The organism is Dietzia sp. WMMA184 (assembly GCF_002441635.1).
GTDB lineage: Bacteria > Actinomycetota > Actinomycetes > Mycobacteriales > Mycobacteriaceae > Dietzia > Dietzia kunjamensis.
The window spans coordinates 1,611,845-1,667,711 of sequence record NZ_NXEI01000001.1; the positions used below are offsets into that span (position 1 = coordinate 1,611,845).

General features: G+C 69.4%; 54 protein-coding genes and 1 pseudogene (2 of these 55 cut by a window edge). 28 read left to right on the forward strand and 27 right to left on the reverse strand.

The window, feature by feature from the left end:
- The 11 genes from CK206_RS07390 to CK206_RS07440 form a co-directional block, all read right to left on the reverse strand.
- Nucleotides 1-82, reverse strand: partial view of a hypothetical protein gene (locus CK206_RS07390; protein ID WP_096906008.1) — the 5' portion only. It extends 461 nt beyond the left edge of the window; the window shows 82 of its 543 coding nt (coding positions 1-82); its start codon is at nucleotides 80-82; its stop codon lies off the left edge, out of view.
- Nucleotides 82-1,500, reverse strand: coding sequence for an MCE family protein (locus tag CK206_RS07395; RefSeq protein WP_096906009.1), 1,419 nt, complete (start codon nucleotides 1,498-1,500; stop codon nucleotides 82-84). The genes CK206_RS07390 and CK206_RS07395 overlap by 1 nt, the downstream gene beginning before the upstream one ends.
- Nucleotides 1,497-2,765, reverse strand: coding sequence for an MCE family protein (locus CK206_RS07400; protein ID WP_096906010.1), 1,269 nt, complete (start codon nucleotides 2,763-2,765; stop codon nucleotides 1,497-1,499). Before CK206_RS07400 ends, CK206_RS07395 begins: the two co-directional genes overlap by 4 nt.
- A complete protein-coding gene (locus tag CK206_RS07405; RefSeq protein ID WP_096906011.1) occupies nucleotides 2,765-4,030 on the reverse strand; it encodes an MCE family protein in 1,266 nt (421 codons plus the stop codon). The genes CK206_RS07400 and CK206_RS07405 overlap by 1 nt, the downstream gene beginning before the upstream one ends.
- Nucleotides 4,027-5,175, reverse strand: a complete 1,149-nt coding sequence (locus CK206_RS07410; RefSeq protein WP_096906012.1) for an MCE family protein — start codon at nucleotides 5,173-5,175, stop codon at nucleotides 4,027-4,029. The genes CK206_RS07405 and CK206_RS07410 overlap by 4 nt, the downstream gene beginning before the upstream one ends.
- Nucleotides 5,168-6,223, reverse strand: coding sequence for an MCE family protein (locus tag CK206_RS07415; protein WP_096906013.1), 1,056 nt, complete (start codon nucleotides 6,221-6,223; stop codon nucleotides 5,168-5,170). Before CK206_RS07415 ends, CK206_RS07410 begins: the two co-directional genes overlap by 8 nt.
- Nucleotides 6,220-7,458: an MCE family protein gene (locus CK206_RS07420; protein ID WP_096906014.1), complete on the reverse strand. Its 1,239-nt coding sequence runs from the start codon at nucleotides 7,456-7,458 to the stop codon at nucleotides 6,220-6,222. Before CK206_RS07420 ends, CK206_RS07415 begins: the two co-directional genes overlap by 4 nt.
- Nucleotides 7,459-7,467: 9 nt before the next feature.
- A complete protein-coding gene (locus CK206_RS07425) occupies nucleotides 7,468-8,310 on the reverse strand; it encodes an MlaE family ABC transporter permease (RefSeq protein ID WP_371607075.1) in 843 nt (280 codons plus the stop codon).
- 10 nt (nucleotides 8,311-8,320) lie between these two features.
- Nucleotides 8,321-9,085 carry an ABC transporter permease gene (locus tag CK206_RS07430; protein ID WP_096906016.1) on the reverse strand — a complete coding sequence of 255 codons (765 nt, stop codon included), beginning with the start codon at nucleotides 9,083-9,085 and terminating at the stop codon, nucleotides 8,321-8,323.
- 260 nt (nucleotides 9,086-9,345) lie between these two features.
- Complete coding sequence (locus tag CK206_RS07435; RefSeq protein WP_096907342.1) at nucleotides 9,346-10,263, reverse strand: 3-oxoacyl-ACP reductase; 918 nt, start codon at nucleotides 10,261-10,263, stop codon at nucleotides 9,346-9,348.
- A gap of 8 nt (nucleotides 10,264-10,271) precedes the next feature.
- Nucleotides 10,272-10,466 (reverse strand): ferredoxin, encoded by a 195-nt coding sequence (locus tag CK206_RS07440; protein ID WP_067712138.1) that lies wholly within the window; start codon nucleotides 10,464-10,466, stop codon nucleotides 10,272-10,274.
- A 107-nt stretch (nucleotides 10,467-10,573) separates the two neighbouring features.
- On the opposite strand from CK206_RS07440, the gene CK206_RS07445 reads away from it, so the two are divergent.
- From CK206_RS07445 to CK206_RS07460, 4 genes are read left to right on the forward strand one after another with little or no spacing between them, the layout of a single operon-like run.
- Nucleotides 10,574-11,836, forward strand: coding sequence for an acyl-CoA dehydrogenase family protein (locus CK206_RS07445; RefSeq protein ID WP_096906017.1), 1,263 nt, complete (start codon nucleotides 10,574-10,576; stop codon nucleotides 11,834-11,836).
- Between the two features lies 1 nt (nucleotide 11,837).
- Complete coding sequence (locus tag CK206_RS07450) at nucleotides 11,838-12,908, forward strand: acyl-CoA dehydrogenase family protein (RefSeq protein ID WP_096906018.1); 1,071 nt, start codon at nucleotides 11,838-11,840, stop codon at nucleotides 12,906-12,908.
- Nucleotides 12,905-14,554, forward strand: coding sequence for an AMP-binding protein (locus CK206_RS07455; RefSeq protein ID WP_096906019.1), 1,650 nt, complete (start codon nucleotides 12,905-12,907; stop codon nucleotides 14,552-14,554). The genes CK206_RS07450 and CK206_RS07455 overlap by 4 nt, the downstream gene beginning before the upstream one ends.
- A gap of 60 nt (nucleotides 14,555-14,614) precedes the next feature.
- Complete coding sequence (locus CK206_RS07460) at nucleotides 14,615-15,346, forward strand: hemolysin III family protein (protein WP_173674779.1); 732 nt, start codon at nucleotides 14,615-14,617, stop codon at nucleotides 15,344-15,346.
- A gap of 176 nt (nucleotides 15,347-15,522) precedes the next feature.
- Here the strand turns inward: CK206_RS07460 and CK206_RS07465 are convergent, their stop codons facing one another.
- Entirely contained in the window at nucleotides 15,523-16,629 is a 1,107-nt protein-coding gene (locus tag CK206_RS07465) for a nitronate monooxygenase family protein (RefSeq protein ID WP_173674834.1), read from the reverse strand.
- A 2-nt stretch (nucleotides 16,630-16,631) separates the two neighbouring features.
- On the reverse strand, nucleotides 16,632-18,269 hold the full coding sequence (locus tag CK206_RS07470; protein WP_096906021.1) for an acyl-CoA synthetase: 1,638 nt from the start codon (nucleotides 18,267-18,269) through the stop codon (nucleotides 16,632-16,634).
- A gap of 82 nt (nucleotides 18,270-18,351) precedes the next feature.
- Here CK206_RS07470 and CK206_RS07475 point away from each other — a divergent pair, with 82 nt between their 5' ends.
- The gene (locus CK206_RS07475; RefSeq protein ID WP_096906022.1) at nucleotides 18,352-19,158 is read left to right on the forward strand and encodes a crotonase/enoyl-CoA hydratase family protein; all 807 of its coding nucleotides are present in this window, start codon (nucleotides 18,352-18,354) and stop codon (nucleotides 19,156-19,158) included.
- Nucleotides 19,159-19,204: 46 nt separating this feature from the next.
- Here CK206_RS07475 and CK206_RS07480 read toward each other — a convergent pair whose 3' ends face one another.
- The 3 genes from CK206_RS07480 to CK206_RS07490 all read right to left on the reverse strand — a co-directional run bounded on the left by CK206_RS07480 (nucleotide 19,205) and on the right by CK206_RS07490 (nucleotide 23,465).
- Nucleotides 19,205-20,665 carry an aldehyde dehydrogenase family protein gene (locus tag CK206_RS07480; RefSeq protein ID WP_096906023.1) on the reverse strand — a complete coding sequence of 487 codons (1,461 nt, stop codon included), beginning with the start codon at nucleotides 20,663-20,665 and terminating at the stop codon, nucleotides 19,205-19,207.
- A 73-nt stretch (nucleotides 20,666-20,738) separates the two neighbouring features.
- Nucleotides 20,739-22,343 (reverse strand): AMP-binding protein, encoded by a 1,605-nt coding sequence (locus tag CK206_RS07485; protein WP_173674780.1) that lies wholly within the window; start codon nucleotides 22,341-22,343, stop codon nucleotides 20,739-20,741.
- Between the two features lie 87 nt (nucleotides 22,344-22,430).
- On the reverse strand, nucleotides 22,431-23,465 hold the full coding sequence (locus tag CK206_RS07490; RefSeq protein WP_096907344.1) for an LLM class F420-dependent oxidoreductase: 1,035 nt from the start codon (nucleotides 23,463-23,465) through the stop codon (nucleotides 22,431-22,433).
- A 104-nt stretch (nucleotides 23,466-23,569) separates the two neighbouring features.
- On the opposite strand from CK206_RS07490, the gene CK206_RS07495 reads away from it, so the two are divergent.
- The 5 genes from CK206_RS07495 to CK206_RS07515 are packed head-to-tail and all read left to right on the forward strand — an operon-like array spanning nucleotide 23,570 to nucleotide 28,291.
- The gene (locus CK206_RS07495) at nucleotides 23,570-24,589 is read left to right on the forward strand and encodes a Zn-ribbon domain-containing OB-fold protein (RefSeq protein ID WP_254050513.1); all 1,020 of its coding nucleotides are present in this window, start codon (nucleotides 23,570-23,572) and stop codon (nucleotides 24,587-24,589) included.
- Between the two features lie 12 nt (nucleotides 24,590-24,601).
- The gene (locus tag CK206_RS07500) at nucleotides 24,602-25,663 is read left to right on the forward strand and encodes a thiolase domain-containing protein (RefSeq protein ID WP_096906025.1); all 1,062 of its coding nucleotides are present in this window, start codon (nucleotides 24,602-24,604) and stop codon (nucleotides 25,661-25,663) included.
- On the forward strand, nucleotides 25,660-26,868 hold the full coding sequence (locus CK206_RS07505; protein WP_096906026.1) for a thiolase domain-containing protein: 1,209 nt from the start codon (nucleotides 25,660-25,662) through the stop codon (nucleotides 26,866-26,868). Before CK206_RS07500 ends, CK206_RS07505 begins: the two co-directional genes overlap by 4 nt.
- A complete protein-coding gene (locus tag CK206_RS07510; RefSeq protein WP_096906027.1) occupies nucleotides 26,865-27,383 on the forward strand; it encodes a nuclear transport factor 2 family protein in 519 nt (172 codons plus the stop codon). Before CK206_RS07505 ends, CK206_RS07510 begins: the two co-directional genes overlap by 4 nt.
- A gap of 2 nt (nucleotides 27,384-27,385) precedes the next feature.
- Complete coding sequence (locus CK206_RS07515; RefSeq protein WP_096907346.1) at nucleotides 27,386-28,291, forward strand: TIGR03619 family F420-dependent LLM class oxidoreductase; 906 nt, start codon at nucleotides 27,386-27,388, stop codon at nucleotides 28,289-28,291.
- A gap of 31 nt (nucleotides 28,292-28,322) precedes the next feature.
- On the opposite strand, the gene CK206_RS07520 is transcribed toward CK206_RS07515, so the two are convergent.
- Nucleotides 28,323-29,339, reverse strand: a complete 1,017-nt coding sequence (locus CK206_RS07520) for an alpha/beta fold hydrolase (protein WP_096907347.1) — start codon at nucleotides 29,337-29,339, stop codon at nucleotides 28,323-28,325.
- Between the two features lie 435 nt (nucleotides 29,340-29,774).
- On the opposite strand from CK206_RS07520, the gene CK206_RS07525 reads away from it, so the two are divergent.
- Both CK206_RS07525 and CK206_RS07530 read left to right on the forward strand, forming a co-directional pair.
- Entirely contained in the window at nucleotides 29,775-30,866 is a 1,092-nt protein-coding gene (locus tag CK206_RS07525; protein ID WP_216824158.1) for an IS110 family transposase, read from the forward strand.
- Between the two features lie 197 nt (nucleotides 30,867-31,063).
- A complete protein-coding gene (locus CK206_RS07530) occupies nucleotides 31,064-31,294 on the forward strand; it encodes an IS110 family transposase (RefSeq protein ID WP_254050514.1) in 231 nt (76 codons plus the stop codon).
- A 9-nt stretch (nucleotides 31,295-31,303) separates the two neighbouring features.
- Here the strand turns inward: CK206_RS07530 and CK206_RS07535 are convergent, their stop codons facing one another.
- A complete protein-coding gene (locus tag CK206_RS07535) occupies nucleotides 31,304-32,659 on the reverse strand; it encodes an IS256 family transposase (protein ID WP_069388925.1) in 1,356 nt (451 codons plus the stop codon).
- Between the two features lie 23 nt (nucleotides 32,660-32,682).
- On the opposite strand from CK206_RS07535, the gene CK206_RS07540 reads away from it, so the two are divergent.
- Nucleotides 32,683-33,621, forward strand: a complete 939-nt coding sequence (locus CK206_RS07540; RefSeq protein ID WP_256385643.1) for a transposase — start codon at nucleotides 32,683-32,685, stop codon at nucleotides 33,619-33,621.
- Between the two features lie 81 nt (nucleotides 33,622-33,702).
- Here CK206_RS07540 and CK206_RS07545 read toward each other — a convergent pair whose 3' ends face one another.
- Nucleotides 33,703-34,947 (reverse strand): cytochrome P450, encoded by a 1,245-nt coding sequence (locus CK206_RS07545; protein WP_096906029.1) that lies wholly within the window; start codon nucleotides 34,945-34,947, stop codon nucleotides 33,703-33,705.
- A 243-nt stretch (nucleotides 34,948-35,190) separates the two neighbouring features.
- Here CK206_RS07545 and CK206_RS07550 point away from each other — a divergent pair.
- The 4 genes and pseudogenes from CK206_RS07550 (at nucleotide 35,191) to CK206_RS07565 (ending at nucleotide 39,135) form a co-directional block, all read left to right on the forward strand.
- Nucleotides 35,191-36,356, forward strand: a pseudogene (locus CK206_RS07550) (steroid 3-ketoacyl-CoA thiolase).
- Between the two features lies 1 nt (nucleotide 36,357).
- A complete protein-coding gene (locus CK206_RS07555; protein ID WP_096906030.1) occupies nucleotides 36,358-36,942 on the forward strand; it encodes a GNAT family N-acetyltransferase in 585 nt (194 codons plus the stop codon).
- A gap of 71 nt (nucleotides 36,943-37,013) precedes the next feature.
- Nucleotides 37,014-37,439, forward strand: coding sequence for a nitroreductase family deazaflavin-dependent oxidoreductase (locus tag CK206_RS07560; RefSeq protein WP_096907348.1), 426 nt, complete (start codon nucleotides 37,014-37,016; stop codon nucleotides 37,437-37,439).
- Nucleotides 37,440-37,617: 178 nt separating this feature from the next.
- Entirely contained in the window at nucleotides 37,618-39,135 is a 1,518-nt protein-coding gene (locus CK206_RS07565; protein WP_096906031.1) for a hypothetical protein, read from the forward strand.
- 87 nt (nucleotides 39,136-39,222) lie between these two features.
- Here the strand turns inward: CK206_RS07565 and CK206_RS07570 are convergent, their stop codons facing one another.
- Nucleotides 39,223-40,140 (reverse strand): SDR family oxidoreductase, encoded by a 918-nt coding sequence (locus CK206_RS07570; RefSeq protein WP_007626122.1) that lies wholly within the window; start codon nucleotides 40,138-40,140, stop codon nucleotides 39,223-39,225.
- Nucleotides 40,141-40,230: 90 nt separating this feature from the next.
- Nucleotides 40,231-41,004 (reverse strand): SDR family oxidoreductase, encoded by a 774-nt coding sequence (locus CK206_RS07575; RefSeq protein WP_007626124.1) that lies wholly within the window; start codon nucleotides 41,002-41,004, stop codon nucleotides 40,231-40,233.
- 75 nt (nucleotides 41,005-41,079) lie between these two features.
- On the opposite strand from CK206_RS07575, the gene CK206_RS07580 reads away from it, so the two are divergent.
- From CK206_RS07580 to CK206_RS07600, 5 genes are all read left to right on the forward strand, one after another.
- Nucleotides 41,080-41,874, forward strand: coding sequence for an enoyl-CoA hydratase family protein (locus CK206_RS07580; RefSeq protein ID WP_096906032.1), 795 nt, complete (start codon nucleotides 41,080-41,082; stop codon nucleotides 41,872-41,874).
- Complete coding sequence (locus tag CK206_RS07585; RefSeq protein WP_096906033.1) at nucleotides 41,871-42,800, forward strand: CoA transferase subunit A; 930 nt, start codon at nucleotides 41,871-41,873, stop codon at nucleotides 42,798-42,800. The genes CK206_RS07580 and CK206_RS07585 overlap by 4 nt, the downstream gene beginning before the upstream one ends.
- On the forward strand, nucleotides 42,800-43,585 hold the full coding sequence (locus CK206_RS07590; protein ID WP_096906034.1) for a CoA-transferase subunit beta: 786 nt from the start codon (nucleotides 42,800-42,802) through the stop codon (nucleotides 43,583-43,585). Before CK206_RS07585 ends, CK206_RS07590 begins: the two co-directional genes overlap by 1 nt.
- Nucleotides 43,582-44,664 (forward strand): nitronate monooxygenase family protein, encoded by a 1,083-nt coding sequence (locus tag CK206_RS07595; protein WP_096906035.1) that lies wholly within the window; start codon nucleotides 43,582-43,584, stop codon nucleotides 44,662-44,664. Before CK206_RS07590 ends, CK206_RS07595 begins: the two co-directional genes overlap by 4 nt.
- A gap of 155 nt (nucleotides 44,665-44,819) precedes the next feature.
- A complete protein-coding gene (locus tag CK206_RS07600; protein ID WP_096906036.1) occupies nucleotides 44,820-45,482 on the forward strand; it encodes a hypothetical protein in 663 nt (220 codons plus the stop codon).
- A gap of 90 nt (nucleotides 45,483-45,572) precedes the next feature.
- Here the strand turns inward: CK206_RS07600 and CK206_RS07605 are convergent, their stop codons facing one another.
- The 4 genes from CK206_RS07605 to CK206_RS07615 all read right to left on the reverse strand — a co-directional run bounded on the left by CK206_RS07605 (nucleotide 45,573) and on the right by CK206_RS07615 (nucleotide 47,832).
- Nucleotides 45,573-46,742, reverse strand: a complete 1,170-nt coding sequence (locus CK206_RS07605; RefSeq protein ID WP_096906037.1) for an acetyl-CoA C-acetyltransferase — start codon at nucleotides 46,740-46,742, stop codon at nucleotides 45,573-45,575.
- A gap of 27 nt (nucleotides 46,743-46,769) precedes the next feature.
- The gene (locus CK206_RS07610) at nucleotides 46,770-47,351 is read right to left on the reverse strand and encodes a TetR/AcrR family transcriptional regulator (protein WP_096906038.1); all 582 of its coding nucleotides are present in this window, start codon (nucleotides 47,349-47,351) and stop codon (nucleotides 46,770-46,772) included.
- A 109-nt stretch (nucleotides 47,352-47,460) separates the two neighbouring features.
- Nucleotides 47,461-47,631, reverse strand: coding sequence for a hypothetical protein (locus tag CK206_RS19850; RefSeq protein WP_159981104.1), 171 nt, complete (start codon nucleotides 47,629-47,631; stop codon nucleotides 47,461-47,463).
- 21 nt (nucleotides 47,632-47,652) lie between these two features.
- Nucleotides 47,653-47,832 carry a hypothetical protein gene (locus CK206_RS07615; protein ID WP_096906039.1) on the reverse strand — a complete coding sequence of 60 codons (180 nt, stop codon included), beginning with the start codon at nucleotides 47,830-47,832 and terminating at the stop codon, nucleotides 47,653-47,655.
- 151 nt (nucleotides 47,833-47,983) lie between these two features.
- Between CK206_RS07615 and CK206_RS07620 the strand changes: the two genes are divergently transcribed.
- A complete protein-coding gene (locus CK206_RS07620; RefSeq protein ID WP_096906040.1) occupies nucleotides 47,984-48,814 on the forward strand; it encodes a hypothetical protein in 831 nt (276 codons plus the stop codon).
- A 12-nt stretch (nucleotides 48,815-48,826) separates the two neighbouring features.
- Here CK206_RS07620 and CK206_RS07625 read toward each other — a convergent pair whose 3' ends face one another.
- Nucleotides 48,827-49,633: an SDR family oxidoreductase gene (locus tag CK206_RS07625; RefSeq protein ID WP_096906041.1), complete on the reverse strand. Its 807-nt coding sequence runs from the start codon at nucleotides 49,631-49,633 to the stop codon at nucleotides 48,827-48,829.
- Nucleotides 49,630-50,877: an acyl-CoA dehydrogenase family protein gene (locus tag CK206_RS07630; protein ID WP_096906042.1), complete on the reverse strand. Its 1,248-nt coding sequence runs from the start codon at nucleotides 50,875-50,877 to the stop codon at nucleotides 49,630-49,632. Before CK206_RS07630 ends, CK206_RS07625 begins: the two co-directional genes overlap by 4 nt.
- Before the next feature lie 78 nt (nucleotides 50,878-50,955).
- On the opposite strand from CK206_RS07630, the gene CK206_RS07635 reads away from it, so the two are divergent.
- From CK206_RS07635 to CK206_RS07655, 5 genes are all read left to right on the forward strand, one after another.
- Entirely contained in the window at nucleotides 50,956-51,810 is an 855-nt protein-coding gene (locus CK206_RS07635; RefSeq protein ID WP_096906043.1) for a mycofactocin-coupled SDR family oxidoreductase, read from the forward strand.
- Nucleotides 51,811-51,849: 39 nt separating this feature from the next.
- Nucleotides 51,850-53,475 (forward strand): FadD3 family acyl-CoA ligase, encoded by a 1,626-nt coding sequence (locus CK206_RS07640; protein ID WP_096906044.1) that lies wholly within the window; start codon nucleotides 51,850-51,852, stop codon nucleotides 53,473-53,475.
- Nucleotides 53,472-54,248 carry an SDR family NAD(P)-dependent oxidoreductase gene (locus CK206_RS07645; RefSeq protein ID WP_096906045.1) on the forward strand — a complete coding sequence of 259 codons (777 nt, stop codon included), beginning with the start codon at nucleotides 53,472-53,474 and terminating at the stop codon, nucleotides 54,246-54,248. The genes CK206_RS07640 and CK206_RS07645 overlap by 4 nt, the downstream gene beginning before the upstream one ends.
- Nucleotides 54,249-54,332: 84 nt before the next feature.
- Entirely contained in the window at nucleotides 54,333-55,280 is a 948-nt protein-coding gene (locus tag CK206_RS07650) for an enoyl-CoA hydratase (protein ID WP_096906046.1), read from the forward strand.
- 4 nt (nucleotides 55,281-55,284) lie between these two features.
- Nucleotides 55,285-55,867 carry the 5' portion of an acyl-CoA dehydrogenase family protein gene (locus CK206_RS07655; protein ID WP_096906047.1) on the forward strand. Its footprint extends 587 nt past the window's final position, so 583 of the gene's 1,170 nt are visible here — the first part of the coding sequence; its start codon is at nucleotides 55,285-55,287; the stop codon falls past the right edge of the window.

Genomic DNA, 55,867 nt, shown 5'->3' on the forward strand with positions numbered 1-55,867 from the left:
CGAGGCATACCGCCGCGACCACCGCGGTCACGGTGAGCCACAGGCGCCCACGGTCGGCGGGGTTGTCGTCCGGCTGTGGCACTAGGTCACTCCGTTCGTGAGGATGTCGGCCAGGTCGGCGTCCGCCGGGAGTCGTCCGGCATCACCGAGGTTGAGCTGACGATACGTCTTGCCGTCGGCGCCCAGGTATTCGCCCGTCGACGGGTCGTACATCGCGGCCGACGTGCGGATCTCCTGTTCACCGGTGTCCGACGACGGCACAACGTTCCACCCGTTGGGGTTGTTCCCGGGCGGACCGACCTCGCTCGTGTCCGGGGGGTTGATCCCCTCGGGCTGGTAGTCGTTCGCCGCGCACTCGGCGGGCGACGCCGCCCGCCGGCCGGGGTACTCCATGCACGGCAGGTTGCGGGCGCCTCGCACGACCTGCTGCGAGTCCTGGGGCACCTTGCAGTAGATGCCGTTGATCAGCGGCGGCACCGAGAGGTCCGCCGGCGAGCGGCGTTGATCGGCCGGGAGGAAGCCGGTGGTGCACGGCGGGGTCTCGTTGATCTGGAGGTTGAAGTCCACCTTGATCTCACCGGTGTCCTTGGCGCCGTTGATGGCGGTGATGAGCGAGGACACCAGGGCGGGGTAGATCACGAGGAGCTGCTCGATGGAGCGGTTGTAGACGACGCCCACCTCGCCGACGCTCACCAGATTGGCGACCAGCACCGGCATGGTCGGCTGCAGATCGTTGAGGACCTTGGTCGCCCGCGCCAGAGAGTCCGGGCCGCGTTGGATGATCGAGGTCAGCTGGGGCTCGTTGACCCGGAGCTGATCGGTCAGGTCAGCGAGGTTCCGGGTCCAGGCCCGGATCGAGTCCGACGAGCGGAGCTGGGAGTCCAGGACCGGCTCGGCGTCGGCGATGAGCTGACGGGTGACGTCCGTGTTGGAACGGGCCTCCTCGAGCAACAACTGGGCCGAGTCGAGGAAGCGCTGCAGGTCGCGCTCCGAGCCGTTGAACGCGTCGAACGACTCGGAGATCACGCGTCGCATCTTGGCATCGTCGATCGACGCCATGAGCACGGTGGCCTGGTCCAGTACCGGTCCGATTCCCTGGGGCATGTCGACCCGGTCCCGCCCGAGCACGGACCCGTCCGCCAGCTCGCCGCTCGGTTCGCCCTCCGGGACGAACTCCACGTATTGCTCACCGATCGCCGAGACGCTGCGGATCTGCGCCCGGACGTTCTGCGGGACATCGGCCCGCGCGTCGAAGTGCAGGTTCGCCACGACGTGCCCGGGTGTGAGGGTGACGGAGTCGACACGACCGATGACGTTGCCGAGGTACGAGACGTTGGCGTTCTGGTAGAGGCCGCCGGTGTCGGGCATCTCCAGGGCGACGTCCGTGCGCTGCCATCCGAAGGCCGTGGGCAGCTTGAGGTAAGACACCGACATGACCGTGAGGGCCAGAACGGTGACCACGGCGAAGATCGTCAACTGGATCTTGACGAGACGGGTCATCGCGGTGCCTCCTCGGTCGGGGTGGCGGACGGCTCCGCGGGCGCGGGATCCCCGGCGGTCTGCTCCTGCGCCGGCGCGGTGGCGGCCCCCGCGGCCGCGGGCACGCCGTCGGGTGCGGGCGTGCCGTCGGGTGCGGGCTCCGGTCGGGGCACGTCGAGGGAGTACGGGTCGGCGCCGGCGAACGGGTTCGGGGCGAGTCCGACGTACCCCTCGACACCCGCCATCCGGTTGCCGAACTCGGTACCGAGGAGCATGGTCTCCGCCAGGCGCGGCATCGTCGCGTCAGCGTGAATGTAGAGGTTGGCGTAGTCCCCGCGCAGGAAGTTGTCGATACCCGCCTGCGGGAACGGGAAGGTGATCAACGAACTGAGCACCCGGGTCATGTCACGCCCGGCGTTCGCCAGCCCCTCGAGCACCGGGGTGAGATCGCGGAGGTTGTCCACGAGATCCTGTCCGCCGCCCGCATCGATGACCTGGTTGGCCTTGTTGCCGAAGTCGCCGAGCGAGACCAGGGCCGTGGTCAGCTGCTGCTTCTGATCATTGATCAACGTCAGCGCCTCCGGCATCTGGGCCAGGGCCCGGGCGAGGGTGTCGTTCTGCTCGTTGATCTGTCGCGACAGACGGTCGAGCCCCTCCATCGCGGCGATGATGTCGGCACGCTGGTCGTCGAGTCCGCTGACGGTGGTGTCCAGCTGCGTGAGGACCTCGTTGGCGTCGATCTCGCGGCCGTCCAGGGCGGTGTTGAGCTCGGTGGCGATGGTCTCGAACTGGGCCAGGCCGCCGTCGGTGAGGACGACCGACAGCGCCGACAGGGTCTGCTCGGTGGTCGGGTAGACACCGGCGCGGGCCAGCGGGATGACGTCACCGTCCGCCAGTGTGCCCTGCGGGTCGCCCTCCGGCGGCGGGAAGAGCTCGAGGTGCTGGGAGCCCAGGAGGCTGGTCTGCCCGATCTTGGCGTGGGCGTTGGCCGGGAGCCTGACCTCCTCGTTGAGGCTGATCGTGACGATCGCGGTGTAGTCCTCCACCCGCATGGCGGTGATGGAACCGACGTTGACATCGTTGACCCGCACCGGGGAGTTGCGGGTGATGGTCGTGACGTTGGGCATCTCGATCGTCACCTCGTAGGCACCCTCACCCTTGCCCTGGGCCCCGGGGAGCGGAAGGGAGTTGAGACCCTGCCACGAACACCCGGCCCCCGAGAGCAGGACCACCGTGCCGAGCGCGCCGACCGCCCGCAGGCGGGATCCGGATCCGTTGCCGAGCATCAGGCACCTCCCGTCACGAGCAGGGTGTCGGTGAGGTTGTCCCCACGGTTGACGACGTTGACCAGCGGGTCCGGGCGGTCCGACACCGGCTGCACACCGGGCGGGGTCCGGGTCCCGGGCTTCTGGGAGTCCCAGATCTGGTGGGGCTCGGCGGTCGGGGTGATCGGCGGGGTGACCGCGCCGTACGGGTAGTTGGAGGTCAACGAGTTGAACAGCGGACCCATGTACTCGGCGCACAATTGCGCATCGGACTCGGCGGTGTTGTTGGCCAGGCCGGCGATGGCGCCGCAGATGAAGTTGGTCGGGTTGGCCATCTGGTTCATGGCCAGGACACCGGTGAGCACACCCTGGTACGGCCGGTAGATGTTGTAGAAGTTCGACATCGCCGTCGGCCCCACGTGCAGCACGCCCTCCAGTTCCGCCCGGCGGTCGCGGACGACCTCGGTCGCCCGGCCCAGCTTGTCCACCGCGGTGGTCACCCGGTCGCCGTGGTTCTCCAGGAACCGGTTGATGTCCATCACCGCCAGATCGAGATCGCGCAGGGCCGCATCGATGTCCGCGGTCTGGTCGCCCAGCACCTGGGAGACGCTGGCGAGCCTGCCGCCGAAGGAGACGATCTGATCCTCGCTCTGGGACAGAGCCGTGACGAAGAGCTGCAGGTTCTTGAGGGTGGTGAAGAGGTTCTCCCGGCCGTCGGACAGCAGCGACATGGTCTGCGAGACCTCGTTCAGGGCGTCCCGGATCTCCGCCCCGTTACCGTCGAACATGGCGTCCGCGGAGTCCACGAAGTCGCTCATCGGCCCGGTCTGCTCCCCCTCCTCGGGCCCGAGTGCCGACGAGAGTTTCATGAGTTGGTCCTTGACCCCGTCCCACTCGACCGGGACGGCCGTCCGCTCGACGGGGATCGTCCCGCCGTCGGGCATCTCCTCCCCACCGGTGAAGGCGGGGGTGAGCTGGATGAAGCGCTCGGCGACGAGGGACTGCGCGACCAACAGTGCGTTGGCGTCCGCCGGGATGGCGACGTCGCGATCGACCTCCATGGTCACCTTGGACTTGCCGTCCTCGGTGGCGATGTCGGAGATGCTGCCGACTCGCACACCCAGGACCCGCACGGTGTCGTCCTCGTAGACACCCCGGGTGGACGGGAAGTAGGCCGTGATCGTCTTGGTGCGGGCGGTGAAGAACCACACCGCGCCCACGACGATCGCGATCACGGCGAGCAGCGCCACGACCTTGGCCGCGGTGGAGGACAGGAGTCGACTCATCGGGGCAACCTCTTCTCGCCCCAGCCGGGGTGCTCGTCCATGAACGTCAGCTCGGGAGTACCCGGCATGGTGGGTTCACGGACCAGACCTGGTTCAGGCTGGACGCGGTCGTCGATCAGCGGCATGACGTCCCGGAGGATCGTCTGCTGGTAGTGGCCGAGGGACAGGTTGGATATGTAGGCGTTGAACCACGGGCCGGAGGCGACGGCGTCGCCGAGCGCCGTGGAGAAGGGGACGATCCGGCGCAGGCCCAGGTCGATGTCGTCCTTGTTGCGGATCAGTAGATCGGAGACCTGCTCGAGCTTGTCCAGGGCGGGCCCGAGTTGGGCCTCGTTGTCCTGGACCAGCCCCGACAGCTGACGCGCGAGTTCGTCGATGTTCATGATGAGCTCGCTGAGAGCACGACGCCGCAGGTCGAGTTGTGTGAACAGGGTGTTGCCGTCGACCATGAGCTGGTTGATCTGGTCGCTGCGCCTGCCCAGCACATCGGTGGTACCGGCCGCCTTCTCGAGCAGTTGTCGGACCCCCTCGTCGCGTTCGTTGAGGGAGCGGGACAGACGGGTGATCCCGTCGATCGCACCCCGGACCTCGGGAGACGACCCCTCCATGGTCTCGGCGAGAACGGTCAGGGCCTCGTCCACCTTGTCGGTGTCCATGGCCTCGACCGTGTCGCTGAGGTCACCGAGCGCCGAGGTGAGCGAGTACGGGACGGAGGTCCGATCGAGCGGGATCGTGTTGTCCTCCAACTCGCCGCGGCCGTCCGAGAAGACGCCGAGCGCGCGGCGGCCGAGAATCGAGTCCGTCTTGATCTGCGCGGAGGTGTCGGCACCGAGTTCGACACCCCGGTTGATGGCGAAGCGCACCCTGACCCGGTCACCGTCCAGCTCGATCTTGCGGACCGTCCCGACCTTCATCCCGGCCACCTGGACCTCGTCGCCGGTCGTCAGTCCAGCCGCGTCGGCGACGTAGACGGTGGCATCGCTCATCCCGTTGACGTAGGGGATGCGGTCGTAGTTGAGGGAGATCCCCATCAACGCCACGGCGCCCACTGCTCCCCACACGCCGAGCTTCTTGGGATCGCGGTCTCGGAACCGGAGTTGACCGCGGGGCGCCTTGGGGGGCGCCTGGCTTGAATCGTCACTCATCGGGGAAGGCACACCGTCCCGTCGTCTGCTCGTACTGCGGCAGGTAGAGCCCCTGCCCGGTGGCGGGGTCGGTGATCTGCACGATGTTGCCGCAGAGGTAGAACTGGAAGAAGCTGCCGTAGACGCCCAGCCGACCCATCTTCTCGAAGTCACTCGGCAGTCGGTTGATCACGTCCTCCACGAAGGGCTCGTCCTCGTTGATCAGTGTCGCCACCCGGTCGATCTGGGCTACGTCCTCACGCAGGGCCGGCCGGACGTCGGCCAGCAGGGTGGTCATGTTGGCGCTCGCGTCGTTGAGGCGGTCGACGGACTCGCCGATCGGTCCGGCGTTCGCGGACAGTCCGGAGACGAGCTGCTGGAGGTCGTCGACGATCGAATCCACATTGTCCTGGTTGTCCGCCACCGTGGTGAGCACTCCGTTGAGGTTGGTGATCACGTCGCCGATGAGCTGATCGCGGTCCGCCAGCGTCTGTGTCAGGGATGACGTCGCGGCGAGCAGGTCCTGGACGGTTCCCGCCTCCCCCTGGAACACCTTGACGATGGACTCGGAGAGCTGGTTCACCTGGCCGGGATCGAGCGCCTTGAACAACGGGCGGAACCCGCCCAGGAGCGCGTCCAGATCCAGGGCCGGCGATGTCTGGGACAGGGGCAGCGTCCCGCCGATCTCGAGCGGGGACTGGTCGCCCTCGCCCCGCTTGAGTTCCAGGTACCGGTCACCGGTGAGGTTCTCGTAGCGCACCATCGCCTCGGTACTGGTGTGGACCACTTGGTCCCCTGCCACCGAGAACTCCACCGCGGCGGTGTTGCCCTCGGCCAGCTCGATGCTGCCGACCGTGCCCACCTCGACGCCCGCGATGCGCACCTTGTCCCCCGGTTCGAGACCGGAGACGTCGGTGAAGGCGGCGTTGTAGTCCTCGGTGTCACCCGACCGGTACTCGCTGAATACCACGACCAGACCGATGAGGACCAGGGCCATCACCGTGGTGAACAGCGTCAGCTTCACCACGGTGGCGCGGAGGTCGCGCGCTGCCGCGCGGGCCGCGCTCACGGGGTGCCCCCGTCCATCCCGAGCATGACCTGCAGAAGGGTCGGGGGCGCGGGTACACCGGGGACGGTCGGACGGAGTGGACCGAAGAGCGGCGCGGGGCGAGAGGTGAACACGTCGGGCATACCCTCCACGGGGTTGGAGCCGGTGTCGGTGACGACGAACGGGGCGTGGACGTCCGGGTCCGGGAACGGCAGTCCGTAGCAGTTGGGCCCGGTGCTGGCGTTGACCTTCGGGAGGTCCTTAGGGTATTCGTACGCGCGCGCACCCTGCTGGAAACCGGCCTTGAACACGAGGCCCGGCTGGTCCTTGCCACCGAAGGCGGACATCGCGCCCTCGACACCCTGGTTGAGCCCGACGATCAGACAGGTCAGCATGGGCGAGTACTCGGCGAGCAGGCTGGTGGACGCCCGCAGGTCCGACAGGGTCTTGACGAGTTCGTTGCCGTTCTCCGACAGCAGCCGCCTGCCGGTCTCCCCGGTTCCGATGCTGGAGGCCAGGAGTTGCTCGAACCGGGCCTGGTTGTTGACGACGTTGGCGCCGACGTCCGTGCCGGAGTCGAGCAACCGCATCAAGTCAGGCGTGACGTCGGCGTAGAGGTTGGCCACGCGGGACCCCTTGGCCAGGTCGCGCTGGAGGGTCTCGATCTGCGGGTTGATCTCCTGCAGGTAGTCGTTCAGATCGGTGATCGTGCGCCCCACCTGTTCGCCCCGGCCGTCCACAGCGCCCGAGATGGCGCCCAGAGTGGCGTTGAGTTTCTCGGGCTCGATCGCCTCCAGCAGGACGGTGAGGTCCTCGAAGAGGGTGTTCACCTCGGTGGTGACGTTGGACGTCTCGACGACGGCCCCGGCCTCGAGGGCCGTCGGGGCCGGGCGCGCCGGAGGTTCGAAGTCGACCGACTTGGCTCCGAAGACCGTATTGGACCCGATCGTCACGACCGAGTTGGCCGGGATCGCCTCGAGAGCGGCGGGATCCACCTCGATGTCGAGGGTCGCGCCGTCGAACTCCTGGCGGATGTCGGTGACATTGCCGATCTCGACGCCACGCGACCGCACCTTCGCGTCGGCCTCCATGACCAGACCCGCGCGATCGCTGCGCACGGTCAGCGGCACCCGGTCGTCGAAGGCGCGCACGAACATCAGGAGCGAGGTCGCGACCACGACGACGATGAACAGCGCCAGGCTCGCGGCAGCGATGCGCTTGGGCACCGCGTCGCTCTGACTGACCGTCCTCGCCATCTGTGTCTCCTATCCCGACAGGTTGAAGTTGCCGTCTCCGCCGTAGATGGCGAGGGAGACGAGAAGGGTTACGGTCACCACGGCGATGAGAGAGGTGCGGACGGCGTTTCCGACGGCGGTGCCGACTCCGGCGGGACCGCCGGCCGCGTTGTAGCCGTAGTAGGTGTGGATGAGCATGATCGTGATGGCCATCGCGATGGCCTGCACGAAGGACCAGAGGATGTCCGTGGGGATGAGGAACGTCGAGAAGTAGTGGTCGTAGACGCCCCCGGACTGGCCGTAGATCTCCACGGTCGCGAACCGGCTCGCCAGGAACGAGGCGATGACGGCGAGGGAGTACAACGGCACGACGGCGATCATCCCGGCGACGATCCGCGTGGAGACGAGGTAGGTGACCGAGTCGATCGCCATCACCTCGAGGGCGTCGATCTCCTCCGACACGCGCATCGCGCCCAACTGGGCTGTCGCGCCGGCACCGATGGTGGCCGCCAACCCGATGCCGGCGATCACGGGTGCGGCGATTCGCACGTTGATGAACGCCGCGAAGAAACCGGTGAGCGCCTCGACCCCGACATCCGTGAGCGATGAGAACCCCTGGACGGCGATCACGCCGCCGGTGGCCAGGGTGAGGAACCCGACGATCACCACGGTGCCGCCGATCATCGCCAGCGCGCCCGTACCCATGGCGATCTCGGCGATGAGCCGCAGCGTCTCCTTGCGGTAGTGGGTGAGCGCCCGCGGCGTGGCCAGCAGCGCTCGCCAGAAGAACAGGGCGATGCCGCCGAAATCGTCGATCCTGCCGACGGTGTGGTGCCGGGCCCGCGCGAGACGCGGGAACCGGGTGGTCTCGATGACGGTCACCTCACGCCCCCAAGACCTTGACGCCCACGGCGGTCACCACGGTGTTGACGACGAACAGCGCCATGAACGCGAAGACGACGGTCTCGTTGACCGCGTTGCCGACCTCCTTCGGACCACCGCGGACATAGAGCCCCTTGTAGCAGGCGACCAGCCCGGCGAGCATCCCGAACAACCCGGCCTTGACCTGCGCGAGTATCAACTCGCCGAGACCGGTGAGCAGCGTGATGCCGTTGACGAAGGCCCCCGGGTTGACTCCCTGGAGCAACACGGAGAAGAGGAACCCGCCGAGGATGCCGATGGTGCACACCAGCCCGTTGAGCAGGAGGGCGACGAAGGTCGACGCCGCGACCCGGGGCACCACCAGGCGCTTGACCGGATCGATGCCGAGCACCTCCATCGCGTCGATCTCCTCGCGGATGGTGCGCGCTCCGAGGTCTGCACAGATAGCGGTCGCGCCTGCGCCGGCGACGATGAGCACGGTGACCATGGGGCCCACCTGCGTCACCGCGCCGAGAGCGGCTCCGGCGCCGGACAGGTCGGCCGCGCCGATCTCGCGCAGCAGGATGTTGAGCGTGAAACTCACCAGGACCGTGAAGGGAATCGCCACCAGAACGGTGGCCAGCATCGAGACCCGGGCGATGAACCAGGACTGCTCGACGAACTCCCGGCCCTGTCGCACGATCGTCGGGAAGGAGACGAAGGTGTCCAGCGTCATGGCGACGAAGTCGCCGATCCCTCTGAGCGGCGCATCGATAACCCTCGCCATGGCGCCCCCTCCTGTCTTTCATCCCCCGGGCCACGCGCGATCGGCCACCGTGGCCTGGACTACCCCGGCCTGAACAAGTGACCGTTTCGTGTGATCCCGATTACACAGTATCTAGAACGCGTTCTATCTGGCAAGGGCTTCCCCATCCCCCCGACCGGCGCCCCTGCCAGCTCGTGTCGGGGGAATCTAACACGCCCGACACACCAATAAGTCGTCCCCGGCGCGATCGATGTCGATCGCGCCGGGGACGGGCCCGCCACTCAGAGCTTCATGATCTCCGCAGCGGAGAAGGACTTGCCCTCCGGGCGGCCTGACCAGTGCCCGGAGATCGCCTCCGCGAACTCGCGACGGTCCCATACGCCGCCCTCTGCGTCGAACCTCTTCTCCACGACGGGCGCCTCCACGAGCGCCACCATCCCGCCGTATACCACGAACAGCTGACCCGTGACGTCCGCGGCAGCGGGCGAGGCCAGGTAGGACACGAGGTCCGCGACCCGGTCCGGCGAGAGCGGATCCGGCCCTTCGGAGGGGTCCCAGGGCTCGAAGACCGCCTCCGTCATCCCGGTGCGACCGCGCGGGGCGATCGCGTTGGCGGTGCAGCCGATGCGCTCCAGCACCCGCGACGCGGACAGCGTCAGCGCGGTGATCGCGGCCTTGGCCGCGCCGTAGTTGGCCTGGCCGGGCGGGCCGAAGAGCCCCGCCTCCGACGAGGTGTTGATGAGCCGGCCGTAGACCGGCCCCCCGGATTTCTTGCTCTCCTCGCGCCAGTGGGCGGCCGCATTGCGGGTGAGCAGGAAGTGACCGCGCAGATGCACCTTCACGACCGCGTCGAAATCCTCGTCGGAGAGGTTGAACAGCATCTTGTCGCGCGTGATCCCGGCATTGTTGACCACCACGTGCAGCCCACCGAGCTTGAGGGCCTCGGCCACCATGGCGTCGGCTGTCTCCCGCTCGGAGACGTCGCCCACGACGAGTGCCGCCTTGGCTCCGGCCGCCTCGATGTCCGCGATCACCGCGTCCGCGGCTTCACCGGCGCGGATGTCGTTGATGACCACCGCGGCCGCGCCCGACCTGGCGAGCTCGACAGCCTCGGCCGCGCCGAGACCCGAGCCGGACCCGGTGACCACGGCGACCCGCCCGTCGAGTGAGAGGTCCGCGTCGAGCTTCTCCCGACCCATCCCCGCGGTCACTCCGCGGCCTTCAGCGCGGCCATCGGGCACTTCTCCACAGCCTTGAGTGCGCGCTTCTGCAGGTCCTCGGGGACCTCGTCGACGATCACACGCACGACCTCGTCGTCGTCGTTCAGCTCGAAGACCTTCGGCGCCAGGCCGACGCACACGGCCTGCCCCTCGCAGCGGTCGGGATCGACTTCAATCCTCATGCCGTCCTCCTCGGTCGCACCCACGGCCACCATGGCCGCGAGATGGTTGGATACTATGTGAGACACGACACTAGAACGTGTTCCACTCACCGATGAGCTTAGGGCATATGGACATCACCTACACCACCGACCAGGAACGTCTGCGCGGGGAGTTGCGCGAGTATTTCTCGGCACTGATGACCCCTGAACGACGCGAGGCCTTCACCTCCACCACCGGCGAGTACGGGCACGGCGACGCGTACCGCGAGATCGTCGCGGAGATGGGCCGAGACGGCTGGCTGACACTGGGGTGGCCCGAAGAATTCGGCGGGAAGAACCGGCCGATGATCGAGCAGCTCATCTTCACCGACGAGGCCGCGATCGCCGGCGTCCCGGTGCCGTTCCTCACCATCAACTCCGTGGCGCCCACCATCATGGCGTTCGGCTCCGACGAGCAGAAGAACTACTTCCTGCCCCGGATCAGCCGCGGTGAGCTGCACTTCGGCATCGGCTACTCCGAGCCGGACTCCGGCACCGACCTCGCGTCGCTCCGCACGCGGGCGGTCCGCGAGCCCGGGACCGGTGAGCACGAGGGCGGCGAGGTCTACCGGATCAACGGTCAGAAGATGTGGACGTCGCTGGTGGCGTACGCCGACTGGATCTGGCTGGCCGCGCGCACCGATCCGGACGCCAAGCGCCACAAGGGCATCTCCATGATCATGGTGCCCACCGACGCCGAGGGCTTCTCGTGGACCCCGGTCCACACGATGGCCGGCCCGGACACCAGTGCCACCTATTACCAGGACGTGGTGGTCCCGGCGAGCAACCTCGTGGGCCCCGAGCACGGCGGCTGGCCGCTCATGACCAACCAGCTCAACCACGAGCGCGTCGCCCTGACCTCAGCGGGGCCGCTGCAGGCCTCACTGCGGCAGGTCGTGCAGTGGGCGCGCACCACCCGCTCGGCGGACGTCGGCATGCCCGGGGACGGCACCGTCATGGACAACGAGTGGGTGCGGACCCACCTGGCCCGCGTCCACGCGATGGCCGAGTACCTGGCCCTGCGCAACTGGGAGATCGTCTCCGCGGACACCGCCGCGCCCACCCGCATCGCCGCGTCGGCGACCAAGGTGTACGGCACCGAGACCGCGTGCGAGGCCTACCGCCTCCTGATGGAGGTGCTCGGCTCGAGCGGATACCAGCGCTCCCACTCCCCGACCGCCGCACTGCACGGGCGCATCGAGCGCCTCCACCGGTCGGCGCTCATCCTCACCTTCGGCGGCGGCACCAACGAGGTGCAGCGCGACATCATCGCCACCGCCGGCCTGGGGCTGCCCCCGGCGCCACGCGTCGCCCCCGCTCCGTCCGCCAGCACCGCCCGGAAGGAGCGCTGACATGGATTTCTCCGTCGACGACACCACCGCGGAGCTGACCGCCCTCGTCCGGGACATGGGCGAACGTCTGGTCACCGACGACTCCCTGCGCGAACTCGACGCCCGGTTCGGCCCCGGCACCGAATCCGGCGGAACCGACCGCGGGACCGCCCGGTTCCACGCCCGCTACTGGGAGGAACTGGTCCGGGCTGGCGTCCCGGCCGCCCTCGCCCCGGAGTCGCTCGGCGGCGCCGGACTGGGGGTGATCGGCGAGGCCCTGGTCCTACGCGAGTTGGGCCGGGTTGTCGCCCCGGTCCCCCTGTCCCCCGCGATCCGCGCGGCCCACCTGCTCGAGGCGGCCGGGCGGACCGACCGCGCCACCGCCGTGGCGGAGGGGCGCGAGATCGCAGCCGTCGCTGACGGTTGGTCCGGCCCCGTACCGGAGGTGGACTGGGCGCCGATCGCCGATGTGATCGTCCGGAGGTCGGCCGACGGCGTACACGTGTCGGACGGCGCGGCGGTCACCGTGGAACGCACGGTCCCCGTCGACTACTCGTGCAGCGGGCTCGTCACCGGTGACACAGGTGACGCCACCGCGCTGGCCGCCGGGGCGCTCGAGTTCGATGCCCTGCGCCGCCGCGTCCACCTTGCCGCCCACCAGTGGGGCGTGATCGAGGCCGCGCTCGAGCGCACCGCCGCGTACGCGAGCACCCGCCACCAATTCGGTCGCCCCATCGGCACGTTCCAGGCCGTCGCCGCCCGTCTGGCGGACGGGTCCATCGACGTCGACGCCGTCCGGTTGAGCACCCTGCGCGCCGCCTACGAACTCGACGCTTGTAGCGGCGGCCCCGGCCCGACCGCACACGCGGCGGTGGCCTCCGCCCACTTCTGGGCCTGCGACGCCGGCCACCGCCTCGCCCACACCGCCGTGCACGTCCACGGAGGTGTCGGGCTGGACCGCTCCGAGCCCGTCCACCGCTACTTCCTCGCCGCGAAGGCCGACGAGTTCCGCCTCGGCGGCGCCACCCGGCAACTGCTCGACCTGGGCGACCTGCTGGCCACCGCGGGCGACCCCTGGGAGTACTCGGCGTGAGCGGCGCGGTGAAGACGATCGCGGAGGTCGCCGCCCAGCCGTTCACCTCCGTCGCCGACGCGGTGCACGCCCTGTCGGCGGTGCGCGATCGCGGCATCTGGTCCGACGGTCGGCTCACGCCCTGGTCGGAGGCCGTCGGCGCGGTGGCCGTGCGGATCGCGGCGCTTCGGGAACTGATGACCTCGTCGTCGCCGCCTTCGTCGTCGTCACCATCGTCGTCGTCACCGTCACGCCCGCACATCGGCCTCCTCCTGGCCGGCACACCCGAGTACCTCCACCTGCTCGGCGCGGCGGCATGCTCGGAGCTCGTCGTGGCCGGGCTCAACCCCACGCGACGCGGCGAGGCTCTGATCCGCGACGCGGCCCTCGCCGACTGCGCGCTCATCCTCACGGACACCGACAACGCCGCACTGCTCGACGGGCTCGACCCCGGCGTGCCCGTGGTCTCCGTCGACTCCCCCGAGTGGACCGCACTGCTCGACCGGCACGCCGGCGCGGCGCTCCCCGAGGTGGCGGACGTGCCCGTCGGCCCCGACGACCTCGTCGCCCTGGTGTTCACCTCGGGCACGAGCGGCGACCCCAAGGCCGTCCGGATCACGCAGAGCAAGATCTCCGTGCCCGGCCGCATGCTCGCCGAGAGGTTCGGGATCGGCGCGGACGACTGCGTGTACAGCGCGATGCCGCTGTTCCACTCCAACGCCGTGATGGTGGCGTGGCCGATCGCCCTGTACTCCGGATGCTCGATCGCCCTGCGGCGTCGCTTCTCCGCCTCCAACTGGCTCGACGACGTCCGGCGACACGGATGCACGTTCGCCAACTACGTCGGCGCACCACTGTCCTACATCCTGGCCACCCCCGAGCGACCCGACGACGCCGACAACCCGATGCGCGTGGTCTACGGCAACGAGGCGCCCGCCGACGTGCGTCGCGAGTTCGCCCGGCGCTTCGGCGTCACCGTGGTGGACGGGTTCGGTTCCAGCGAGGGCGGCATCTCCGTCACCCGCACGCCCGGGACCCCCGACGCCGCGCTCGGCCCACTGCCGGACGGGGTGCGGATCGTCGACCCGGAGTCCGGGGACGAGCGCCCCCGCGCCCGCTTCGACGACGCCGGCGTCCTGCTCAACGCCGACGAGTCCGTGGGTGAGATGGTCGCCGACGGGCCGGGCCTGTTCTCCGGGTACTACGGCGACCCCGCCGCCGACGCCGAGAGGATGCGCGGCGGCCGGTTCCACTCCGGTGATCTCGCGTACGTCGACGACGAGGGATGGGTCTACTTCGCCGGCCGGTCCGGTGGCTGGATGCGCGTGGACGGGGAGAACCTGGCGGCGGCACCGATCGAACGCGTACTGCGGCGCCACCCCGATGTGGCCGAGGTCGGCGTGTACGCCGTGCCGGCGGAGTCGGTGCGCGGTCCGGCCGTCATCGGCGACGCCGTCGCCGCGGCGGTGGTGCCACGCGAGGGAGCAGACGTCTCGACCCTGGCGGACGGATTCGGCGATTTCCTCGCCGCCCAACCCGACCTCGGGCCCAAGCAGTGGCCGTCGCTGCTCCGGATGACCGCCGCGCTGCCACGGACAGCCAGCTTCAAGTTCCGGGCCCGCGACCTCAGCTCGCTGGGCGCCGAATCGGCCGGGGACAGGGTCTGAGTCCGCACCGACGGTGGAGGGGCCTTCACCCCCGGGTGAGGTCGTCGGTAGGTTTGGCGTGTGGACCACGCCGTGAACCCCGACCTGCAGCATCCCGCCGGCGACGGCATCGACGCCGATGCCGTCGCCGCCGATGACGACTTCGGTATCTCCGCGCCCGTCCCGCCCAAACCGCTGCTGCGGGGGTGGATCCACGCCGGCACCCTGCCCGTGGCGATCGCGCTGGGCGTCGTGCTCACCGTCCTCGCCGAGGGCACCGCGCTGACCTGGGCCTGCGCGGTGTTCCTGGCGACCTCGACCCTGCTGTTCGGGATCTCGGCCCTGTATCACCGGGTGAACTGGGGGCCACGCGCCGCGGCCCTGATGCGCCGTCTGGACCACTCCAACATCTTCCTGCTCATCGCCGGGACGTACACCCCCATGACGGTGGCGGCACTGGAGCCCCCGACCACCCAGATCCTGTTGACGCTCGTGTGGTCGGGGGCTCTGCTGGGGATCCTGTTCCGCCTGTTCTGGTTGTCCGCGCCGCGCTGGCTGTACGTCGTCCTCTACATCGGCCTCGGCTGGACCGCGGTGTGGTTCGCCGGCGACCTCATCACCGCCAACCTCGCCGCCGTCATCCTGGTGATGGTCGGTGGCGTCGCCTACACCGGCGGCGCGGTGGTCTACGGCCTCAAGCGACCCGACCCGGCCCCCGGCGTCTTCGGTTTCCACGAGGTGTTCCACACGTGCACCGTGATCGCGTTCGCCTGCCACTGGGCCGCGATGCTGCTGTTCGTCCTGACCAGCTGATGACCTGCTGACGACCTGCTGACCCGATGGCCAGCTGGTCGGCCGCTCCGGCGAGCCGCCCGATACAGAAACGAGAATCCGCTATCCCGATTCCGGATCTGCTACCCGAATTGGGCTGGCGGATCCGGAATCGGAGTAGCGGATCTGGCCGATGACGGCGAGACGGGCCCGTCCGGTCAGGCCAGGGTCGCGCGCAGTCGCTCGACGGCGGCCTCGTACTCGGCGACGATCTGCGCCATCGTCTCGGCCACGGGCACCACGCCCTCGAGGGAGCCGATGATCTGGCCGGCGGGCATGGCCACGACCTCGGGATCCTGCGCCTCGGAGATCCGCTGGTGGGCCTCCGCGACGAGGATGTTCTGCAGCGGCATGGGCAGCGGGTCCGGCGCGTCGGCGGCGGCCCACGCCTCGGTCCACTTGCTCTTGAGCAGCCGCGCGGGCTTGCCCGAGTAGATGCGCGTGCGGACGGTGTCGCGGCTGGTCGCGGCCACGAGCGCCTTCTGCATGGCCTGCGACCCGCCGTCCTCGGCGTACTCGGCGGCCGTGAGCCAGCGCGATCCCATCCAGGCGCCCTGCGCGCCCATCCCGATCACGGACGCGACCTGGGTCCCGTCGCCGATGCCACCGGCGGCCAGCACCGGGGCCCGGCCGTCGAGGGCCTTGACGATCTCGGGGACCAGCACCATCGTCGCGACGTCGCCGGTGTGACCTCCCGCCTCGCCGCCCTGGGCGATCACGATGTCCACGCCGTTGTCGACGTGGGCCAGGGCGTGCTTGGTGGCGCCGGCGAGGGCGGCGACCTTCATCCCGTTCTCGTGGGCGAGGTCGATGATGTGCTTCGGCGGCGAGCCCAGGGCGTTGGCGATGAGCACCGGCCGGTGCTTGAGAGACATCTCCACGTGCGACTGGGCGACCGAGTGGAGCCACCCGATGACCCCTGCGTTGTGCTCGGCGTCATCGCCGAGCGGCGGGACGCCGAGGTCGTCGAGGACCCGGGAGACGAACGACTTGTGCTCCTCGGGGATCATCGCGGCGATGTCCTCCGGGCTCCCCTCGGTGGGGACCTTGTTGGGCATGACGATGTCCACCCCGTAGGGCTTGCCGTCGGTGTTCTCGTCCATCCAGGTGAGGACCTCGTCGAGTTCCGCGGCATCGTTGTACCGGACACACCCGAGCACGCCCATGCCGCCGGCACGGGTCACGGCGGCCGCGACGGCCTTGGACGGGGTGAACGCGAAGACCGGGTACTCGATCCCGAACTCCTCCGTGAGGGAAGTGCGAATGCTCACTTGCTGATCTCCTGGCTGTCGTCTGCGGGGCGGGACGCGGCGATGTCCGCGGCCCACCGGTAGTCGGGCTTACCCGCGGGATTGCGCTTGACCGAGGTCTCGACCCACAACGCGCGCGGGCACTTGTAGCGGGCGATCTCCTTGCGCGCGTGCTCGTTGATCTCCTCGATGGGCGGGCACTTGCCGTCACGGGTGTGCAGCACGGCCGCGACCTTGTGGCCCATCCGCTCGTCCGGCACCCCGATCACCAGGGCGTCGAACACGTCGGGATGGGTCTTGAGCGCCGCTTCGACCTCCTCCGGGTGCACCTTCTCGCCGCCGGTGTTGATGGACACCGATCCGCGGCCGAGCATCGTGACGGTGCCGTCGGACTCGACACGGGCGTCGTCGCCGGGGATGGAGTAACGCTTGCCGTTGTACGTCTTGAAGGTCGCCGCGGTCTTGGCCTCGTCCTTGTAGTACCCCAGCGGGATGTGACCGGTCCGGGCCACCTTGCCGATGACATCCGATCCGGGCTGGATCTCGTTGCCGTCGTCGTCCAGGACGGTGGTCTCGCCGTCGATCTTCACGCGCGGACCGCCGGTGTGGGTCTTGCCCTTCTCCGCCAGGGCGATGCCCGAGAAGCCCGTCTCGGAGGACCCGATGGAGTCGGAGATCATCGCGTTGGGGAACGCCTCGATGAACTGGTCCTTGACCGACGGCGAGAAGAGGGCGGCCGAGGACCCGATGTAGAAGAGCGACGAGGGGTCGTACTTCTCCGCGTCCCAGGCCTCGATCATCGGGCGCGCCATCGCGTCCCCGGTGATGAACAGCAGGTTGATCTTGCGGTCCGTGACCGTCTGCCAGACCGTCTCGGCGTCGAACTCCGGGATGAGCACACTCGTGTGACCGGCGAACAGGGCCATGAGGATCGCCCACTGGGCTCCGCCGTGGATGAGCGGCGGTAGCGCGGCCCGGACCAGCACCCCGCCGTCGACGGCCTTGTTCGCCAACTCCCACTCGTCGGCGACCCGCTCCCCCGTGAGGAAGTCGATGCCACCGCCCAGGACCATGAACACGTCCTCCTGGCGCCACATGACGCCCTTCGGCGAACCCGTGGTGCCACCCGTGTACAGCATGTAGATGTCGTCGTTCGAGCGCTCGCCGAAGTCCCGCTCCGGGGACTGTGCGGCCAGGGCGTCCTCGTAGTGCGCCACCGAGACGCTCTCGGGCACGACCGGGTCCGGCCCGTCGGTCTCGTCCTCGACCACGAGGCAGTGCCGGACCCCCGGGGTCCTGGGCAGCGCCGCGGCCAGGGTCTCCGAGTAGCGGCGCTCGTGGATGACCGCGACGGCGTCGGAGTTGTCCAGCAGGTATTCGAGCTCGGCCGGCACGTAGCGGAAATTCACGTTGACCATGACCGCGCGGATCTTGAAGATCGCCACCATGGCCTCGACGGCCTCGATGGTGTTGCGGCTGTACACCGCGACCTTGTCATCGGGCCCCACCCCCACCGACTGCAGGTGGTGGGCGAGTCGGTTGGCACGGTCCTCGAACTCCCGGAAGCTGAGCTCACGATCACCCTGGACGAGCACGAGCCGGTCGGGGACACGGTCCACGCTGTGTTCTACGAGATCTCCGATGGTGTACGCCATGCCCCCAAACTAGAACGTGTTACCTTCCCGTGGTGTGGGTTACATCGAACCCGGCATAAAGAAATCCTCCAGGAGGCCCCAGATGACCAGCGTCGCGACGCCCGAGGACCAGCACCTGCTCACCGAGCGGCGTGGGCACGTCCTGATCGTCACCATGAACCGCCCCGAGGCCAGGAACGCCCTGTCGGGGCCGATGATGCGGGGCATGGAGGCCGCCTGGGATCTGGTGGACTCCGACCCCGACATCCGGGCGTGCATTCTCACCGGCGCGGGCGGGTTCTTCTGCGCGGGCGCCGACCTCAAGGCCATGAACTCCGACGCCCCGGGGGACAAGTTCGCCGGCGGCGGCTGGGATCTCACGACGCTCCCGGCCCTGCTCAAGGGTCGCCGGCTGAGCAAGCCGCTCATCGCCGCGGTCGAGGGGCCGGCCATCGCGGGCGGGACCGAGATCCTGCAGGGCACCGACATCCGCGTCGCCGGACGGTCCGCGAAGTTCGGTGTCTCCGAGGCGCGGTGGGGCCTGTACCCGCTCGGCGGTTCGGCGGTCCGGCTCGTGCGCCAGATCCCGTACACCGTCGCGATGGAGGTCCTCATGACGGGCCGCCACCTCACCGCGGAGGAGGCCGAGCGTTTCGGGCTCATCGGCCACGTGGTCGACGACGGATCGGCCCTCGACAAGGCCCTGGAGATCGCCGACCTCATCGCCGCGAACGGTCCGCTGGCGGTCCGGGGGATGATCGAGACCATCCGTCGCACCGAGGGCATGCACGAGGAGGAGGCCTTCCGCGTCGACGCCGAGGTGGGCGGGCGGGTCTTCGCCTCCGCCGACGCGAAGGAGGGCCCGCGGGCGTTCGCCGAGAAGCGCAAGCCCGAGTTCCGGGGAGAGTGACCGGTCCGGCTGCGGGCCTCACGGCAGGCCCGCAGCCGGGCGACGACTACAGCTTGAGCCGTGTCCGTACCTGCATCGCCCTCAGGTATCCCGAGGCCATCCGCTGCTTGTCCTTGGTGAACGGCGGCACCATCATCTCCGAGACGTTGTAGGCGAACGAGTGGTGCGCCACCGCCCGCTCGTGGGTGAACGTCCGGAAGCCGTAGTGGCCGTGGTACCCGCCCATCCCCGAGTTGCCGACGCCGCCGAACGGGATGGTGGACGAGGCCATGCCGATCCCGAAGTCGTTGCCGTAGATGTTGCCGGAGCGGGTGCGGTCGGCGACGGTCTCGAAGCGGTCGTTTCGGTCCCCGTACCAGTACAGGACGAGCGGGCTGGGCCGGTCGTTGACGTAGCGGATCGCCTCGTCGAGGCCCCTGTAGCCGAATACCGTGAGGACGGGGCCGAACACCTCCTCGGAGTCGATCTCCATGTCCGGGGTCACGCCGGTGAGCAGGGTGGGCGCGATCTTGCGGCCGACCGGGTCGGGCAGCCGTTCGCCGGCCGGCGCGGCGTCGCGTTTGTCGGCGCCCTTCCCCACGGCGTCGTCGATCAGGCCGACGATCCGCTCGTAGTTCGAGGTGTTGACGGTCGCCGTGTACTCGGGGTTGCCGACGATCGCGGGCAGGCTGGTGCGCCACTGGTCGAGCACGGTGTCGCAGAACGCGTCCAGTCGGTCCTCGGGGACGAACACGTAATCCGGGCACATGCACACCTGACCGCCGTTGACGAGGCGGGAGGACGCGATGCTGCGCGCAGCCCGATCGATGTCGGCGCTGGTGTCGACTAGGACCGGGTTCTTGCCGCCCAGTTCGAGGGTGACGGGGGTGAGGTTCTCCGCGGCGTCCTTGGCGACGGACTTGCCGACCCCGGGCGAGCCGGTGAAGAACAGGTGGTCGAAGGGCAGGACCGAGAAGTCCGAACCACGGCCGTGTTCGGGTCCGGCGATCGCGAGTTCGTCGACGGCGAAATACTCCGGTGCCAGCCGGCACAGGGCCTCGGTGGTGTGCGCGGTGACCGAGGACGGCCGGATCATCACCCGGTTGCCGGCGCCGAGGGCGGAACCGGCGGGCACGATCGTGAGGTACAGCGGGAAGTTCCACGGTCCGATGATGCCGACGACCCCCTTGGGGTCGTGTCGGACCTGTTGGGTGAAGCCCACCGCCTCCAGGGCTCGGGACACGCGCGTGGGGCGCATCCACTTCTTGATGTTGCCGCGCTGGTGGTCCAGGTCGGGGATGGAGGAGGCGATGTCGGTGAGGGTGGAGAAGGTCTCCGGCCGGGAGCCGTAGTCCTCGCGCATCGCCTCGGTGAGGTCGGCGGCGTTGTCCAGGACGAGGCGTTTGAGGCGCAGGATCCGGTCCCGGCGGATCTTCACGCCCGGCTGGGGATCGGCGAGGAACGCCTGTTGTTGCCGCTCGAGGATCTGCGCGAGCGTGAGATCGCGCGCGGTGGGGGTTCTGGTCATGCGTCCAGGGTAGAACGCGTTCTCGCCCCGCGTCGGGGATCCGACGACGACGAGGGCCCGCCCCTGCCCAGACCTACTTCGCGTCCGCCCAGTACGGATCCTTCAGCGTGCGCTTCATCAGTTTCCCGTTGGCCTGGCGGGGCAGCTCGTCCACCACATCGATCGACCGCGGCATCTTGAACTTCGCCAGCCGACCGGACAGGTCCTCGAGGATGTGTGCCTTGAGCTCGTCGGACTCGGGGTAGCCCTCGGCCAGTTCGATGACGGCCTTGACCTCCTCACCCCAGCCCTTGTGCGGGATCCCAAAGACCGCCGCGTCGCGGACCGCCTCGTGGCGGGTCATCTCCGACTCGATCTCTGCCGGGTAGATGTTCACGCCGCCGGAGATGATCATGTCGTTCTTGCGGTCGCACAGGAACAGGTAGCCGTCTTCGTCCACGTAGCCGATGTCGCCCATGGTGAAGAGCTCGCCGACGTAGGTCTTCGCGGTCTTCTCCTTGTCCTGGTGGTACTCGAACTTCGACCCGTGCATCTGCAGGTACACATTGCCGATCTCGCCGGTGGGCAGCTCGTTGCCGTCGTCGTCGAGGATCTTCAGGGTGGTGGTCTTCCACGGCCGCCCCACGCTGCCGGGCTTGCGCAGCCATTCCTCGCCGGTGATGGTGCACCCACCGCCCTCGGTCCCGGCGTAGTACTCGGTCAGGACCGGGCCCCACCAGTCGAGCATGGCCTGCTTGACGTGCTTGGGGCACGGCGCGGCGCCGTGGACGATCGTGCGCAGGCTGGACACGTCGTACTTCGCGCGCACATCCTCCGGCAGCTCCAGCAGCCGCGAGAACTGCGTCGGCACCATGTGCGACTGGGTGACGCCGTGGGTGTCGATGAGTCGCAGCATCTCCTCGGGCGTCCACTTGTCCATGAGCACCACGGCCTGGCCCAGATTGAGCGAGATGGTGACGAAGTTGAGCACGGCCGTGTGGTAGAGCGGCGAGCCACAGATGTGGACGTTGTCCGGCGCCTGGATGTCGAAGCCGGCGAAGAAGTAGTAGTTGGGGACCGTCACTTGATCCGGCGAGGCGCCGGTGAGCGGGCGGCGCACACCCTTGGGGCGTCCGGTGGTGCCGGAGGTGTAGAGCATCGGGGCGCCGAGGGTCCGGGACGACGGCAAGGGGTCCTCTCCCTGGGCGGGGGCGGTGAGCTCGGCCAGCGGACGGGACCCGGGGACGTCGCCGATCGCGTAGCAGCGGGCGGGGTCGAGCCCGGACTCCGCGGCGGCGGCGGTGGCGACGTCGGCGAAATGCTCGTCGGCGATGAACACCGTGGACCCGGAGTTCTCCAGAATGTAGGCCACCTCGGGTCCCGTGAGATGCCAGTTCGCGGGCGCCACGTAGAGGCCGATCTCGATCGCCGCGTAGTAGACCTCGAGGAAGCCGATGCCGTTCGGCGCCAGGAGGACGATGCAGTCCCCGGCCTCCAGTCCGAGCTCGCGCAGGCCGCGGGCGTAACCGTGGGCTGCGTCGGCGAGTTCGCCGAAAGTCACCTGGCGACCGGCCGCCTCGATCACCGCGACGCGGTCCGGCTGGGCCTCGGCGATCCGGTAGACACTGGTCACATGCCCCCCGGTCCGCGGGTCGAGGACTCCGGCGTCGGCGGGGACGGAGGGTGTGGGTGCGCTCATGCCCCCACACTAGAACGCGTTCTAGCCCCCGTCGAGGCTTTGCCCTCCACCGACCCGCTTCTCCCGGGCGTCCGCACCCGGCCCGCGTCAGTCGATGAACTGCGCGATCGTCTCGATCTCCTCGACCGTCCGGGCGGTGACGACGAGCATGGTGATGCCCGCGGCCTCCCACTCGGCGATCTGCGACCGCACCGAGTCGGCATCCCCGATGATCGCGGTGGCCTCGACCATCTCGTCCGGGACCGCGGCGGCGGCCTCGTCCTTGCGGCCGGAGCGGAACAGTTCGGTGATGCGGTCCACGTCGTCGCCGAAGCCCATGCGACGGAACGCCTCGGCGTGGAAGTTCTTCTCCTCGGCGCCCATGCCGCCCGCGTACAGGGCGGTGAACGGCTTGTACGCGTCGAGGACGCCGCGGCGGTCGTCCGTCACGTGGAGCTGGCACAGGAAGGCCACCTCGAAGTCCTCGCGGGTGCGGCGCGCCCCGGGTCGGGCGAACCCCTCGTCGAGCCACCCGTTGAACTCGTGGGCGGTGCGCGGCGAGGCCAGGAAGCCCAGCCAGCCGTCGGCGATCTCTGCGGCCAGGGCCACGTTCTTGGGCCCCTCCGCGCCCAGCCAGATCGGCACGTCCTCGCGCAGTGGATGCAGGATCGGCTTGAGCGGCTTGCCGAATCCGGAGGCGTCGTCGCCCTGATAGGGCAGGGCGTACGCGGGGCCGTCTGAAGTGACGGGCGCTTCGCGGCGCAGGACCTGGCGGATGATGTCGATGTACTCGCGGGTCCGCGCCAGCGGCTTGGCGAACGGCTGGCCGTACCACCCCTCCACCACCTGCGGCCCGGACACACCCAGCCCCAGCGCGAAGCGTCCGCCCGACAGGTGATCGAGCGTCATGGTGCTCATGGCGGTGGCCGTGGGCGTACGGGCCGAGAGCTGCACGACGGCCGTCGACAGCCGGATGCGCTCGGTGAGCGAGCCGTACCAGGCCAGCGGCGTGAAGGCGTCCGAACCCCAGGCCTCGGCGGTGAAGACGGTGTCGAAGCCCGCCCTGTCCGCCGCCACCACGAGGTCGGCATGGTTGGTGGGCGGCTGGGCGCCCCAGTATCCGAGCTGCAACGCGAATTTCATGGACACCAGTGTGACCCACACCTCTCCGCGGCGGGGGCGGGGACCCGGATCAGCGTGTCGGGGAAACTCACACAACCGCGGTGGAACGTGTTCTACTCGAGGGCGTGACATCCAGAGAGATCGTTGTCGATATCACCCCACCGGACGAGCCCGTGCTCTCGGCGTCCCTGTCACCGTCGTTCGACTACACACGGTCGACCGGCCCCGTGCTGGGAGCGTTCTTCACCGGCCTACGCGAGCGACGCCTGGTCGGTAACCGCGATTCCCGCGGCACCGTGCACCTGCCGCCGGTCGAGTTCGACCCCCACACACGCCGGGCCCTCACGGAATCCGTGGAAGTGGGATCCGGTTCCGCGATCGAGGGCCTCGTCGTCGCATGGACCTGGGTTCCCGCTCCCACCGAGGTCAACCCGCTCGACACCCCGTTCGCGTGGGCGCTCGTGCGGTTCGACGGCGCGGACACCGCCATGCTCCTGCCCCTGGCCGCCGACGGCCCCGAGGCGGTGAGCACCGGGATGCGTGTCCGCCTGCGGTGGGCCGCCGAGCGCACCGGCACCATCCACGACATCGCGTGCGTGGTCCCCGCCGACGCGCCGGGTGACACCGGAGGCGACGACGACGAGGTCCCGCGGTCCGAGTCCGAGCCCGTCACCATCGTGGTGACGCCGATCGGACTGTCGGTCACCCACACGGCCGGACCCGCCGAGAGCGAGTACCTGCGCGCGATCGTGCAGGGCAAGGTGCTGGGGCGGCGCCGCTCCAACGGCCCCGAGGTCTACGTGCCCCCGCGTGACTACTGCCCGTCCGACGGCGTGGCCATGGGCGAGTACGTGGAGGTCTCCGACATCGGCACGGTGACCACGTTCGGCATCGTCAACGTGCCGTTCGCCGGCCAGGAGATCAAGCCCCCGTACGTCACCGCCTACATCCTGCTCGACGGCTCCGACGTCCCCATCCAGCACCTGGTGCTGGGCTGCGAGGCGTCCGAGGTACGGATGGGGATGCGCGTGCGCGCCGTGTGGACGCCCGAGTCCGAACGGCCCGCCTCGATGAAGGCCATCGCCCACTTCGAGCCCACCGGCGATCCCGACGCCGATCCCGACACCTATGCCGATCACCTGTAGAGGACACCACCCGTGACCCCCAACGCTCCCCGGGACGTGGCCGTCGTCGGATTCGCCCACGCCCGCCACACCGAGTCCACCTTCGGCACCACCAACGGTGTCGAGATGCTCGCCCCCGTCTTCGCCGAGTGCTACCGGCAGACCGGACTGGACCGCACCGACATCGACTTCTGGTGCTCCGGCTCGTCCGACTACCTGGCCGGCCGCGCCTTCTCGTTCATCTCCGCCGTCGACTCCATCGGCGCGGTCCCCCCGATCTCCGAGTCGCACGTCGAGATGGACGCCGCGTGGGCGTTCTTCGAGGCCTACCTCAAGATCGCCTCCGGCCAGGCCGACACGGCCCTCGTCTACGGGTTCGGCAAGGCCTCGGCCAGCACCGACCTCGACACCGCCCTGGCGCTGCAACTCGACCCCTACACCGTCGCCCCGCTGTGGCCCGGCCGGCACCACGTCGCCGCACTGCAGGCCCGCGCCGGCATCGACGCCGGCCGGTGGTCCGAGGCCGAGATGGCCGCCGTCGCCGCCCGCGCCACCGGCCGCGACGAGACGGACCTTCTCGCCGAGCCGTATGTGGCCGACCCGCTGCGTCAGCACGACTGCCCTCCCGTCACCGATGGCGCCGGCGCCATCATCCTCGCCTCCGCCGACCGGGCCCGTGAGCTGGTCGACACCCCGGCGTACATCACCGGGATGGAACACATCGCCGACTCCGCCGAGTTCGGCGCCCGCGACCTCACCGACTCCCCGTCCGCACGGGCCGCCGCCGTCCGTGCGACCGGTTCGTCCGGGGACCGCCCCGACCTCGGCGGTGTCTCGGTGGCCGAGCTCCACACCCAGTACACCCACCAGGAGCTCCTCCTGCGCGGCGCGCTGGGCATCTCCGACGACGTCGCCGTGACCCCGTCCGGCGGCTCCCTCCTCGCGGACCCGCTGTTCTCCGCGGGCCTCGAGCGCATCGGCTACGCCGCCCACAGCATCTGGGAGGGCCGCTCCGAGCGTGCCCTCGCCCACGCGACCAGCGGCCACCTGCTGCAGCAGAACCTCATCTGCCTCCTGGAAGGACGCACCGCATGAGCGCCCACGCATCCGGAACCCACAGTTCCGGTCTGCCCGCCGCCGTCCTCGGGACCGGCCAGACCCACCACGTCGCCCGCCGCACCGACGTCTCCATGGCCGGACTCTGCCGCGAGGCGATCGACGCCGCCATGATCGACGCCGGGGTCGGCTGGGACGACATCGACGCCGTGATCGTCGGCAAGGCCCCCGACCTGTTCGAGGGCGTCATGATGCCCGAGTTGATGATGGCCGACGCTCTCGGCGCCGTCGGCAAACCGCTGCTGCGCGTCCACACGGCCGGGTCCGTCGGCGGCTCGACCGCTGTCGTCGCCGCGTCACACGTCCAGTCCGGCCGCTACCGCCGGGTCCTCGCCGTGGCGTGGGAGAAGCAGTCCGAGTCCAACGCCATGTGGGCGCTGAGCCTGCCCGTGCCGTTCACCGCACCCGTCGGGGCCGGCGCGGGCGGCTACTTCGCCCCCCACGTGCGCTCCTACATCCGCACCACCGGGGCGCCCGAGCACGTGGGCGCGATGGTCGCGGTCAAGGACCGCCTCAACGGCTCGGTCAACCCGTACGCGCACCTCAAGCAGCCCGACATCACGGTCGACAAGGTGCTACAGGGACAGATGCTGTGGGACCCCATCCGGTTCGACGAGACCTGCCCCTCCTCCGACGGCGCGTGCGCGATCGTCATCGGCGATGCCGAGGCGGCCGAGGCCGTGGAGTCCGCCGGCCGACAGGTCGCGTGGGTCCACGCCACCGCGCTTCGCACCGAGCCCGGGACCTTCGCCTACCGCAACTACCGCAGCCCGCAGGCCGGCCGCGACGCCGCCGCCGCCCTGTGGGCCGAGGCCGGGATCACCAACCCGGCCGAGGAGATCGACGCGGCCGAGATCTACGTGCCGTTCTCCTGGTTTGAGCCCATGTGGCTGGAGAACCTCGGGTTCTGCGCGGAGGGCGAGGGGTGGCGCATGACCGAGTCCGGCGCCACCGCGCGCGACGGCTCCCTGCCGGTCAACCCGTCCGGCGGCGTGCTGTGCTCGAACCCCATCGGCGCGTCCGGAATGCTCCGGTTCGCCGAGGCCGCCCGTCAGGTGATGAATCGAGCGGACGAGCACCAGGTCCCCGGCGCACGCAAGGCCCTGGGCCACGCGTACGGCGGTGGATCCCAGTACTTCTCTATGTGGGTAGTGGGGACCGACCGTCCGGAGCGCCACTCATGAGCAACCCCTATCTGGACGACGACGGGCAGTACCGGCCATTGGAGATGAGTGACGCGGCCCTGGCGAGTCCCGCCTACGCCGCCGCGCGCCGCTCGTGGGCCGCGACCAACACCGGCGACCGCGACGCCTGGATCGCCGGGTGGAACCCCGAGGGCACCATCGAGGATCCCGTGGGTCCGTCGATGTTCGACGCCGAGGGCATCGGCCACACCGGCACGGAGAGGCTCCTGGAGTTCTGGGAGAAGGCCGTGGCCACCCCGGATCACATCGAGTTCCGGTTCGACCGCGGGATTGCCGCGGGCGACGAACTCCTCTGCATCGGCACAATGCGCACCCACATGGGCTCCAGCATCATGGAGATCGACATCGCCGTGGACTACCGCGTCGACTCCCAAGGCCGGCTCGTGAACCTTCGCGCCTTCTGGGAACAGGACGTGGCCATGGCCTCAGGACTGCGACCGCTGACCGACGACGACCGGGCGGCCATCGCCGGCGCCGCAGGAAAGAGCGAGTGACCATGAGCCGTGTAGCGGACGTCGAGTTCTCCGTCCCCGTCTCCTTCTCCCCCGTCGACCAGTACCTCGACATCGCACGCGGCGCCGAGGCCGCGGGCATCGACCGGATCGTCCTGCCCGACTCCCTGTTCCACCCGCGGCGTCAGGACAAGGACTACCCGTACACGCCGGACGGCTCCCGGATGTGGGACGAGAACACCGAATGGGTGGAGCCGCTCATCGCCTGCGCCGCGATGGGTGGCGCGACCTCCCGGATCCGCTTCTGCCCGCAGGTGCTCAAGGTGGGCCCGCGCAACCCCCTGCTGCTCACCCGGCAGGTGGGGTCGGTCGCGTTGCTCACCGGCAACCGGCTGGACCTCGGCGTGGGCATCGGCTGGGACCCCAACGAGTTCGAATGGTGCGGCGCGCCGTTCAAGGGCCGCGGCAAACGCACCGACGAGTCGCTGGCCATACTGCGTGAGGGTCTGCGCGGCCAGTGGATGGAGTTCCACGGCGACCACTTCGACTTCGACGAGCTCATCTTCACCCCGGCGCCGTCCGAGCAGGTCCCCTTCTACGTGGGTGGCCACACCGAGATCGCGCTCAAGCGCGCCGCCCGCGTCGGCCAGGGCTGGACCAGCGCGATGATGGGGTTCGACGACATCGGCGCCACCGTGACCCGCCTGGGCGAACTGCTCGAGGAGCAGGGGCGCTCGCTGGCCGACCGCGGCGACGGCAAGCGCTTCGCCATCCAGGTGGTGTGCCTGGACCGCTACGGCTCGAAGGGCTTCGCCGAGCTGGCTGCGGCCGGTGTCACCGACATCATCGTCATGCCGTGGCTGATCGAGGGCCACGGGTACGACTGCACGGCCGAGCAGAAGATCGAGTCGATCGCCCGCTTCGGCGAGAAGTACGGCCTCACGCCCTAGTTGCACGGGGCGCTTCGGCGCGTGATGCCCCTCAGGCGGGCAGGTGCGCAGCGACGTCGTCCAGGCAGGCGAGGATCGCGCCGTGCGTGTCCTGCGTGGCCTCCAGATGCATGAGGTGTCCGGCCGGCGCCGTGATCGCGCGGACCATCCGCACATCGTCGTGATAGCGGTCGAGCTTGGTCAACGGGTCGCGTCCGTGGAAGCCCTCGAGGTCCGGGTCGTGCTCGAAATAGAGGAAGTAGAAGGGCACGGGGTTGGTCTGCCGCGCGAACCCCTTGCGCGCGTGCCAGCTGACGTCCATCGCCCGGTACCACTGCAGTGGCCCCGCGAACCCGGTGCGCGCGTACTCCTCCTCGTAGGTGTCCATCTCCTCGACCGACAGCCACGGCCACGGCAGCGGCGGCGCCTCGGGCAGCGCGTCGAGATAGGTGGAGCCCGGCGGGTGCTGCCACACGCCGAGGTAGTGATAGTCCGCGGACAGTGCCCAGAAGACGCGGGTGAGGAATTCGCGCTCGCGGCCCGCGAGGTCGGCTTCGGCCACACCGGGCTGCGCGAAGTAGTGCAGGTGGAGGAAGTGCTCCTGCGCCATCATCGCCGACCCCTCCAGGGGCGGGACCGACCCGGCAGTGCTCATGAACGGGTTCTCCATCCCGATCACCGCGCGGACCCGCCCGGGTTCGAGGTGGCACGTGTCGTAGGCGACGCCGGCGCCGAAGTCGAAGCCCACCAGTACCACCCGGTCCGCGTCCTCGGCATCGCAGACGGCCACCACGTCGTCGACGACCTCGCGCGGGCCGTACGCCGCGACGTCCGTGGGCGCGTCCGACCCGCCCATCCCGCGCAGGTCGGGGGCGATGACCCGCCATCCGGCCGCGGTCAGGACGGGGATCAGGCGATGCCACGTGAACCAGAAGTGCGGGAAACCGTGCAGGAGAACCACGGTCCCGGGGCCGTCGCCGGTCGGCGCCGTGGCGGACCGGGGGTCGGGGTCGGCGACCACGTAGTGCAGTCGGACGCCGTCACGGTCGACGGTGCGGTGGTCGATCATGGTGATCACCTTGCCTGTTCGATGGGGCCGACGGGATCGGTTCGGGGTGTGTGCGAGGTCGGTCGACGACGCCGACGACGACAAGGTCACCCCTCCCCCGAGACGAGAGCCCCGGCCCGGCCTGCGGAACAGGCGGGACCGGGGCTGACAGTGATGATGTGTGTAGTGGTTCTTCGGGCGGGTCTGACTCACGGGCTGACAGTGATGATGTGTGTAGTGGTTCTTCGGGCGGGTCTGACTCACGGGCTGACCGTCGCGGTGGCTGACTAGAAGCGGATTTGTCGGCCCGCTCGGGGGATCGCTACGCACGCGACCGGACGGGCGTTTGTGACCTCATAGGAGCTTGGTTCAGAAGCCCCGCCACTGTCTTGTCCGCCCGCCTGGCCGGCGCGTGCTGCCCCACCGGGATCAACGAGAAAGGCAGCAGTGACCATGATGTCCGATCAGCACGTGCATGTCATCGCCGGAGTGGATACGCATGGCCAGACCCATCACGCGGCGGTGATCGACTCCCTCGGGCGGCATCTGGCCGACCGAGAGTTCCCGGCCACGGGTTCCGGGTACCGGCAGCTACTTTCATGGCTCGGCGGCCACGGCACCGTGCAGGCCGTTGGGGTCGAGGGCACCGGAGCCTACGGCGCCGAGCTGTCTCGGGTGCTGGCCCGGGCCGGACTACCGGTGGTCGAAGTCGACCGACCCGACCGCAAGACCCGGCGGATGAAGGGCAAGTCCGACCCGATAGACGCCTATGCCGCTGCTACCGCGGTCGCCTCCGGGCGTGCCACTGGCGTGCCGAAGACCCGCGACGGGATCGTGGAGGCCGTCCGGGCCTTGCGTGTGCCTCGGCGCTCCGCGGTCAAGGCCCGCACCCAAGCGATCAACCAGGCCAGGCAGCTGGTGATCACCGCTCCGGAGGAATTGCGAGCCCAGTTGCGTGGCCTGCCCGCCCGCGAGCTGGCCGTAGTCTGCGCCCGGTTCCGTCCCAGCGACCTCGCTAGTCCCCTCGGCGCGACCAAGGCGGCACTACGCATTCTGAGCCGCCGGATCCTGGCACTGAGTGAGGAGATCGCCGACCTCGACGTCGAGCTAAAAGCCCTGACCGCGCAGACGGCTCCGACCCTGATGAACCGCATGGGCGTGGGACCTGACGTCGCCGGGCAGCTTCTGGCCACCGCGGGCGACAACCCAGACAGGCTGCGCTCCGAAGCGGCGTTCGCGCACCTGTGCGGCGTGGCCCCGATCCCTGCCTCTTCAGGACGACGAGACCGACACCGACTCAACCGCGGTGGCGACCGGGCCGCGAACCACGCCCTGCATACCATCGCACTGAGCCGCATGCGATGGGACGAACGCACCCGCTCATACGTTGACCGACGAACCGCGCAAGGCCTGTCCAAGAAAGACATCATGCGCTGCCTCAAACGCCACATCGCGCGCGAGATCTACCATGCCCTGATCAACGACCTACAGGCTCGCGACCCCGCCACCAAAGCACCGACCACCGCCGACCTCGCCAAAGCCGCTTGACATCCATAGGAGCATCCGTCGCGGTGGCTGACTAGAAGCGGATTTGTCGGCCCGCTCGGGGGATCGCTACGCACGCGACCGGACGGGCGTTTGTGACCTCATAGGAGCTTGGTTCAGAAGCCCCGCCACTGTCTTGTCCGCCCGCCTGGCCGGCGCGTGCTGCCCCACCGGGATCAACGAGAAAGGCAGCAGTGACCATGATGTCCGATCAGCACGTGCATGTCATCGCCGGAGTGGATACGCATGGCCAGACCCATCACGCGGCGGTGATCGACTCCCTCGGGCGGCATCTGGCCGACCGAGAGTTCCCGGCCACGGGTTCCGGGTACCGGCAGCTACTTTCATGGCTCGGCGGCCACGGCACCGTGCAGGCCGTTGGGGTCGAGGGCACCGGAGCCTGTCAAGATAATTGTGTGAGTTTTGGTTAGTGATGTCTGTCACATGTGGGGGTCGAAGCGTTCCGGGTAGGCCAGTGCGAGTTCGGCCAGTGCGGCTCGCCAACCGTGGATGGTGGCGCCTTCGACGAGTCTGGGGATCGATTTCCGGGGGCCTGCGTGGCCGTCTGCTCGGCGTTGAGCGTCCTTGGCGCGTTCTCGGTCTCGTCGGTCCTCGATGTTGCGTATGGCTAGCCATAGCAGCTTGATCGCGGCGGCATCGCTGGGGAAGTGCCCGCGGTTCTTGGTGATCTTGCGCAGCTGGTAGTTCAGCGACTCGATCGAGTTCGTGGTGTAGATCAGCTTGCGTGTGGCTGGGCCGAAGGCCAGGAACGGGATGAACCGCTCCCAGGCGGCCTCCCACGACCTGACGGCGGTGGGGTACTTGGCGCCCAGCGGCGATTCGGCGAAGGCCTCCAGTGCGGCTCTGGCGGCCTCGGCGTTGGCGGCGGTGTAGATCGGCTTGAGTGCCTTGGCCACGTTCTTGCGGTCGCTGTAGGACACGAACCGCATCGAGGCCCGGATCAGGTGCACCACGCAGGTCTGCACCTCGGCGAAAGGCCAGGTCGCGGCAATCGCCTCGGACAGTCCGGTCAGCCCGTCGCAGGCCACGATCAGGACGTCTTTGACGCCGCGATTGGCCAGTTCGGCGCACACGCTGGCCCAGAACGCCGCGCCTTCCTTGGCCTGCACCCAGATGCCGAGCACGTGCTTGACGCCCTCAAGATCGACCCCGACCGCGATGTGGGCAGCGCGGGTCTTCACGTGGGCTCCATCGCGGATCTTGATGTGGATCGCGTCCAGGAACACCACCGGGTAGAACGCCTCCAACGGGCGGTGCTGCCAGGCGGCGACTTCGTCCAGGACCGCGTCGGTGACGTTGGCGATGGACTCGTGCGACAGCTCCACCCCCAGGGTCCGCGCGAGGTGGTGCTCGATCTCCCGGACGGTCATTCCGCCGGCGTACAGCGAGATGATCTGGTCCTCCAGCCCGCCGAGCCGGCGGGCGCCCTTCGGGACGAGCTGGGAGGCGAACGAGCCCTGCCGATCGCGGGGCTGATCCAGTTCCACCGGGCCGACCTCGGTGGCCACGGTCTTGCGCGAAGTGCCGTTGCGGTGGTTTCCGTCCCCGCCACGGGCGTGGGCATCGCGGCCCAGATGCTCGGTCAGCTCGGCGCCCATGCCCCGCTCAAGGACGGCCTTGAGCATCTCGTTCAAAAAGCCGTCCTTGCCAGTCAACTCCAACCCTCGCGAACGGGTCTCGGCGAGTACGTGATCAATCAGCGCATCCGAGAACACCTCCCGGCGAAGCCCAGCAGCATCTGATACATCCGTAGCGTCGTGGTCGTCAACAGCCATAGCGTTCATGATTCCTCCTCCGGATCAACTCACACAGACCATCTGACACGCCCAGGGCAACCGGAGCCTACGGCGCCGAGCTGTCTCGGGTGCTGGCCCGGGCCGGACTACCGGTGGTCGAAGTCGACCGACCCGACCGCAAGACCCGGCGGATGAAGGGCAAGTCCGACCCGATAGACGCCTATGCCGCTGCTACCGCGGTCGCCTCCGGGCGTGCCACTGGCGTGCCGAAGACCCGCGACGGGATCGTGGAGGCCGTCCGGGCCTTGCGTGTGCCTCGGCGCTCCGCGGTCAAGGCCCGCACCCAAGCGATCAACCAGGCCAGGCAGCTGGTGATCACCGCTCCGGAGGAATTGCGAGCCCAGTTGCGTGGCCTGCCCGCCCGCGAGCTGGCCGTAGTCTGCGCCCGGTTCCGTCCCAGCGACCTCGCTAGTCCCCTCGGCGCGACCAAGGCGGCACTACGCATTCTGAGCCGCCGGATCTTGGCACTGAGTGAGGAGATCGCCGACCTCGACGTCGAGCTAAAAGCCCTGACCGCGCAGACGGCTCCGACCCTGATGAACCGCATGGGCGTGGGACCTGACGTCGCCGGGCAGCTTCTGGCCACCGCGGGCGACAACCCAGACAGGCTGCGCTCCGAAGCGGCGTTCGCGCACCTGTGCGGCGTGGCCCCGATCCCTGCCTCTTCAGGACGACGAGACCGACACCGACTCAACCGCGGTGGCGACCGGGCCGCGAACCACGCCCTGCATACCATCGCACTGAGCCGCATGCGATGGGACGAACGCACCCGCTCATACGTTGACCGACGAACCGCGCAAGGCCTGTCCAAGAAAGACATCATGCGCTGCCTCAAACGCCACATCGCGCGCGAGATCTACCATGCCCTGATCAACGACCTACAGGCTCGCGACCCCGCCACCAAAGCACCGACCACCGCCGACCTCGCCAAAGCCGCTTGACATCCATAGGAGCATCCGGCCGGGGGCCGGGTCTGGCTGCTCGCTGTGTCAGGCTCGCTGTGTCGGGCTCGCTGTGTCAGGTCAGTGCATGACCGGGCACTTGAAGTCGACCTTCCAGTCCTGGATCGCGTTGAGCCAACCCGAACGCAGACGCGTCGAGTCCCCCAGCGAGGTGATGTCCGGCATGTGATCGGCGATCGCGTTGAAGATCAGCTCGATCTGCAGCTTGGCCAGGTTGGCGCCGATGCAGTAGTGCGGGCCGTTGCCGCCGAACGTCAGATGCGGGTTCGGGTCGCGGGTGATGTCGAACGTGAACGGATCGGAGAAGACGTCCTCGTCGAAGTTCGCCGAGCCGTACATGATCGCGGCACGGTCACCCTTCTTCATGGTCACCCCGCCGATCTCCACGTCCTCGGTGGCGGTGCGCTGGAACGAGGTGATCGGGGAGGCCCACCGCAGGATCTCGTCGTAGGCGGTCGCCGGGCGCTCGCGCTTGAACAGCTCCCACTGGTCGGGGTTCTCGAGGAACGCGATCATCCCGTGGGTCGTGGCGTTGCGGGTGGTCTCATTGCCCGCCACCGCGAGCAGGACCACGAACCAGCCGAACTCGTCGGAGGTGAGCTTCTCGCCGTCGACATCAGCCTGGATGAGCTTGGTGACCAGGTCGTCACGGGGGTCGGTCTCGCGCTTGGTGGCCAACTCCTGGGCGTAGGAGAGCACCATGGCGTTGGCCATCTGCGACTCCTCGACCTTGCCGGGGACGTCGTAGCTGGTCATCTGGTTGGACCACTCGAAGATCTGGTGACGGTCCTCCAGCGGGATGCCGATGAGCTCGGCGATGGCCTGGAGCGGGAGCTCGGAGGCGACGTCGACGATGAAGTCGCCGCTGCCCTTCGCCGCCGCGGTCTCGACGATGTTCTTGGCCTTCTCGGCGAGGTGCTCGCGCATCTTCTCGATGTTGCGCGGGGTGAACCCCTTCGAGATGATCCGCCGGTACTTCTTGTGCTCCTCGCCGTCCTGGTTGATGAACAGCAGGCGGGTGAGCTCGACGATCTCCCGCTCGGTGCCGGGGGCGAAGCGCGGGATGGCGGTGTTCTCGAAGGTGGAGAAGACCTCGTTGGTCCGGCGCGAGATCTCCTTGACGTCCTCGTGCTTGGTGACGACCCAGTAGCCGTCGTCGTCGAAACCGTCGACCCCGGGGTCCTTGGCGCACCACCAGATCGGCTCGGTCCGGCGGAGGTGGGCCCACTCGGGATGCGGTAGGCGCTTCTCGTAGAGCTCCGGATCCGTGAAATCGAACCCCTCGGGAATGGTGACTGGCTGCACTGGCACTCCTTGACCACGTCTGATTGCGTCTCGTGCTCGAACGGCGCCGGGACATCTCTGCCCTCACCCCGCAATGTAATCTAGAACACGTTATAGGCACCATACTGGAACACGTTCACTTCTGGGTCGTCGTTCCTGATCGCCCGGAGCGCCCGGTCGCCCCCCGCACCGCGAACTCGGAATCCCCCGCCGGGTGACGTAAACTAGAACTCGTTCTAACCTTGCTTCCAAAGGAGCGCATCCATGGGAAATCCCGTCATCGTCGAGGCCGTCCGGACCCCGATCGGAAAGGCTCGCGGCGCGCTGTCGGGCCTGCACCCCGCGCACCTGCTGGGGGCCTCGCAGAAGGAGGTCATCCGGCGCGCCGGGATCGACGCCGCGCTCGTCGAGCAGGTCGTCGGAGGGTGCGTCACCCAGGCCGGCGCCCAGGGGAACAACGTCACCCGCGGCGCCTGGCTCGCGTCGGGACTGCCGTGGCAGACGGCGTGCACGACCATCGATTGCCAGTGCTCGTCCGCGCAGCAGGCCAATCACTTCATCGCCAACCTCATCCACGCGGGGGGATGGACGTCGGGATCGCGTGCGGCGTCGAGTCGATGAGCTGGATCGCGCTGCGCGCCGCCGTCGGCGACGGCTCCAACGGGATGCCGCGCCCGGACGACTGGGACGTCGACCTGCCCGACCAGTTCACCGCCGCCGACCGGATCGCGAAGCGCCGCGGGCTGAGCCGCGCCGACCTCGAGGAGCTGGGTGTCCGGTCCCAGGCCAACGCGAAGCGCGCGTGGGAGGAGGGCCGCTTCGATCGCGAGACCTTCGCCGTCGACGCCCCCGAGCGCCTCAAGGACGGCACCTACACCGGCGAGACGGTGACCGTCACCCGCGATCAGGGGCTGCGCGACACCACCGCGGAGGCGCTGGCGTCCCTCAAACCCGTGATGGAGGGTGGGCTGCACACCGCCGGCACCTCCAGCCAGATGTCGGACGGCTCGGCGGCCGTCCTGCTCATGGACGAGGACGTGGCCAAGGCGCACGGGCTGAAGCCGCGGGCACGGATCCTGCACCAGGCACTCGTGGGCGGCGAGCCCGAGTACCACCTCGACGGCCCGGTCCAGGCCACCCAGCGGGTACTCGACCGCTCCGGCATGTCGATCTCGGACTTCGATCTCTTCGAATGCAACGAGGCGTTCGCCTCCGTGCTCCTAAGCTGGGCGCAGGTGCACGGGCCCGACATGGACAAGGTCAACGTCAACGGAGGGGCCATCGCGATCGGCCACCCCGTCGGCAGTACCGGGTCGCGGCTCATCACCACCGCCCTGCACGAGCTCGAGCGCACGGACGGCGAACGCGCCCTCATCACGATGTGCGCGGGAGGCGCCCAGGCCTCGGCGAGCATCATCGAGAGGATCTGACATGAGCAACGCCATCGAGACGGCCGCGAACCGCCGGCGGGAGGTCTTCGCCGCCGTGTCGTCGGCCGACGGCCCCGAGGACGCGGTCCGCGCCATCGCGAGCCTGCTATCGGTGTCCCCCGACGAGGCGGGCGAGGTCCTGCGGGCCCCACTCGAGGCGTTCGCCGGCTCCCCCTCCGGAGGGCCGGCCGGCGGGGCCGGACAGGGCTTCACCCTCCGTCCCTTCACGGAGTCCGAGGAGCACACGTCCCTCTATCACGCACGCTCGTCCGATGAGACGTCCGCGACCGGCGGGACCTGGGACCGGGAGAAGACCGAGCAGGAGTTGCGGAACGGTCTGGACCGTATCGAGGCCGAGTCGGCGATGTGGTTCGTGGCGGTCGACACCGACCGTGACGCGCCCATCGGGCTCGTCTTCGGCGAGCAGATCGACAACGGTGACGTCGATGTGGCCATCTGGATCCGCCCCGAGGAGCGCAAGAAGGGCTTCGGGCTCCGGTCGCTCAAGGAGAGCCGCCGCGAACTCGCCGCGTTCTTCCCCGGCAAGCACCTGATCGTCCGTGCACCGATGGCCGGTAACCGGTGAGCGGAGCCGGTCCCACGCCCGAGACCGGCGTCGACGACCCGCGGCGTGGCGCGCCGTGGGTCGTCGGTCTCATCAAGGTGATGTCGCGGGTCAACACGTGGCTGTATCAGCGCACCGGCGGTCGGGTCGGTGGGAACTGGCGCGTGGGATCGGCGCTGCGGGCGCCGGTTCCGGTGTGTTTGTTGACGACGACGGGGCGAAAGTCGGGTCAGCCAAGAACTGTGCCGTTGCTCCATCTGCCCGAGGGCGATCGCGTTCTGTTGGTCGCCTCACAGGGCGGGCTCCCGTCGCACCCCCAGTGGTACCGCAACATCCTGGCGGAGCCTGCGGTCACCGTTCAGGTGGGCCGCCGGGTCAGATCCATGACGGCTCGGGAGGCCTCACCCACCGAACGGGCGGAATTGTGGCCACGCCTGGTCGAGCGCTACGCGGACTTTGCTGAGTATCAGGCAAACACCAGCAGGGTCATCCCGGTAGTGATATGCGAACCCGCCTAACACCGCAGTCAGAGGCGTTTAGCTGCCTGGTCAACTTTGCCCACGTCAGGCGCAGTGCCTCTCGTAAACTATGACTTGGGACACTTGCAATAATTTAGATTGACAAAAGTTCACGTTCAGGGGATTCTCATGTGTCAGGTGACACAGTTGTTCAGTGAATTCGAGAGGATCCCCGTTAATGAAGAACACCACCAGGGCCGCCGCGCTTGCCGCGACGACGGCCCTTGCCATGTCCAGCGCTGTCGGCGTTGCCAACGCGAATATCATTACCGACATCATTGGCGGCATCACCGGCTCGGATATGCCCGAGGTCCCCGACTCGTCGACACTCACCATCCCCGGCTCCGCTGATCTCATTCCCGAGAGCATCATCCCCGACGGCTCCACTGAGGGCATCGGTCAGGGCTCTACGCAGGCCGGCGGTTCCGCCAACATCGGCGGTTCTGCCGGAACCATCGCCAATGGGATCTCCGATTCTCTCGGTGACACCAGCGGTTCCCTCCCCGCCGTCGCTGCGGGCAGTGGCGATCTGCTCGAAAATGGCGGCTCCCTGGGCGGCACGCCCGGCGTCGTCGAGGGCTCGATCGAGACCATCACGGGCTCGGTCGACGGGGCCGACGGCTCCCTCAACTCCGCCCTCCGCGGCATCGGTGGCCTCCTCACCTCCGGCGGCTCCCTGTCCGACACCCCGGGGGTTGTCGAGGGGTCGATCTCAGAGGTCACCGGCTCGCTCACCGGCGCCAGTGGCTCGCTCGACGACTTCACCGATTCCCTCACCGGTTCGATCGAGGGCGGCGGCTCGCTCACTTCGGTCCTCCGGGGCATCGGCGACCTGCTCAATACCGGCGGCTCCCTCTCGGGCGTCCTCGAGGCCACCGCAGGCTCTATTGAAACCGGCGGTTCGGCTGGCGACATCACCAGCAATCTCGGCGGCTCGCTCGACACCATCGGCGTCGGCATCTCGGACTCGCTCGGAGACGGCGGCTCGGCCGGCGACATCACGTCCGCCCTCGGTGGCTCCATCGAAGGCGGTGGCTCCCTCGAGGCCATCACGAACGAGACCGCGGGCTCCATCGACGACGTCGCGGGTTCGGTCACCGATCCGACGGATGGCCTGCTCGGTTCGGTCACGGGCGGACTGCTCACCCAGGGGATCGCCGGCTCGCTCGGCGGCATCACCAACTCGGTTGCCGGCCCGGAGACCGGTCTGCTCGGCTCGATCACCGGCGAGGGTGGCTCGACCGGCCAGAGCTCCGACACGATCACCGGGTCGGTCAGTGACAGCACGGGCACCATCAACGGCTCCGTGGAGGAGCTCACCGGGGTCAACGGCTCGCTGACCGCGTTCACCGGTTCGCTGGAGAGCGGCTCGGACAACGGCACGGCGTCGCTGGCGAACGGCTCCCAGAACTCGGTTATGTCCACCAACATCGGCTCGACCGCCGGTCTGATGACCTCGCTCGATACCGCGGACAGCGTCGAGTCGAGCGTGGGCGGCGGCCTGCTGCCGATCCTGTCGGTGGGCGGCGCGCTCGCCCTCGGTGGCGCCGCGGTCGGCGCTGCCGCAGGCACCAACGTGCAGCTTCCGCCGCTGCCCGCAGTCCCGGGCTTCCCGCTGTGCGACCTGCCGCAGGCGCAGATCGACCAGCTCGCGGCACTGGGCTCGGTTGACGCCCAGAACTGCCCGCGCCCCTGATCTGATCAGGTCGCGCACAAGCGACGAGTAAACCCCGCACCTTCCCGGAAGAAGGTGCGGGGTTTACTTATGTCCGGGTCCGGCGCCTCAGCGCGCGCCGTAGACCGGCACCGGCGTCGGCGACTCGGAGACCAGACGCGGCACCACGGAGCCGAGCTCAGCCGGATCCCACTTGGCGCCCTTGTCCTCGGACGCGGCGCGCTGCCAGCCGTCGCAGACGGTGACCTTGCCGCCCTCGACCTCGAAGACGCGACCGGAGACGTCGCCGGACTCCTCGGAGCCGAGCCACACGACGAGCGGCGAGATGTTGGCCGGGTCCATCACGTCGAACGAGCCGTCCTCGGGCGCGGCCATCTGCGCGGCCATGGCCTCGCCGGCGGAGGTCGTCATGCGGGTGCGAGCCGAGGGCGCGATGGCGTTGGCGGTCACGCCGTAACCCTTCATCTCGGCGGCGGTCTGGATGGTCAGCAGGGCGATGCCTGCCTTGGCGGTGGCGTAGTTGCCCTGGCCGACCGAGCCGAACAGTCCGGCGCCCGAGGAGGTGTTGATGACGCGAGCGGCGCGCGGGCGGCCGGCCTTGGACTCGGCGCGCCAGTACTCGGCGGCATGACGCAGCGGTGCGTAGTGGCCCTTGAGGTGCACGGTGGTGACCTTGTCCCACTCCTCCTCGGACATGCCGACGAGCATCTTGTCGCGCAGGAAGCCCGCGTTGTTGACCAGCACGTCGAGGCCGCCGAAGGTGTCGATGGCCTGCTGGACGAGCTCGCGCGCGCCGTCCCACGAGGAGATGTCGTTGCCGTTGACCACGGCGTCGCCGCCGGCGGCCTTAATCTCGGCGACGACCTGCTCGGCGGGGTGCTCCCCCACGTCCTGGCCGTCGATGCCGGCGCCGAGGTCGTTGACGACGACCTTGGCACCCTCGGCGGCAAAGGCCAGGGCGTGCTCACGGCCGATGCCGCGGCCGGCGCCGGTGACGATGACGACGCGTCCGTCGCAGATTCCCATTGATTACTCCTTGATCGTGGTGACAGTGCAGGTGCGCAAGACCAGTGCAGGTACGCAGAGTCGGTTGAGGTGTGTGATGCCCGGTCGGGCTCAGTGCTTGTTCTCGGCGGTGGACGCCGAGAGGAACGCGGGCTTCTCGCCGCCGCCGTGGACGAGCAATTCGGCACCGGTGATGTACGCGGCGAGCGGCGAGGCGAGGAACGCGGCGGCGCGGCCCACGTCGGCGGGCTCGGCCATGCGGCCCATGGGGATGGTGGCGTCGACGGCGGCCACCCCGTCGGCGTCGCCGTAGTGCAGCTCGGCCTGTTCGGTCTTGACCGGCCCCACCACGACGGAGTTCACGCGCACGGCCGGGGCCCATTCGACGGCGAGCGACTGCGTGAGCGAGTCGATACCCGCCTTGGCCGCCCCGTAGGACGCGGTACCCGGGGAGGGCCGGTGGCCGGAGACGGACGAGATGTTGATGATCGCGCCGCCGGTCGGTTGCATGACCCGGTTCGCCTCCTGCGACACCGTCAGCGCGGACAGCAGGTTGAGGGCGACGATCTTGGCGTGGAAGTTGGCGCTGGCCTCCGCCGCGAGCGCGAACGGTGCGCCCCCGGCGTTGTTGACCACCACGTCGAGCCGCCCGTGCCGGGCGACGATGTCGTCGATCATCGCGCGCACCGCGTCCGCGTCGCGGAGGTCGACGGAGTGGAACTCCAGGTCGGCCACATCGGACCCCTCGTCAGCCGGCCGTCGCGCACAGGTCACGACCACCGCCCCAGCCTCCCTGAAGACCGCGCTGATGCCGGCACCCACGCCGCGTACGCCCCCCGTGACGAGGACGACCTTCCCCGCCAGACCCAGATCGATGTTCGTCATGCGTGCTAGCCTACCAAGCAAGCGTTTGGTCAGTCACTGAGCCGGCGAGTTCGGCGGTGGCGTGGAAGGAGCTCCATGGGCATCAACGTCGACAAGGGCGCAGACGGGATAGCCACCGTCACGGTCGACTACCCCCCGGTCAACGCCATCCCGTCCGCGGGATGGTTCGAACTCGGCGAGCAGATCCTCGCCGCGGGTCGCGACCCCGACGTCCACGTGGTGATCCTCCGCGCGGAGGGCCGCGGGTTCAACGCGGGCGTGGACATCAAGGAAATGCAGGACTTCGAGGGGTTCGACCACCTCCTCGCGGCCAACCGCGGTTGCTACGTGGCCTTCAACGCCGTCTACGAGTGCGCGGTCCCCGTCATCGCCGCGGTGAACGGCTTCTGCGTCGGCGGCGGGATCGGTCTGGTCGGCAACGCGGACTGCATCGTCGCCTCGGACGATGCGGTGTTCGGCCTGCCCGAGGTGGACCGCGGCGCCCTCGGCGCCGCCACGCACCTGGCACGAATGGTCCCTCCGCACATGATGCGCACCCTCTACTTCACCTCGCGCAACGTGACCGCGCAGCAGTTGCACAACTGGGGCACGGTCTACGACGTCGTGCCGCGCGACCAGCTCGACGCCGCCGCGCGCGACCTGGCAGAGGCCATCGCGGCCAAGGACACGCGGGTCATCCGGGCGGCCAAGGAAGCCATCAACCACATCGACCCGGTCGACGTGAAGTCCTCGTATCGCATGGAGCAGGGTTTCACGTTCGAACTCAACCTCGCCGGCGTGGCCGACGAGCACCGCGACGAGTTCGTCAAGACGGGCCAGAACTTGGACAAACGAGACAAGCGATCCGAGAGGACGGGCGAGAACAAGTGAGCAGCACCCCCACCCCGCGCGACAAGCGCACGAGCCTGGACGAGGCCGTCTCGCGCCTCTCCAGCGGCATGACGATCGGCATCGGCGGCTGGGGTTCCCGACGCAAGCCGATGGCCCTGGTTCGCGCGATCCTCCGCCGCGAGGACCTCACCGACCTCACCGTCATCACCTACGGCGGCCCGGACCTCGGCCTGCTGTGCTCGGCCGGGAAGGTCTCCAAGGCCTACTACGGCTTCGTCACCCTGGACTCGGCCCCGTTCTACGACCCGTGGTTCGCCACGCGCCGCACCGAGGGGTCGATCATCTCCCGCGAGATGGACGAGGGCATGGTTCGCGCGGGCCTCACCGCCGCCGCGCAGCGCCTGCCGTTCCTCCCGACCCGCGCCGGCCTCGGCTCGGACGTCTTCCGGTTCTGGGGCGACGAGCTCAAGACCGTCGACTCGCCGTACCAGGTCGACGGCAAGACCGAGACCCTCGTGGCGATGCCCGCCCTGCGCATGGACGCCGCGCTGATCCACCTGGACAAGGCGGACAAGCACGGCAACGCCGCGTTCACCGGCGCCGACGGGTACTTCGACGACCTCTACGCCATGGCCGCCGACACCGTCCTGCTCGAGACCGACGAGATCGTCGACTCCGCGGACGCCCTGATGAACGAGGTCGGCCCGCAGCGCATGCTGCTCAGCCGCATGTTCGTCGACACCGTCTCCGAGGCCCCGAACGGCGCCCACTTCACGTTCGCGGGTGGCTACGGCCGCGACGAGGCGTTCCAGAAGCACTACGCCGCATCCGCGAAGGACGAGACGTCCTGGAAGGCGTTCGTCGACGAGTTCCTGTCCGGGTCCGAGGAGGACTACCAGAAGGCCGTCGCCGCGTTCGCGGAGAAGACCGCTGCCGAGAAGGCCGCCCAGAAGGGAGCCAAGTGATGTCCGACGTCACCACCGAGTCCGCCACCACTCAGTCCATCAGCAGGGCCGAGTACTGCGCTGTCGCCTGCGCGGAGATCTTCGCCGGCGCCGGGGAGATCTTCGCTTCGCCGATGACCCCGATGGCCACCATCGGCGCGCGTCTGGCCCGGCTCACGACCGAGCCGGACCTGCTCATCACCGACGGCGAGTACCGATTCCTCGGCCAGACCCCGCCGCTGGGCAAGACCATCGACTTCGAGGGGTACATCCCGTTCCCCCGCGTGTTCGACGTCCTGCAGGCCGGCACCCGCCACGTGGTGATGGGCGCCAACCAGATCGACCGCTTCGGCAACCAGAACCTCTCCGCGTTCGGTGACGACGTGCAGAAGCCCACCCGCCAGATGTTCGGCCTGCGTGGGGCGCCCGGCAACTCGATCAACCACGCCACCAGCTACTGGGTGGGCAAGCACTCCTCCCGGGTCTTCACGGCGAAGGTCGACGTCGTCTGCGGCGTCGGTTACGACCGCTACACCGAGGGTGACCCCGCCTTCCGGTACCACCACATCCACCGGGTGGTCTCCAACCTGGGCGTGTTCGACTTCGGCGGCGCCGACCGCAGCATGCGTGCGGTCAGCCTGCACCCCGGCGTCACCGCTGATGAGGTCGCGGAGAACACGGGCTTCGAGATCGAGGACCTGGCCGACGCCGCGGTCACCCGCGCCCCCTCGGACGAGGAGCTGCGCATCATCCGCGAGGTGCTGGACCCGCGCGGGTTCCGCGACCGCGAGGTGCCGGCCGCATGAACGCGCCGACGCTGTCCACGGCCTTCACCGAGCTCGTCGGTGTCGAGTACCCGATCGTCCAGACGGGCATGGGCTGGGTCTCCGGACCCGAGCTGACCGCGGCCACGGCCAACGCCGGCGGACTGGGGATCATCGCCTCGGCCACCATGACCTACGCCGAGCTCGAGGACGCCATCGTGCGGACCAAGAAGCTCACTTCCAAGCCCTTCGGCGTCAACCTCCGGGCCGACGCCGAGGACGCCGCCGAGCGGTGTGAGTTGATGATCCGCCACGGGGTGAAGGTCGCATCGTTCGCCCTCGCGCCCAAGCCGGAGCTGATCGCCCGGCTGAAGGAGAACGGTCTCGTCGTCGTCCCCTCCATCGGCGCGGCCAAGCACGCCGTCAAGGTCGCCTCCTGGGGTGCCGACGCGGTGATCGTCCAGGGCGGTGAGGGCGGTGGACATACCGGCCAGGTCGCCACCACCCTGCTCCTCCCCAGCGTCATCGACGCCCTCGGCGGCGCGGGCAACACCTCGATCCCCGTGGTCGCCGGCGGCGGTTTCTTCGACGGCCGCGGACTGGTCGCGGCACTGTCCTACGGCGCCGCCGGCGTCGCGATGGGCACCCGCTTCCTGCTCACCAGCGATTCGCAGGTGCCCGACGCCGTGAAGAAGCAGTACCTCGAGCGTGGGCTCCAGGACACCGTTGTCTCCACCCGTGTCGACGGCATGCCGCACCGCGTCCTGCGCACCGGCCTGGTCAACGCCCTCGAATCGGGCAGCCCCCTCAAGGGCATGGCCGCCGCCGTCCAGAACGCCAATAAGTTCAAGTCCATGACCGGGATGAAGTGGCAGCAGCTCGCCAAGGACGGCCTCAACATGAGGAAGGCGTCCGACCGGACCTGGCAGCAGATCGTCATGGCCGCCAACACGCCGATGCTGCTCAAGGCCGGGCTGGTCGAGGGCAACACCGAGGCCGGCGTCCTGGCCTCCGGACAGGTGGTGGGCATGATCGACGACCTGCCGAGCTGTGACGAACTGATTCAACGGATCATGACCCAGGCCCACGAACGGCTGGACGCGCTCCGCGAACTCCGCTGAAGCCCGTCACCACGGACGCCCTCACCCTGTACTCACAACAGGTGGGGGCGTTCGTCTTCGATAATCCCCACGTGTGGCGAACTCTTGGCTTATCCTTAGACGGTTCACATAACAGGCGGGCGCGGCCCGTCCCATCCCCTCCGGAGGAACCCCTCATGTCCCGTACTGCTCTCCGCACCGCCGCCGCCCTCGGCGCGGCCACCGCACTGACCGTCGCCGGCGCCGGCGTCGCCATGGCCACCACGACCGACACCGCCACCGACGGCAACACCGTCTCGGTGACCTTTACGCTGGACGGGGGCTTCATCGACGGAGACGCCTGCGGTGCGCTTCTCGCGCCGACCTCGACGGCCGCCACCCTCGCGGGTCAGCTCGCGACCGCCACCGACACGAATCTCCTGGCCACTCTGCAGAACATCAGTGAGGCCCCCGGAGTGGAACTCCTCAAGGCCAACGGCTCCCCGGCCGTTCTGCTGGGGACCTTCGGCGACATCGGCGTGGACTCGGCCACCGTGTCCGCCACCGTCGACTCCAACGTCTACGCGCTGGTCACCTACTGCTCGTCCGATGACGCGCCCGGGGTCAACCCGTTCCTCCTCGTCGGCGATCCGGTCGAGGCCGTTATGGGCAGTGTCGCCACCGGCAGCGAGGGTGACCTGCTCGGCACTGCGTCCGCGATGCTCGGGGAGGCCGACGGCGAGGCCGGTGGCGGCCTCGGCCTCGACACCCTCTCGTCCGCGCTCGGCGGCGAGGCGGAGGGCGAGCTCGACCTGGCCGTCCTGTCCTCCGCGCTGGGCGAGACCGACGCCGCCAACTGACCCCTCACCGCGCCCGGGCCTAGCGGCGCCATGAGACGGGCCCCGCACCGGCTGGTGCGGGGCCCGTCTGGTCGTCGGGGTTCGTCGCCGTCAGGCGTCCAGGCGCTCGATGATCGTGACGTTGGCGGTGCCGCCGCCCTCACACATGGTCTGCAGGCCGTATCGGCCGCCGGTGCGCTCGAGCTCGTTCAGCAGGGTCGCGAACAGCTTGGCTCCCGTGGCGCCGAGCGGGTGGCCCAGCGCGATGCCGCCACCGTTGGGGTTGACGCGCGCCGGGTCCGCGCCGGTCTCCTTGATCCACGCCAGGACGACGGGGGCGAAGGCCTCGTTGATCTCCACCACGTCGATGTCGTCGATCGTCAGGCCGGTCTTGGCCAGCGCGTGCTTGGTCGCCGGGATGGGCGCGGAGAGCATCATCACCGGGTCGTCACCGCGGACGGTGAGGTGGTGGATGCGGGCGCGCGGCGTCAGTCCGTACTTCTCGACGGCCTCGGCGGAGGCGAGCAGTCCTGCGGAGGCGCCGTCACAGATCTGCGAGGCGACGGCGGCGGTGAGTGAGCCGCCCTCGGCCAGCACGGGCAGCGAGGCCATCTTCTCGAGGGTGGTCTCGCGTGTGGTCTCATCGGCCTCGAGGCCGGCCATCGGCACGTACTCGCCCGCGAACCGCCCTTCGGCGATCGCGGCGCGGGCGCGGGCATGGGACTGCAGTGCCCACTCCTCCATCTCCCGGCGGGAGATGTCCCACTTGTCGGCCATCATCTGGGCGCCGTTGAACTGCGAGATCTCCTGGGAGCCGAAGCGCTCGACCCAGCCGGTGGAACCGGTGAACGGGTCGTCGAATCCGTACTCGCGCCCGGCGAGCATGGCCGACGAGATGGGCAGGGCGCTCATGTTCTGCACCCCGCCGAACAGGATCACGTCCTGGGTGCCGGACCAGATGGCCTGTGCGCCGAAGTGGATGGCCTGCTGACTGGAGCCGCACTGTCGGTCGACGGTCGTGCCCGGGACGCCCAGGGGCATCCCGGCGGCGAGCCACGCGGAGCGGGCGATGTTGCCGGCCTGGGGGCCGATGGTGTCGACGCAGCCGAAGATGACGTCGTCGACGACCTCCGGGTCGATACCGGTGCGTTCGACGACCGCCTTGATGACGTGCGCGCCCAGGTCGGCCGGATGCTGTCCGGACAGGCTGCCGCCGCGCTTGCCGACGGGCGTGCGGACGGCGTCGATAACGTAGGCCTCGCGGCCGGTCACGCTGGTCATGTGTCTCCTCGGGAAGGGGTGGGAACGTCAGCCGACGGCCAGGCCGTCGAGCACGATGTTGAGGTATTGGTCCGCGATGGCCGCGTGATCGTTCTCGTCGTCGGGCCGGTACCACCGCACGGCGACCCACACCGTGTCGCGCAGGAAGCGGTAGGTGAGCCGCACGTCGAGGTCACCGCGGAAATCGCCGGACTCCATCCCCCGGGTGAGCACGTCGGTCCACATCTCGCGGAACTCGGTGTTGCGCTCACGGAGGTAGTCGAATCGCGGGTTGCCGCGCAGGTGCTTGAGTTCGTCCTGGTAGATGGCGACCTCGTCGCGGTCGCGGTGGATGGCCTCGAACGAGGCGCGGACCAGCTGTTCCAGGGTCTCCCGCGGGCCGAGGCCGGCCTCCACGATCCGACGGTACTCGCCGAAGAGTGCGTCGAGGAACCCGCGGAGGATCTCGTCGACGATCGCCTCTTTGGACGAGAAGTGGTGGTAGAGGCTCCCCGAGAGGATGCCCGCGGCGTCGGCGATGTCGCGGACGGTGGTCGCACGCAGGCCGCGTTCGGCGAAGAGCCCTGCCGCGATCGACAGGAGCTCCTCACGTCTGGTCGTGCTGGTCATACCCCGAGGGTACCAACCAAGCACTTGCTAGGTAGACGTTCGGTCCTCCCCCGCGTCACCGGGCCCCCGGAAAGGTCCCCGGGGGCCCGGCCACTGTCGCGCGGTCGGGTCAGGAACCGAAGCCCAGGAAGACGTACTCCAGGGTCGCGATGAGCGCCCCGGGGATGTTGAGGACCCCGTGGACGATGTCGCCGAGGGAGCCGGCCGGCAGGGAGGGGGCGAGGCCGTCGACCGATCCGTCGATCGTCTCGTGGAGGTCGTGCAGTGAGCCACTGAGCATGGTGTTCTCCGTTCGGTCGGATCAGCCGGGGCCGTGGGAGCCGAAGCCCCAGAACAGGTTGGACGAGCCGTAGAGCAGGGCTGCGGGCAGCTTGAGCACGCCACCGATAACGTTGCCGGCCGATCCGGCCGGAACGATGCCGTCCACGGATCCCCACAGGTCGTCAGCGAGCCCTCCGAGCACGCCGCTGAGGTCAATCATTCTTCATCTCCGATGGTCGAGGGGGTTGACGACACTCAGCTTAGTGAGGCCCCCGACCGCCCGCGGGGCAGTCCCCCGGATTGCCACGCGGGCGCCGGGCGCGGCGCACAGGCGCCGCCGCCCCGCCCACCTCGCCGCTAGACTCCGGCGCATGCGGACCACCTCAGCACTGACCTCCCGCCCCTGTCGCACCCGTGCCCTCGTGGCGTCGGCGGTGCTCGGCCTGACGCTGGGGCTGGGCGCGTGCGCAACCGGGGAGGGGAACGACGACGAGGGCGGCACCGCCACCACCACCGCAGCGGCCGAGTCGACCGAACCGGCGGGGTCGGCAGCGTCGTCGGAGTCCGCAGTGTCGTCGGAGCCCGCCGATCCGGGGTCGACCCCGCCGCCCGGCAAGGTCGAGCAACTCGTCCTCACCGCCGAGGACGCCCCGGAGGTCGGGCTGCAACCCGTCCCCGCGGATGAGATCGCCGGCGGGATGGACGCGCTCGGCGCGTTCACGTCCGATGTCCGCGTGGAGCCGGAGCAGTGCGCGGACATCAGTCAGGACGGCCTGGGCGCGCAGTCCGAGCCGGACGCCATGGCGATCCAGGCCGGCCAGGTCGGGGGCACCTCGTTCGCGGTGGCCGTGACCCGGGTGACCGACGGCCTGGCCGCGCGTGCGCAGCAGATCGAGGACTGCCCGGTCATGACGGTCGCGTTCCCGCTCCAGGGCGAGGAGATGATCACCGAGGCGCAGAACTCGCTGCTGGAGGTCGACGCCCCGGAGGGGGTCGAGGACTTCGCGGCCGTGGTCCAGGACAACTCGATGACCATGATGGGGCAGTCCATCCGGACGTCGAACGTGATGATCACGGGCGTCGTCCGCGGGCTCGGCATCTCCGTCACGGCGTCCGGCACCGACGGGCCGATCTCCGACGAGGCCCGGGACACCGCCCTCGAGCTCTTCGCAGCGCAGGCGGAGAAGGTCCGGACCGCCTGATGCCGCTGCCCGTCAGGCGCGCTGCGAGGAGATGGAGACGACCTCCCCGGTGAGGTAGGTCGTGTAGTCGCTGGCGAGCATGGCGATGGTCGCGGCGACCTCCCACACGTCGGCGGCCCGCCCGAAGGCCTCCTTGGCGGCGAGGTCGTCGAGCAGCTCCGCGGAGGCGGACTTCTCGAGGAACTTGTGGCGGGCGATGGACGGGGCGATGGCGTTGATCCGCACCCCGTGGTCGGCACCCTCGATGGCGGAGCAGCGGGTCAGCGCCATGACGCCGGCCTTGGCCGCGGCGTAGTGGGCCTGCGCCCGCTGCGCGCGCCAACCCAGCACGGAGGCGTTGTTGACGATCACGCCATTGTGCTCCGCGTCGCGGAAGTACCGCAACGCCGCGCGCGTCGCGCGGAAGGTGCCGTTCAGGGTGATGTCCAGGACCCGGTCCCAGTCCTCGTCGGTCATGTCGACGAGTTCGGTCTCGCCGCCGAGTCCGGCGTTGTTGATGAGCACGTCGATCCGGCCCAGCTTCTCCGCGGCACCGGCGATCAGTGCGTCGACGTCGGCGGTCGACTGGACGTTGCAGGTCAGCGACTCGATCTGCTGGTCCGGGAACTCGGTGGCGAGCGCGTCGCGGGCCTCGTTCATGCGGCGTTCGTGGAAGTCGGAGACCAGGACGTCGGCGCCCTCGAGCGCCGCGCGTCGGGCCGCCGAGAAGCCGATCCCGGTCCCGGCCGCCGCGGTCACCACGACCTTCTTTCCCTTGAGCAGTCCGTGTCCGGGGGTCTCCTCGGGGACGACGGCGAGGGGGGATTTCTGCTCGGTCATGACGGCCTTGCCTCTCGGGGTAGTCCGAGCACGCGCTCGGAGATGATGTTGCGCTGGATCTCATTCGATCCGCCGTAGATGGTGTCGGAGCGGGTGAACAGGAAGAGCCGCTGCCACTGCGCGAGCTCGAGGTTCTCGGGGTCGCGGAGGTCGTTGGGCGCTCCCTCGGAGGTGTGGGTGGGACCGGTGAGGGACTGTGCCCCCTGCACCTCCATCGCGAGCTCGCCGAGGTCGCGGTGCCAGTTGGCCCACAGCAGCTTCGCGGCGGAGGCGTTGCCGCCGGAGGAGTCGCGATCGGCGAGGGTCCGCAGCGCGTGGGCACGGATCACCTTGAGCCCGATCCACGCGCGGGTGATGCGCTCGCGCACGGCGGGTACCTCGGCGCTGCCGTTGGCGCGGGCCATCGCGACGATCTCGTCGAGTTCGCGGGCGAAGCCGACCTGCTGGCCCAGGGTGGAGACCCCCCGCTCGAACTCGAGCAGGGTCATGGCCACCTTCCAGCCGTCGCCCCGCTCCCCGACGATCATGCTGGCGTCGGTGACCGCGTCGTCGAAGAAGACCTCGTTGAACTCGGAGGTCCCTGTCAGTTGCTGGATCGGGCGGATCTCCACGCCCGGCTGGTCGAGCGGGACCAGGAGGAAGCTCAGTCCCTTGTGCCGGCTCGTACCCGCTTCCGTGCGGGCCACCACGAACACCCACTGACTGAGGTGCGCGAGCGAGGTCCACACCTTCTGCCCGTTGAGGTGCCACCTGCCGTCATCCCCGAGTTCGGCGGTCGTCGAGACGTTGGCCAGGTCGGACCCGGCGCCGGGCTCGGAGTACCCCTGAGCCCACAGTTCGGTGACGTCGATGATCCGCGGCAGGAAGCGGTCCTTCTGCTCCCGGGTCCCGTGGGCGATCAGGGTCGGGCCGAGGAGCGTCTCACCGAGGTGGGACACCCGCGCCGGGGCGTCCGCCTTGGCGTACTCCTCGTGGAACCGCACCTGCTGGCTCAGCGACGCACCGCGCCCGCCGTGCTCGACCGGCCAGCCGACGCAGGTCCACCCCGCCGCCGCCATGTGCCGCTCCCAGGCGAGGCGTTGCGGGAAGAACTCGTGTTCGCTGCCGGGGCCGCCGACGCCCTTGATCTCGGCGAACTCGCCGACGAGGTTGGCATCCAACCAGGTGCGGAACTCCGCCGCGAACTCGTCGTCGGTCATCTCCGACGCGGGCGTGCACTTCTCGGGTGCCGAACTCTCGGTCATACGCCCACACTACCAAGCACTTGCTTGGTTTGCCGGAACCGCCCTCCGCCCACGCCGGGATCGGTTTGGATGACGCCCATGAACTCCCCCTCTCAGCCCCTGTCCGGCAAGGTCGCCTTCATCACCGGCGCCGCGCGCGCCCAGGGCCGGGCCCATGCGGTCCGCCTCGCCTCGGAGGGCGCCGACCTCGTCGTCGTCGACGTCTGCGCGCCCGTGTCCGGGTCCGCCACCTATCCCGCACCCACGCCGGACGACCTGGCCGAGACCGTCCGCCTCGTGGAGGAGACCGGCCGGCGCGCGATCTCGGCCGTCCTCGACATCCGCGACCTGGGCGCGCTGCAGGATCTCGTCGCCCGCACGATCTCCACCTTCGGACGGTTGGACATCCTGGTCGCCAACGCCGCCGTGCTCAGCTGGGGGCGACTGTGGGAGATGCCGGAGGACGACTGGGACACGGTCATCGGCGTCAATCTCAGCGGCACATGGCGGACGATCCGTGCGGCGGTGCCGGCGATGATCGAGGCGGGAAACGGCGGGTCGATCATCATCGTCAGCTCGTCCGCGGGCCTCAAGGCGACGCCCGGGAACGGGCACTACTCGGCCTCGAAGGCCGGCCTGGTGGCGTTGACCAACGCCCTCGCACTCGAGGTGGGCGAGTTCGGCATCCGCGCCAACTCGATCCACCCCTACTCGGTGGACACGCCGATGATCGACCCCGAGGGCATGGCCGACCTCTTCGGCCGCTTCCCGTCGTTCCTCCACAGCTTCTCGCCGATGCCCCTGAAGAACGCCCGCGTGGACGGCGCGAGCACGCTCGCCGACTTCATGCCGCCCGAGGAGGTCTCCGAGGTGGTCTCCTACCTCGCCGGCGACGGTTCGCGGTCGATCTCCGGCGTCCAGCTCACGGTCGACCGGGGAGCGCTCAAGTACTGAGGCCGCCAAACCAAGCACTTGCTTGGTAGGGTGCAGGCCATGAGCACCACCGTGGAGACCACCCCCGCCGCCCTGCGTCGCGCGGCCCGGTCGTGGCCGGAGCGCGAGGCGATCGTCGACGAGCAGCCCGGCCAGGACACCCGCTGGACGTGGGCCCACCTGCTCGACGAGGTCCGCCGGTTCGCCGCCGGCCTCGTCTCGCGCGGGATCGCCCCCGGTGACCGCGTGGTGATCTGGGCGCCCAACACCCGCCACTGGGTGGTCGCGGCGCTGGGCGTGCAGTTCGCGGGAGGCACCGTCGTCCCCGCGAACACGCGCTACACCGGGAACGAGACGCTCGAGATCATCCAGCGCACCCACGCGGTGGCGGCCGTGGTCGCGGGGACGTTCCTCGGCACCGAGCGGATCGTCGACCTCGTCGACGCCGCCGGGGCCGCCGACGCCGCCGGGGCCGCCGGGGCCGCCGCCGGCCCGCTCGCGGCGGCCACCTCCCTGCGCACGATCGTGCGCATCCCCCTCGACGCCGGCGACACGGTCCCCGCGGGGGCCGGCGCCGCCGGGGGCGTCGACGTCGTGGACTTCGACGACCTCCGCGCGCTGGCCACCGAGGAGCTGCTCGCCGCCGCGGACGCGCGCGCCGACGCGGTGACCGGGGACGACGTGGCCGACATCCTCTTCACCTCCGGCACCACCGGCAAGAGCAAGGGCGTGGTGGCCCTGCACCGGCAGACCGTCGCGGGTTCGCGCGCGTGGGGCGGCAACAACGGGCTCACGGAGCGGGACGGGTACCTCATCGTCAACCCGTTCTTCCACAGCTTCGGCTACAAGGCCGGCTTCCTGGCGTGCGTGCTGTTCGGCGTGACGATCGTCCCCCTGGCCGTCTACTCGACCACCGAGACCATGCGGTTGATCCGGGACGAGAAGGTCACGATCCTCACCGGGGCACCGACGATCTTCCAGACCCTGCTCGACGACCCCACCCGCACCGACTACGACCTGTCCTCGCTGCGGGTGGCGGTGACCGGCGCCTCGGTGGTGCCGGTGGTGCTCATCGAGCGGATGCAGTCCGACCTGGGGCTGGAGACGGTGATCACGGCGTACGGCCAGACCGAGACGATGGGCTTCATCACCACCACCCGGACCGGTGACGACGACGTCACGGTGTCCACCACGTGCGGCCGCGCCTACCCGGGCATGGAGATCCGCATCGGCGAGCACGGTGAGATCCTCACCCGCGGCGAGATGGTCATGCAGGGCTATCTCGACGACCCCGAGAACACGGCCAAGACGATCGACCCGGACGGCTGGCTGCACACCGGCGACGTCGGCGAGATCGACGCCGACGGCAACCTGCGCATCACCGACCGGCTCAAGGACATGTACATCAACGGCGGGTTCAACGTCTATCCCGCCGAGATCGAGCAGACCCTGGCCCGCCTGGACGGAGTGGTGGAGACCGCCGTGATCGGTGTCCCGGACGATCGGATGGGCGAGGTCGGCAAGGCGTTCATCGTCCGCCGCGAGGGCTCGACCCTCACCGAGCAGGACGTGCTGGACTTCTGCTCCGAGCACCTGGCCAACTTCAAGCGGCCGCGCACGGTCGAGTTCGTCGACTCCCTTCCGCGCAACGCCTCGGGCAAGATCGTCAAGACCGAGCTGCGATGAGTCCCGGCGCGGTCCTGGTCACCGGCGCCTCCGGTGGGATCGGCGGAGCGGTCGCCCGACGGCTCGCGGACGAGTTCCCCGACGCGCCCCTGGTCCTCGGCTACCGCTCGACCGAGCCCGAGGACCTGGCGCGGGAACTGGGGGCGGAAGCCGTGCGCCTGGCGCCGGGCCACGCCGACGGGGACGGCGGCGGTGACGGCGGCGGTGACGACGACGAGGTGGCCTCGGTGATCGACGGGATCGCCTCCCGACACGGCGGGATCCGCGTACTGGCCCACTGCGCCGGTCCGCACGTGCCCATGGTGCACCTGTCCCGGATCGCGCCGTCCGAGTTCCGCCGGCAGCTCGAGGACGACGCGGTCGGGTTCTTCGCGATCGTGCGTCCCGCGCTGGAGCACCTGCGCGCGGTGGCGGGCAACGTCGTCGTCGTCACCACCGCCGCCACCACCCGCTACCCGGTACGCGACGGACTGTCGGCGGCCCCCAAGGGCGCGGTCGAGCAGCTCGTCCGGGGCCTGGCCGCCGAGGAGGGGCGCTTCGGCGTGCGCGTGAACTGCGTGGGCCCGGGGATGCTCACCGACGGGATGGCCTCCCGGCTCATCTCCTCCGGCGACCTCGACGAGCGCGCGCTGGAGGTCACACGCGGCAACATCCCCCTGCGCCGGTTCGGCACGGCCACCGATATCGCCGAGGCGGTCGCGTTCCTGGCGTCGGACCGCGCCGGGTTCATCTCGGGCCAGAAGCTCGACGTGGACGGGGGTTACGGGGTGTGACGAGAGCCGTCTGAATCCGGCTCGCCGCGCCCGTCCGGTACAGTTACCAACCAAGCACTTGCTAGGTAAGGAGAGTCCCAGGTCATGACCGATGCACCCATCCCCCCGGTCCTCGGGGTCGACGACCTCGGGCCGGACACCCAGCCCGTGGCCTACGAGGTCACCGACGGCACCGCGTACGTCACCCTCAACCGACCGGACTTCCGCAACGCGCAGAACTCGGTGATGACGTACTCGCTGGACAACGCGTTCATCAAGGCCGTCGAGGACGATGCGGTCAAGGTGATCGTCCTGCGGGCCAACGGCAGGCACTTCTCGGCGGGCCACGACATCGGCACGCCCGAGCGCGACCACCACGTCCAGTACCCCAACCGCGCGGCGCTCTGGTGGGACCACACCACCCGCGGCGGCGGCGACCGGCGCCTGGCCCGCGAGAGCGAGGTCTACGTGCAGATGTGCCGCCGGTGGCGGGAGATCCCCAAGCCGATGATCGCCCAGGTGCACGGCGCGTGCATCGCCGGCGGGCTCATGCTGGCGTGGGTCTGCGACTTCATCGTGGCCTCCGACGACGCCTTCTTCTCCGACCCCGTGGTGAAGATGGGCATCCCCGGCGTCGAGTACTTCGCCCACTCGTTCGTGCTGGGCCCGCGCCGCGCCAAGGAGATCCTCTACACCGGTCGCAGGTTCGGCGCCGCCGAGGCGCTCGAGTGGGGGATGCTCAACCACGTGGTCCCCCGCGAGGAGCTGCAGGCCAAGGTCGACTCGATCGCCGGGGAGATCAAGGCGATGCCGGCGTTCGGTCTGACGCTGGCCAAGAAGGTCATCAACTCGAACGAGGACCAGATGGGGTTGCAGACCTCCCTGGACACCGCGTTCGGCTGGCACATGTTCGCGCACTCCGCCAACGCCGAGCCGGACGACACCGACTCGTTCTCCGCCTCCCTGGGCGGCATGGACGCGCGCTCGATGCGCGACAGCGCGAACACCGGCTCGACGGGCGGCGCCGCCCCGACCGGCGAGAAGAAGGACTGACGCCGTGGATCTGGATCTGGACGCATCGACCCGCGAGTTCCGGCTCGAGGTGCGGCAGTGGCTCGAGGCCAACGTGCCCGCCGAGCCGCTGCCCCACATGGACACCCGCGAGGGTTTCGAGGCCCACCGCCGGTGGGAGGCGACGATGGCCGACGCCCGCATGTCGGTCGTGTCGTGGCCCGAGGAGTTCGGCGGCCGCGACTGCGGGCTGGTCAACTGGGTGGTCTTCGAGGAGGAGTACTTCCGCGCCGGAGCCCCGCTGCGGGTGAGCCAGAACGGCATCTTCCTGCTGGCCCCGACCCTGTTCGACCACGCCTCCCCCGAGCAGCTGGCCCACATCATGCCGCGCATGGCCCGGGCAGACGACATCTGGGCGCAGGCCTGGTCCGAGCCCGAGGCCGGCTCCGACCTGGCGTCACTGCGCTCGACCGCCAAGCGCGTCGACGGCGGCTGGGTCCTCAACGGGCAGAAGGTGTGGTCCACCCGCGCGTCGTTCGCCGACAAGGGCTTCGGCCTGTTCCGCACGGACCCGGACGAGCCCCGCCACAAGGGCCTGACCTACTTCATGTTCGACCTGCGGGCCGAGG

What these genes read in the sequence shown, in the direction of transcription:
- CK206_RS07635 (WP_096906043.1), top strand. Translation starts at nt 50,956, where the DNA reads ATGAACTCCCCCTCTCAGCCCCTGTCCGGCAAGGTCGCCTTCATCACC.
- CK206_RS07630 (WP_096906042.1), bottom strand. Translation starts at nt 50,877, where the DNA reads ATGACCGAGAGTTCGGCACCCGAGAAGTGCACGCCCGCGTCGGAGATG.
- CK206_RS07600 (WP_096906036.1), top strand. Translation starts at nt 44,820, where the DNA reads ATGTCCCGTACTGCTCTCCGCACCGCCGCCGCCCTCGGCGCGGCCACC.
- CK206_RS07395 (WP_096906009.1), bottom strand. Translation starts at nt 1,500, where the DNA reads ATGACCCGTCTCGTCAAGATCCAGTTGACGATCTTCGCCGTGGTCACC.
- CK206_RS07610 (WP_096906038.1), bottom strand. Translation starts at nt 47,351, where the DNA reads ATGACCAGCACGACCAGACGTGAGGAGCTCCTGTCGATCGCGGCAGGG.
- CK206_RS07555 (WP_096906030.1), top strand. Translation starts at nt 36,358, where the DNA reads ATGAGCAACGCCATCGAGACGGCCGCGAACCGCCGGCGGGAGGTCTTC.
- CK206_RS07535 (WP_069388925.1), bottom strand. Translation starts at nt 32,659, where the DNA reads ATGGCTGTTGACGACCACGACGCTACGGATGTATCAGATGCTGCTGGG.
- CK206_RS07400 (WP_096906010.1), bottom strand. Translation starts at nt 2,765, where the DNA reads ATGCTCGGCAACGGATCCGGATCCCGCCTGCGGGCGGTCGGCGCGCTC.
- CK206_RS07440 (WP_067712138.1), bottom strand. Translation starts at nt 10,466, where the DNA reads ATGAGGATTGAAGTCGATCCCGACCGCTGCGAGGGGCAGGCCGTGTGC.
- CK206_RS07480 (WP_096906023.1), bottom strand. Translation starts at nt 20,665, where the DNA reads ATGACCAGAACCCCCACCGCGCGCGATCTCACGCTCGCGCAGATCCTC.
- CK206_RS07645 (WP_096906045.1), top strand. Translation starts at nt 53,472, where the DNA reads ATGAGTCCCGGCGCGGTCCTGGTCACCGGCGCCTCCGGTGGGATCGGC.
- CK206_RS07570 (WP_007626122.1), bottom strand. Translation starts at nt 40,140, where the DNA reads ATGGGAATCTGCGACGGACGCGTCGTCATCGTCACCGGCGCCGGCCGC.
- CK206_RS07470 (WP_096906021.1), bottom strand. Translation starts at nt 18,269, where the DNA reads ATGGCGTACACCATCGGAGATCTCGTAGAACACAGCGTGGACCGTGTC.
- CK206_RS07575 (WP_007626124.1), bottom strand. Translation starts at nt 41,004, where the DNA reads ATGACGAACATCGATCTGGGTCTGGCGGGGAAGGTCGTCCTCGTCACG.
- CK206_RS07450 (WP_096906018.1), top strand. Translation starts at nt 11,838, where the DNA reads ATGGATTTCTCCGTCGACGACACCACCGCGGAGCTGACCGCCCTCGTC.
- CK206_RS07595 (WP_096906035.1), top strand. Translation starts at nt 43,582, where the DNA reads ATGAACGCGCCGACGCTGTCCACGGCCTTCACCGAGCTCGTCGGTGTC.
- CK206_RS07640 (WP_096906044.1), top strand. Translation starts at nt 51,850, where the DNA reads ATGAGCACCACCGTGGAGACCACCCCCGCCGCCCTGCGTCGCGCGGCC.
- CK206_RS07650 (WP_096906046.1), top strand. Translation starts at nt 54,333, where the DNA reads ATGACCGATGCACCCATCCCCCCGGTCCTCGGGGTCGACGACCTCGGG.
- CK206_RS07420 (WP_096906014.1), bottom strand. Translation starts at nt 7,458, where the DNA reads ATGGCGAGGACGGTCAGTCAGAGCGACGCGGTGCCCAAGCGCATCGCT.
- CK206_RS07505 (WP_096906026.1), top strand. Translation starts at nt 25,660, where the DNA reads ATGAGCGCCCACGCATCCGGAACCCACAGTTCCGGTCTGCCCGCCGCC.
- CK206_RS07445 (WP_096906017.1), top strand. Translation starts at nt 10,574, where the DNA reads ATGGACATCACCTACACCACCGACCAGGAACGTCTGCGCGGGGAGTTG.
- CK206_RS07620 (WP_096906040.1), top strand. Translation starts at nt 47,984, where the DNA reads ATGCGGACCACCTCAGCACTGACCTCCCGCCCCTGTCGCACCCGTGCC.
- CK206_RS07515 (WP_096907346.1), top strand. Translation starts at nt 27,386, where the DNA reads ATGAGCCGTGTAGCGGACGTCGAGTTCTCCGTCCCCGTCTCCTTCTCC.
- CK206_RS07430 (WP_096906016.1), bottom strand. Translation starts at nt 9,085, where the DNA reads ATGGCGAGGGTTATCGATGCGCCGCTCAGAGGGATCGGCGACTTCGTC.
- CK206_RS07625 (WP_096906041.1), bottom strand. Translation starts at nt 49,633, where the DNA reads ATGACCGAGCAGAAATCCCCCCTCGCCGTCGTCCCCGAGGAGACCCCC.
- CK206_RS07565 (WP_096906031.1), top strand. Translation starts at nt 37,618, where the DNA reads ATGAAGAACACCACCAGGGCCGCCGCGCTTGCCGCGACGACGGCCCTT.
- CK206_RS07580 (WP_096906032.1), top strand. Translation starts at nt 41,080, where the DNA reads ATGGGCATCAACGTCGACAAGGGCGCAGACGGGATAGCCACCGTCACG.
- CK206_RS07520 (WP_096907347.1), bottom strand. Translation starts at nt 29,339, where the DNA reads ATGATCGACCACCGCACCGTCGACCGTGACGGCGTCCGACTGCACTAC.
- CK206_RS07530 (WP_254050514.1), top strand. Translation starts at nt 31,064, where the DNA reads ATGATGTCCGATCAGCACGTGCATGTCATCGCCGGAGTGGATACGCAT.
- CK206_RS07410 (WP_096906012.1), bottom strand. Translation starts at nt 5,175, where the DNA reads ATGAGTGACGATTCAAGCCAGGCGCCCCCCAAGGCGCCCCGCGGTCAA.
- CK206_RS07590 (WP_096906034.1), top strand. Translation starts at nt 42,800, where the DNA reads ATGTCCGACGTCACCACCGAGTCCGCCACCACTCAGTCCATCAGCAGG.
- CK206_RS07475 (WP_096906022.1), top strand. Translation starts at nt 18,352, where the DNA reads ATGACCAGCGTCGCGACGCCCGAGGACCAGCACCTGCTCACCGAGCGG.
- CK206_RS07605 (WP_096906037.1), bottom strand. Translation starts at nt 46,742, where the DNA reads ATGACCAGCGTGACCGGCCGCGAGGCCTACGTTATCGACGCCGTCCGC.
- CK206_RS07490 (WP_096907344.1), bottom strand. Translation starts at nt 23,465, where the DNA reads ATGAAATTCGCGTTGCAGCTCGGATACTGGGGCGCCCAGCCGCCCACC.
- CK206_RS07485 (WP_173674780.1), bottom strand. Translation starts at nt 22,343, where the DNA reads ATGAGCGCACCCACACCCTCCGTCCCCGCCGACGCCGGAGTCCTCGAC.
- CK206_RS07525 (WP_216824158.1), top strand. Translation starts at nt 29,775, where the DNA reads ATGTCCGATCAGCACGTGCATGTCATCGCCGGAGTGGATACGCATGGC.
- CK206_RS07405 (WP_096906011.1), bottom strand. Translation starts at nt 4,030, where the DNA reads ATGAGTCGACTCCTGTCCTCCACCGCGGCCAAGGTCGTGGCGCTGCTC.
- CK206_RS19850 (WP_159981104.1), bottom strand. Translation starts at nt 47,631, where the DNA reads ATGCTCAGTGGCTCACTGCACGACCTCCACGAGACGATCGACGGATCG.
- CK206_RS07510 (WP_096906027.1), top strand. Translation starts at nt 26,865, where the DNA reads ATGAGCAACCCCTATCTGGACGACGACGGGCAGTACCGGCCATTGGAG.
- CK206_RS07615 (WP_096906039.1), bottom strand. Translation starts at nt 47,832, where the DNA reads ATGATTGACCTCAGCGGCGTGCTCGGAGGGCTCGCTGACGACCTGTGG.
- CK206_RS07435 (WP_096907342.1), bottom strand. Translation starts at nt 10,263, where the DNA reads ATGGGTCGGGAGAAGCTCGACGCGGACCTCTCACTCGACGGGCGGGTC.